We start from the raw sequence: 57,671 nt of genomic DNA on the forward strand, positions 1-57,671 counted from the left end.
CCTGTGTATACCATTTTGCGTAGTCTTCACTACGGGGAACTATTTTATCAAACATTTTTTTAATTATGAGCCTCTGGGCATTGCTCCAAATGTAAAGCAAAGACAAATTATGCCATTTAAGGCATAATTTCGTTTCGCAACGGTTTTCGGTTAATTCTAATTGCCTTTGTATTATGAAGGGTTTCCTAAATTTTAGGCACTTTACTGACTTTAGAACACTCACTCCGTTTCTGAATCCGTTAAAGCAACGATACCGGGTAGCGATTTTCCTTCTAAAAACTCTAAGGAGGCACCGCCTCCTGTTGAGATATGCGTCATCCGATCAGCGACACCGGCTTGTTGTATCGCTGCGACACAATCACCACCGCCGATAATACTCACCGACTCCGAATCGGCAATCTGTTTCGCCACGGCGATCGTGCCTTGCGCGAACTTCTCGAACTCATAGACACCCAAGGGACCGTTCCACACCACAGTTTTGGCTGTTGCGATCTGTTCACCGAACGCTGCTACTGTTTCGGGACCGATGTCTAACCCCTGCCAGTCATCGGGGATATATCCTTTGTCTACAACCTTAGACTTCGTTTCAGGATCAAAAGCTTTGCCCACAACGTGATCTATCGGCAGTAAGACAGTGTCTGAGAAGTCCTCCCTTTCGACCAACGATTTTGCAACGTCAAGTTTCTCGGTTTCAACAAGCGAATTGCCGATACTGAACCCCATTGCTGATAAAAATGTATATGCCATACCGCCGCCGATGAGGAGTTTATCCACCTGTTCAAGGAGCGTTTCAATGAGTGTAATTTTGTCAGATATTTTTGCACCACCGAGAATAGCGACATAAGGACGTGCAGGGTTTTCCAGGCTCGTACTTAGATAATAGATTTCGCGTGCCATCAAGAATCCCGCGACACACGGATTCAGGTAGTGCGTCACGCCTTCAGTTGATGCGTGTGCCCGGTGTGCTGTCCCGAAGGCATCGTTGACATAGACATCCGCGAGCGAGGCAAGTTGCTCGGCAAATACCGCATCGTTCTCTGTTTCTTCAGTATAGAAGCGGACATTTTCAAGAAGCAGTACCTCCCCATTGCGCAAAGATTCCACAGCATTTTGGACCGACTTGCCGATGCAATCCTTGACGTGTGCGACGCGCGTGCCGAGCTTCCGACTGAGAGCTACGGCAATCGGTTCAGTCGAAAGCACCTCTCGGTCTGCTGACGAACCGACTTCGGGTCTCCCTAAATGTGTCACCAAGATGATTTTAGCATCGGCATTAATGAGGGCTAAGAGCGTCGGCAAAACAGCAGTGATGCGGGTTTCATCGGTGATTTTCCCATCTTTCATCGGGACGTTGAAATCCACCCGCACTAGGACGCGTTTTTCGTTAACGTCTATGTCCTTTAATTCAAGTTTTTCCATATTTTTTTCAAGTTATTCGTTATCCGTTGTCAGTAACCGTCGGCAGCGGATGGTGTTCTCGCACGGACCTAATCCGTTGACACCACCTATTGATAATCGGAAACTGAAAACCCTTTACCTGTCCAAAACCGGTTTCCTATCAATTCGGACGGTTAGGTTGCCCATTATGTTATTTTTATGCAGGGTTTGCTGCTGTTACTGCCAGTTGTGCCGCTTCAGAGAGTCCTTCTGCTTGTTGAACGTTCAGGTCCGATTCGGCAATAATCTGTTTTCCGAGTTCTACGTTTGTCCCTTCTAACCGGACGACGAGCGGAACGTTGAGTTCAACCTGTTTCGCCGCTTCAACGATACCGTTCGCGATTGTATCACATTTCATGATACCACCGAAGATGTTAACGAGAACAGCCTTTACGCTTTCGTCTGCAAGAATAAGACGGAAAGCGTGCGCCACTGCCTCAACAGATGCCCCACCCCCGACATCGAGGAAGTTTGCCGGTTCGCCACCGTTCTGTTTGATAATATCCATCGTTGCCATTGCTAATCCGGCACCGTTCACCATACACCCAATATCGCCATCAAGACGGATGTAACTCAAACCAGATTCGCTCGCTTCCAGTTCACTCGAGTCTTCTTCGTGGGGGTCTCGCATCTCAGCAATGTCAGGATGTCGCCAGAGTGAATTGTCGTCAAGATTGACCTTGGAATCGAGTGCGACGATCTCTAATTCGTCATCTTTTGATATAATCGCCAACGGGTTAATCTCTACGAGTGAACAGTCGCAGTTAGTGAATGCATCATAAAGCGATAAAATTAGTGCTGTGGCGTTTGGAATAATTGGGTGATAGGTCGAGTTAGCAATCAGTTTGTATGTGAACTTTCGCGCTTGAAATTCCGTTAAACCGAAAGCAGGGTCAATTTGTGTTCTAATGATTTTTTCGGGGGTTTGCGCTGCGACTTCCTCAATATTGACTCCCCCCTCTTCGCTGCCGATTAAGGTGAGCTGTGAGGTTTCACGGTCAAGCAATATAGCGAGGTAGTATTCTTTCTCTATTTTTACGGCTTCGGCGACAAGGACTTTACGGACCTGTTTCCCTTCGGGACCGGTCTGTGGTGTTACGAGCTGCATGCCGAGAAGAATTCCGGCGTGTTGTTTGACTTCTGCAGTGGAGTTTGCAACTTTGATGCCGCCGCCTTTCCCGCGTCCACCCGCATGGATTTGTGCCTTGACAACGTATCTCTCACAATTGAGTTCCTGCGCGATGGCTTCCGCCTCCTCCGGTGTTTCGGCAACCTCACCGGGCAGCGTATTAACCCCGTAGGATTCGAGAATTTGTTTGGCTTGGTATTCGTGGATATTCATGTTTTCTGTTTGATTCTTTGGTAAGACTCCTTCAGCACTGGTAAGAGCGGATGTATTTCGTCAGTATGTCTTGAATTAATATATCAAGAATTATACTATATTTGGGAGAAAATTGCAAGTTTTTCAGGTTCGCTGACCTTGCCTCTAAAGCCTATTTGGACCGCATGCGAAAATTTTACTATCCCTTTTAATCTTGCGGGACTCTATATAAACAACCTGATTTCACTGGAGGTGGAAACCATGTTTATGCAGAAATTTAAAACAGGTTTTCGGTTGCTCGGGACTTTTCTTCTGAGGTTCCTACTCGGAATCATGGCTGCTTACTTATGGATCGCGGGTCTGGCTTTTATGGGTCGTATTACAGTAGGGCGACTCGCTGAACGCTATATGGATGGCCGCTATGACGAACTGAGGGATACGGTGTTTGACCTTATGTATCCTGTCGGGTGGTATGGTGCTTGGGTGTTGGTGGGTGTAGCCATTATCTGGGGGTTTTCGCAAGGCAGGTTAGATATCCGGAGGTGGCTAAGGAGGCGGCATGCTTAAGAAGTAATGTCGTTTTCACAGACAGACATCCGACGTATATATTTCATCAATAGTGAATCAACAGAAGGAGAAGTATCATGAGAACTATTCAATTTTGGCAGAAATTCGTGCAGATTTTTCGGTTACATTGGGAATATCATTGGTCATATCACCATCCGAAAACCAGTCAGCACGTGCAAACAATGCAGAAAGTAGAGTGTTTTCGGGATAAAGCACGTTTTCGCGTTAATGGGAGTGATGACCCCTTTCATGAGTTCCTCGTTTTTCGTCCAAAAGGGAGTGAGGAAAACACAGGTTTCTTATTTTTAGTCGATGAAGAGGCTAACGCCTACGCAGATGTACCGAAAGGCTGGCAGATAATTGACTTATACGGCACCGAAGCACTTGGTGATGTTGTCGGCCTCTTGGATGGTAAACGCTATTTGTTTGAAGGCGGATCTAACAAGCTGCTCGCTGTAGCAGAAGAATGAGATTTGCCTGTTAGAACAAACAACTTAGAGGTTGTTTTGTTTGTATCTTCAATCTTCGGTGGATGCGTTTCGTGAGCAGGCATACCTATAGAAACAGACTGCTCTGGTTCCAACTGTGTTGTTCCTCAAGATGTTAAGCAGTGTCATCTGGTAAATATTCCTGTTCGAGTCCGTTCACTATCGGTTTGAATGTGTCTATGATGCAATAGTGATAAATTGGGTTGACAATTTCACACATACCGTCAGCACCTTCAACAATAACACCATAAGTAGCAAGTTCGTTGATAATGTCACTGTCCAAGTTGAAATCCACGCCTTCATCATAAGAGGCGATTTTCATGAGGAGTGCCTCAAACCGGCGATCCCTACGGATATTGGTTATCAGGTGATCAATATTCGTGTGTCCTTCGCGAAGGAGTTGGATATGTGCTTCTGAAAAATGTGTCATCGTAATCGGTTCGCTTTTCGGGATGTCTAATTCCTCGGTAAGAATTTGCGCGAAACGATTGACCAGCACAGGCTGACCGGCAGTCTGTTTGTGGATGGCTTCAATGGTTTCAGGTGCGAAGGGTTGTCCGACTTCGTCGGTATATTGTGAAAAGAGTTCTTGTACCTGTTCAATTGTGAAATTAGGTAATTTGAATTCGTCTTGTATATTAAAGGGAGAGATGGAGCGATCGTAGTTGAGTTGTGTGATGTTCTTGACCCCGACGATGCCGACGCTGTGCGGACACCGAGTCTTCCGAGAAAGGTAAATTTGACGCAGCGAATGCAGGAACCCTCTAATAGCATCCCGTGGAATACTGTCAAACTCGTCAATAATCACGACAAACCGCTGATTTTCCAGCAGCCCTCCAAGATCTTCAAAAAACTCCCGCATCGAAATAGGTTCAGTTATCTGCGCGTTCGCCAAAAATCCATTGAGCGCATCAGAAGGACTCTTCCCGCGTTTCTGGAAGACACTCTTAATTTCTTTACACATTTCTTTGCAGAGAGACCTATAAAAAGCATCGGCATCGCTGTCTACGTACCCTTCAAAATTAAGCTGTATTGGGAAATAGGTGCTACCTTCAGTTTCAAGTGCGTCGAGGGCATTTTGGAAGAATGTTGTCTTGCCTGTCTGACGCGGCGCAAAGAGGACGATATATCTGCCTTTTTTTATGCGATCCATAAAATCCGCAAGCTCATCTGTGCGTGCGACAACGTAGTTATCCTCAACATAGACAGGACCGCGGGTCTCAAACCATCTCATCTTTCTATTCTCCTTTAAGTGGCTGTGGAAATTATATCAGATTGTGGTGCGGAAGTCTATAAGAAACAGGTTTGAGACAACCTTATGGATTCTGATTTAGATATGGATTTATCATCGTCAAGGTGTTCAAACAAGGTTTGAACAGTTTCTTGAAAAACTGGGTGCACGACATCCGGGGCGATTTCTGCCAAAGGGACCAGTACGAAACCGCGGAGATGCATCTCCGGGTGCGGAATGACAAGTTTCTCAGTCTGGAGACACAAATCTCCATAGATGAGTATATCCAAGTCGATTTCTCTTGGACCCCAGCGGATACGGTGTTGTCTACCAACTTCAGTTTCGATGTCTTTTAAGGTGTGTAGCAAGGAAAGGGGAGAAAGGGAGGTCTGGATGGCAGCAACACCGTTCAGGAACTCTGCTTGCGCTTCATAACCGACGGGGGCTGTTTTGTAAACGGAGGAAATTTTTTGTAAGGTGATTCCCTCCGTTTTTGATAAAGCATGAATGGCGTTCTGGATATGCGCCAGTCGGTCGCTGATGTTGCTTCCGAAGCCGATGTATGCTAAGGGCATAGCGTTTCCGACACACCTCCAGATGAACAAAGAATATTAACCTGAGAATTTACGGATGGCGATTGAGGTGTTGTGACCACCGAAACCGAAGGCGTTGGAGAGCGCAACTTCAACGTTCGCGTCACGGCTTTCATTTGGGACGTAGTCCAGGTCACAATCTTCGTCCGGCATATCGTAGTTGATAGTTGGTGGTAGGAAACCTTTCTCCATCGCACCCAAGCAAGCGATGAGTTCCACAGCCCCTGCAGCACCGAGTAGATGACCCACCATTGATTTGGTAGAACTAACGGGAATTTTATATGCTTGTTCGCCGAACAGGGTTTTGATGGCGTTTGTTTCAGCGACATCACCAATCGGTGTAGAAGTGCCGTGAGCATTGATATAATCGACGGCATCTAATGATAATTCAGCATCTTGGAGTGCGAATTCCATCGCTTTCGCCGCGCCTTCACCGTTTTCAGGTGGACTTACCATATCGTGGGCATCTGAGGTCATTCCGTAGCCGATTATTTCCGCATAGATATAAGCACCGCGTTTTTGGGCATGCGATAGCGATTCAAGGATTAATACACCCGCGCCATCACCCATAACAAAGCCGTCCCTGTCCTTCGTAAACGGCCGCGAGGCGCGTTCAGGTTCATCGTTACGCTCTGACATGGCACGCATCGAACAGAATCCGGCAAAAGCTAAGGGGGTAATCGCTGATTCTGTGCCGCCAGTAAACATCATATCTGCTTCACCGCGCTGAATCATACGGAACGAATCACCCATGGAATGATTCGCACTTGCACATGCAGTGACAGATGTAGCATTAGGACCTTTGAGATTAAAGTGGATTGATATCTGTCCTGCTGCCATGTTGATAATCATGTACGGTACAAGGAATGGACTCACGCGTTTGGCACCCTTTTCGGCAAGGATTTTTGCGTTGTCTTCAAGGACACCGATGCCTCCGATCCCAGAGCCGATTTGCACACCGGCACGATAAGGATCAACTTTATCAAGGTCCAAACCCGCATCCTCGTGCGCCATGATTGCAGCAGCAAGCGCGTACTGAATAAACAGCGGTAGCCTGGACGCGGCGCGGCGATCCATGTACTGTTCCGCCTGAAAATCCTTTACTTCTCCGGCGATTTGGGTGCGATGCTCAGAGGCATCAAAATAGGTTAAAGGTCCGATTCCGTTTTTACCGCTGGCAAGCGCATCCCAATATTCTTCTTTCGTGTTGCCAATAGCATTGACGACACCGATTCCTGTAATAACTACACGCTCCACGAGACCGATCCTTTTTTTAAGGGTTATCAGTTATCAGTTATCAGTCATCGGTCAGAGGTTTCTCTGTAACAATCTATCCCACTTTGGAGTATTCCAGGGTAGGGTGAATTGTTAGGTCAAAGTCTCTTAACTGAAAACTGACAACTCGTAACTGACAACTGATAACTGATAACTAAAATCTACACATGTTCGTCCAGGTAACTCAAGGCATCTTGGACAGTCTGAATTTTTTCAGCATCGCTGTCAGGGATTTCGATATCGAATTCCTCTTCAAGTGCCATAACTAACTCAACGGTATCAAGCGAATCAGCCCCCAGGTCTTCCATGAAAGAGGAATCTGGAGTGACGTTATCTTCATCAACACCGAGTTGTTTCGCAATAATTTCGATAAGGCGTTCTTGGTTTGTTGCCATAAGCGTTTCTCTTATCTCCTATGAAATGGTTGTCAGTTATCGGTTATCAGTTAAGGGGTGGATCTGTTGAAGTAGGGTACTCTTTAACTGATAATTGACCATTGACAACTATTAAAGTCGACTACTATTTTGAATTACATCACCATGCCCCCGTCGACCTGAAGTATTTGACCGGTGATATAGCGTGCAGCATCTGAAGCCAAAAAACAGGCAGCGTCCGCTACATCTTCTGGATGTCCAAACTCCCGTAGTGGGATTAGTCCAAGCAGTTGTTTCTGATTATCTTCCGAGATTTGTGCCGTCATGTCTGTTGTGATGAAACCCGGGGCGATAGCGTTTACGGTAATACCGCGAGCACCAACTTCTTTCGCTGTTGCCTTTGTAAATCCGATGATACCAGCTTTCGCCGCAGCATAATTCGCTTGTCCTGCGTTTCCCGTCAATCCAACAACTGACGAGATGTTGATAATGCGCCCACTTTTCTGGCGTATCATAGGGCGAAGGACTGCGCGCGTACAGTACATTGTGCCAGTCAGATTCGTCTGTAACACTGCATCCCAATCTTCATCTTTGAGCCGCATGAGCAGCGTATCGCGGGTGATACCCGCATTGTTCACGAGAATGTCAATTTGTGAAAACTGTGCAATTGTTTTTTCAATAAGTTCTTCAACATCTGCCTTTTGGGAGATGTCGGCAGCCATTGAGAGTGTGGTGTAGCCTTTCTTCTGCAGCGTTTCAGCAATTTGTGTGACCGCCTCAGCAGAACGTGAGCAGAGAACGACGTTCGCACCGGCTTCACAGAGTCTCTGTGCAATCGCCGCGCCGATACCTCGCGACGCGCCTGTAACGATAGCCGTTTTGCCGCTGAGTAAATCTTCTCTAAAGGCACTCCGCTCGGTTGTCGCGTCCATTATGTTTATCCACCATTTCCATATTTATCTGTTACGAGAGATAGCGTCTTAACATCTTCAACATTCACTGTGCTACTTTCGGGAAGTGTTCGTTTTACCAAGCCAGATAGAACCTTCCCGGGACCCACCTCTACAAAATGTGTGATACCGGTTTCCTCAATAGTATACAGTGTCTTTTCCCACTGGACGGGTTGTGTTATCTGCTGAAATAAGAGATGTTTAATATTGTCTATGTCTGTTGCAAGTTTGCCCGTCACATTCATCACGATATCCACTTGTGGCGGATGCAATGTCACCGAGTCAAGCACAGATTGAAACTTTTGTTGTGCAGGTGCCATCAGTGGCGAGTGAAACGCACCACTCACTGGCAAGGGACGACACCTTCTCTCTCCAATTTCGGCTTTAGCGAGCTCAACGATGTGATTGACTGCCGGGACTTCTCCAGAGATTACCAATTGCCCAGGACAGTTGTAATTGGCAATGTTCACAGTCCTTTCAGTGCTATCACAGAGTTGCTGCAATTGCTCCGTTTCCATTCCGAGGATTGCCGCCATTGTGCCTTGTTGTGTTTCACCTGCTTCCGCCATAAGACTCGCACGTGCGTGCACTAAGCGCAATGCATCTGAGAACGCAAGTACACCTGCCGCCACAAGTGCGGAATACTCACCTAAACTATGTCCGGCAACCACGTTGGGGACAACATCCTGTTCGTTTAAGGCTCGCAATGTGGCTACACTACAGGTTAAGATCGCAAGTTGTGTATTTTCCGTCTGCTTTAGTGTTTCTTCCGGTCCCTCAAAACAGAGTTGACTCAAGGTGTGTCCATCTTGCTTAGGTAGACTACGCCAAAAGGTGTCGGCTTCCTGAAAAACAGCCTCGACAATCGGAGAGGTTTTCGCTAACTCTGCCCCCATGCCTACCTGCTGTGAACCCTGTCCTGGAAAAATAAATGCCAAACGGTTATCAGTCATCAGTTTTAATCATCAACTCGTGCCTTAACAAAAGTATCTGTAGACGAGTTGATGTTTAAAGTTATCAGAGTTAAGAGTTATCAGTTGTCACGGGTCGGTAGAAGAGTGGTTTGATCGGATGAGAATCCTCTTTCACTGACTACCGCAGACTGAAAACTATAATCTTAGAAGTGTGCTTCCCCACGTCAAACCTGCGCCAAAAGTCACAAATAGGAGAAGATCTCCCGGTTTTGCGCGACCTTCGCGAATTGCTTCATCTAATGCTATGATGATCGTTGCTGCAGAGGTGTTACCGTATTTGTCAACATTGATATAAACCTTCTCTCGCGGCACACCGAGCCTATCTCCCACTGCTTCAATGATGCGAAGATTCGCTTGATGGGGGATTAAGAGATCGATCTCTTCTACGCTGACATCAGCCTCACGAAGCACGCGTTGAGCGGCTTCTGGCATGAGTCGGACACCTAATTTAAAGACTTCTCGTCCATTCATCTGGAGCTTGTCTAACTTCTGATCAATCGCTTCAGCGGTGACTGGCATTCTGGAACCGCCTGCGGGGATACCGAGAAGGTCGATGTCGGCGTAATCTCCGTCAGAGCCAATATAGGATGCGAGGATACCTTTGGGTTCGTCTGTGGCTTGCACAATAGCCGCGCCAGCACCGTCTCCAAAGAGGACACATGTGCTTCTATCGTTCCAGTCAATGATGTTGTTGAAGATCTCACCACCGATGACAAGAATGGTGTCGCATCGTCCAGATTTAATCATTCCGTCAGCTAAATCAAGTCCATAGAGGAAACCTGCGCATGCGGCAGATATATCCATTGCCGAAGCGTCCTTTGCACCGATACCTTTCTGGACATAGCACGCTGTTGAGGGAAAAAATGTGTCGGGCGTAACCGTCGCGACGAGAATCATGTCGATGTCAAGCGGATCAATATGTGCATTTTTAATAGCCCATCGTGCGGCATGAATACAGAGATCCGAGGTAGCGACATCCTCTTCAGCAATACGCCTCTCAACAATCCCTGTTCGTTGCTGAATCCATTCGTCAGTTGTATCAACCATTTTCTCGAGATCAAGGTTGGTAACAACCTGTTCAGGGAGATAAGACCCCGTTCCTGTGATGGCTGCATGTCGAAGTTGCGTCATTATGTCTCTCTTAAAATTTTTGGTGTTGTGGGCACCGCTTGCAGGTTTCCTATACTGAAATAGACAAGCCGAAACTTGCTGTAAAACATCTATGTTCGCTGATTTCTAAGAGATCTTTACTTATGCCTCGTCCGCGGATTTCAGCACGGGTCGCCCATTATAATGTCCACATTCGGAACAGACTCGGTGAGAAATAATCGTCTCCCCACAGTATGAACAGACACTTGTGGCTTTATCATAGAGCGCGTGATGGCTCCGCCGCGATCTTTTTTTCGCTTTTGACGTTTTCCGTTTTGGGTGTGCCATGGATTATCTCCTTTGTCTTATTTAAAGGTCGTGATTCGGGAATTGCTCCTAACAATTCAAAGATTTATTACAGTTTCAACTGCCCGCACGCCGCTGGCGAGGTTTAAAACCTCGCCAGCAAGGGTGCTGCGTAAGTCCTGATAATTTCAACTGTTATCCAACATTTTTGAAAGGACTGAAAATGGATTAGCGGCAGATACCGGGGTCTCACTCGTTAGCTCACAAGAGCATTCCGCCGTATTAAGTTCGGTGCCACATTCAGGACATAAACCTTTACAGGCTTCAGAACAAAGGGGCCATGCCGGTATTTCAAGGACAAGTGCCTGCCGGACATCTTCTGAAATATTTAACGTTTCTCCGTCATAGTATCGCTCCCCGTCTTCCTCCTGTTCCGAGGATTCGTTACCAATGGAGAATAACAGATCAAGTGTCGCCGTTAGGTCCACCTCAAAAGGATTAATACAGCGTCGACATTCTACCAAAAGCGTTGTGGTAATATCGGCTGTCACATAAATATTGTCGTCCTCTTGGCGAAAAAGAGTAGCTGTACATGACAGTGGATCGATAAATTTTGCCTCTTCATAAGTCAAATCAAGGGATGCGGACGGCACAACTGCTTCGTATTCCTTGAAGTCCTCATCTCGAAAGTCTTTCATATCGAACACTAACGTATTTCTTATGCCTTCCTTCATATTCAATCTCCCTCAACTATCTGTTAGAGACAGGCTTCAGGTTTCCCCTACCGTTACAGTCGAACGCCAAGGTCGGATAGGTGAGTCCCCTCGTCCCTACATTATGAATATCGGAACAACTTAGAAATCAACTTCTTCTTCAATTCTGATGAGTTGTGCTTCGTCTTTCACATCTTCAAGCGTGTAGATCTCAGCGAGCGCGGCTTTCATGTTCTTTTCGCGTGCTTTGTGTGTCAACATAACGAGTGACACCGTCTCCATACCGTGCGGATCTTTTTGAATGACGGAAGCGATACTAATCTGCCAATTCCCCAGAACAGTACCGATTTTCGCGAGAACTCCAGGACGGTCAGCAACAACAAAACGGAGGTAGTAGCGTGTCTCTATATCGTCAATAGAACATATCCCGACCTCTGCCTGTGAGCCGGCAAACCATGCGCGTGAAATCGGCGTGCTCACGCCTTGTTGCACAGATTTCGCGGCATCAATGATGTCAGCGACAACAGCACTCGCTGTTGGCATCTCACCGGCACCCTGTCCGTAAAAGAGCGTCGGACCGACTGCATCGCCAATGACACAAACCGCATTGAATGCACCGCCGACGTTCGCAAGCAAACTCCGCTCCGGCACGAGTGTCGGATGCACGCGTGCTTCCACACGATTCCCATCATTTAACTTCGCAATGGCGAGCAGCTTGATGACGTAACCGAGTTCGCGGGCGTATTGAATCTCTTTTTGGGTAATGTTTGTAATACCTTCGACATGGAATTGTGGGAGCGAGATGTTGCACCGATAGGCAAGGGCAATCAGAAGGATGAGTTTCTGCGCAGCGTCAATTCCTTCAACGTCAAGCGTTGGATCGGCTTCGGCATATCCCATGTCTTGTGCGGCTTTGAGGACTTCTGAAAAGTCCACCGCGCGCTCGTGCATTTCCGTCAAAATGTAGTTACACGTGCCGTTCACAATACCGTAAAGGGAGTGAATCTGGTTGCCTGCAAAACTCTCCTGAAGCGTTTTGATAATCGGGATGCCGCCTGCCGTGCTTGCTTCAAAATTAAGGCTAACTTGATGTTCGGAAGCCAGTTGAAACAGTTCACCACCGTGTTCAGCAAGGAGGGCTTTGTTTGCTGTGACGACATGTTTGCCGTTTTGGAGGGCGCGCTTGATGAGGGAATGCGCTTCCGTAACACCGCCGATAAGTTCGACAACGATATCGATATCCGGGTTGTCAACGACTTCCGCCGGGTCGGTCGTCAAACAATCTATAGGGAGCTCAACGCCTTGACGTGTTGCGGGTAGCGTCCGTTTCACTATTTTTTTTAGGCATAATTCTGTGCCACTATTTTTGGCGATGAGGGCGTTCTGATTTATCAGAATTTTGGAAACACCGGTGCCGACAGTACCCCATCCTAAGATGCCAACATTAATACACGACTTATCCACTACTCCAACTCCCTCCCTTCTTTACTATCTACCGTGCAGCTTGTCCATGCAACGCTTACAAACTAATATTGCGTATCAGAGATCGGGGCGACTGGATTCGAACCAGCGACCTCTTGAACCCCATTCAAGCGCGCTTCCGGGCTGCGCCACGCCCCGTTAACAAGATTAAATCTTTTTAATTGTACCACAAGTCACTATAGATGTCAAATAAAAAAGATTGCCCATTTCAGAAACCGCCGATTTGCATGAAACAAGCCGATCACCTCTATATCTGAGTCTGAAAGGACTGCTATCCGGTTATTCAAAGGGTTGTCCAATCTGGTATTTTCTGTAAAAAAATAAGGCGAGGTCTTCGTATCTCACAGGCACTTTAGGTACACGCAGAATGGGTCGTCTACGAAGACTCGCCTCCGTTTGCTATGAATATAAGACCTCTAAGCAAAACCCATCTCTTTCAGGTTTCTGAGGCTGATATCTAAACTTTCAAATGGGTCGCGTTCGTAGCAGGTATCTTGTTCGATAATATACCACTCGACCTCTGCGTAAATGCAAGCGGTCAGAATAGCTGTCCAATTAAGATTGCCTTCACCAATTTCCGCGAAGCGTTGTGTAGAGCCTTGCATCGCCATATCCTTGAGATGGATGATGTCAGCGCGTCCCCTTAACTCGCGAATCCACGCGGCTGGGTCGCCACCACCGTGCTGGATCCAATAAGTATCCAATTCACTTTTAAAATAATTCGGATCGCTTTCTGCATACAGAATCTCTAACCCGGTACGCCCGTTAAAGCGTTCCAACTCGAAACTATGATTGTGATAGGAGAAGGTCAACCCACCTTCGGCAAGGCGCGCTGCGACTTCGGATGCTTCCTTTGCGAATTTAGCGTACCCTTCAGCGGTTCGGTATTCACCGGGCAGTCCGCCGATTGCGGCGTGCTTACATCCCCAGAGTTGATGTTCATCAATAACGGATTGCGGTTCATCGCGCATCCTCTCGTAACTCGTATGTGTTGCGATGATACTGATGCCTTCACCATCAACAATGTTTTTCAGAGCAGTGGGTTCGATTGGACCAAGTGCTGAACATTGCACCGCCTCATATCCGAGTTGCCGAACTTTTTTCATCGTCTCCGCGATGTCAGCTTCGGTTTTGGTGAATTCCCTAACGGTATAAAGCTGCGCGGCAATTTGCTGCGCGGACAGTTCATTTTGTGTTGCCATAATATCTCCTTCTGTTTGGCATGTACTTTTTCTTGATTGGTAGTGTATCAAAAAAAAGTATAACGGTCAAGTTAATGTACACTAAAGTTTGGACAATTTGTTTCGATCGAAACATGTAGACGGATTTTCAGAAAAGCAAACGCTCATCGCCGCTTTTACGAAGAATTGATTTGCATATAAAAAACGGGTTTGGTAAACTTTAAGGTATGTTTAACTCTTTTTTCTTCGGTGGTAAAAGTCGAGGATCCTTTCGATTTTTCCGCCTCCTTCTTCATCTTCCAAATTTCGTCAAATTGGCGTGGCGACTGTTTATTGATGAACGCGTTCCGGTCTATCGGAAGGCGATTCTTGTGCTTGCCGAATTATTAGCTGTTATATTCGCTGTTGCGTACTTGCTGAATCCACTCGATTTTGATTTTCTCCCCATCCTTGGTCGTATTGACGATCTTATCGTTGGTGCTTTTGTGATTCTTGTGCCGGGGGCATGGCTTTTTATTCGTCTCTGTCCAGAGCACATTGTCCGTGAACATGTAGATCGAATTTCGCGTAAAGAGTGAAAGAAGGTCATCAGACACGAAGCATTTTTTAGATACCCGTTTTTTTTTGAACTTTTTTGCAACTTTATTTTCCAATAGGTGTGTCTTTAGGACATAAATACAAAAAAATAAAAATGGTTTCGGTCCGCCTCCGAGAGCGGAACCATCCCTGAACTATATTGGAGGTTTTATATCATGTTCAGACTTGGAACCAAATTTCAAATTCCAGTAAGAGTGCTTTTGGTGTTAGTGGCACTCATCGTCGCGGCGGCACTTGTCATTGACCGAGGGACAGATGAGTTTACATTACAAACCGCAATCGGACAAACGAACGACACACTTGAAAAATCGGAAGATTTTCTGCACTTAGAACGAGCGAATCAAGCGTTTATTGACTTAGTAGCACAGACGCGACCTGCTGTCGTACAAATTACAACGAAAATGAGACAAAATAGGCGCGAGGAACCACGAAGAGAACAGATGTCGCCCGAAGAGGAGGACCAGCTTAGACGCTTTTTCGGGGATGAGTTTTTCAGACGCTTTTTTAGAGAACAGGTGCCGCAGGACAGGAATCCTGAACCCCTTAAAGGTATCGGCTCTGGGGTGATTGTCAGTGATGATGGTTATATCCTTACCAATAACCATGTCATTGAAGGCACCGATGAAATTAAAGTTACCTTAGCAAACCAGAAAGAATATCAGGCGAAACTTGTTGGACGAGATGCCGCCGGAACCAAGGTCGGTGGTACTGACTTGGCACTTCTGAAAATTGATGCTGAAGGACTTCCTATGCTTCGATTCGGCGACTCGGACGCGCTTGAGGTTGGTGAATGGGTTATAGCAATCGGTAATCCGCTTAATTTCTCACAAACTGTAACGCGCGGTATTGTGAGTGCAAAGGGACGGACAAGGTTTAGCGGCATTCAATACGGTAACTTCATTCAAACGGATGCTCCTATTAACCGCGGAAACAGCGGCGGTGCCCTCATAAACATCCGCGGCGAATTAGTGGGTATTAATACGCTAATTGCCACCAGCGGTTTTACCATGGGAAATATCGGTCTCGGCTTTGCTGTTCCGAGTAATACGGCACAACAGGTCTTGCCACAACTTGTTAAACACGGTAAGGTAGAACGCGCTTGGCTCGGCATTAGTATGGAAAATGTTAATCAGGAATTGACAGAAAAATTAAACTTTGACGCGCCGCGCGGTGCCCACGTCACAGCAGTTGGTAAAGGCAGTCCTGCTGAAAAAGGTGGCATTCAGCCTGAAGACGTTATTGTTGAATTTAATGGTGAAGCAGTCCAAGATATATATCATCTGACGCTTCTTGTGGGTGCAGCGGAGATAGGCAAGTCTGTTGATCTGACTGTCCTCCGAGAGGGCAATCGGGAAGAACAGTTAACTGTTAAATTAGAGAAACGCACAGAAGAAGTTCTTACGAGACTCACCGAGGAACAACAGGAATTCTTTGCAGGTTTTCAGGTGCAAAACCTGACTCCGTTGTATGCTGAGGAATACGGTTATGCGTCGGATGAAAAAGGTGTGATTGTCAGGGGTGTTGAACGCGACAGTGATGCGGCGAGGCAGGGTATCAGACCGGGATCCCTCGTTCAAGAAATGGAATGGAGACCGATTGATGACCTTGAGACCTATTCACGTCTTGTGAATCAATTGAAGCAAGAAAAGAAAGAACAGGTGCTCTTCTATGTCAAATCGCCTCACGGACAGGGTGGTGGGTATGTTACAGTAAAGATTCCCACACCTGACCGGTAATTGGGGCAGCGAGTTCTACTTGATTGTGGAATTTGCGAGTTAAAACTTGACGGATAGTTGTTTTTGTGGTATACTGCCCGAAAACAACTATCCGTCATCATATTAAGAGGTTCAGATTGGAAATGAAAGCACAACGGGTCGTTTGGCCTGATCGCGCTAAAGTTGAGGTTGAAACGTTCGCGTTACCGCCTGTCGGAGATGATGAAGTACTTGTCGCTACGGAATGCACACTCATCAGTCCCGGCACGGAGCGAGCGTTTTTGTTAGGACTCCCAAATGCCCAAGGAAGATACCCATCCCGCCCGGGTTACAGTAATATCGGCAGGGTGATAGAGGTCGGCAAAGCAGTCGCCGACTGTGAAATAGGGGATCGCGTTGCTTCGACCCAAGGACATACAAGCCATTTTGTGACTTCACCGAGTCGTTTGTTGAAGGTGGCATCGCCTGATGTTCCGGCTGAAGAAACCGTCTTTTTTAACCTTGGTGCGATTGCATTGCAAGGGGTTCGGAAGGCGCGAATCGAATTGGGTGAAGCGACGTTGGTCTTGGGACAAGGACTTATCGGTTTGTTGGCAATGCAGCTCTCAAAACTGAGTGGTGCACTGCCAGTCATTGCCGCAGACCTCACCGATAGCCGTCTTGACCTCTCTAAACGTGTGGGAGCGGACTACACCTTCAACCCTGAAGATGCCGATTTCTCCGAACAATTGGGTAACCTTACGGAAGGTAGTGGTCCCGCAGTTGTTATTGAGGCAACTGGACACCCGGATGCGATTAGTACCGCTTTGGATGTCGCGGGCAGAGATGCACGGGTGGTACTTCTGGCAAGTACCCGCGGCGAGACACCGAGTGTGAACTTCTATCGGGATGTACACAAAAAAGGTCTTATTCTTTATGGGGCGCACAATTCTATCCGCCCGCGTCAAGAGTCGTCACCGAACTTCTGGACACTTGAAGATGACAGTGTATTACTGTTATCGCTCATTACACATAAGCGTTTCGACGTTTCTCCATTGATTAGTCACCGCGTCCCTGGAGAAGACGCACCGAAGGCATATCAACTTCTTATGGAATGGAACCCTGGCTTACTTGGTGTCGTTCTTCAATGGAACAACAGCATGTAGGCACGAATCTGCAAGGAAAAAATGGCACGCGAATATCCGATTGAAAACGTACGCAACATCGGCATTGCAGCCCACATTGATGCCGGCAAAACGACCACAACCGAACGGATCCTGTTCTATACCGGTAAAAAGCATAAGATCGGTGCAGTAGATGATGGGACCGCTGAGATGGATTGGATGGTCCAAGAGCGAGAACGCGGTGTTACGATTACCGCTGCTGCAACAACCTGTTTCTGGCGAGAACACGCAATTCACCTTATTGACACACCCGGACATGTTGATTTCACGGTAGAAGTGGAACGCTCCTTACGGGTTTTGGATGGGGCTATCGCGCTTTTCTGCGCTGTTGGTGGGGTGGAACCGCAGTCGGAAACTGTCTGGCATCAAGCGGAACGCTATAATGTTCCACGCATCGTTTTCGTTAATAAAATGGATAGGGTTGGCGCGAATTTCGCACGCGTTCTGGAGATGATGAAAGAACAATTGGGGGCAAACCCGCTCCCGCTCCAATTACCGATGGGCGAAGGTGCCGATTTCTCAGGCGTTATTGATCTACTAACACAAAAAGCGATGCGCTGGGATGATTCCGATCTCGGACAGACTTATGTAGAGGTAGAGATCCCACCTGAATTTCAGGATGAAGTGGCATTGGCGCGGGAAACGCTTTTTGAGAGTGTTGCTGTTGAAGATGAAACCCTGCTCGAAAAATACTTGGGCGGTGAAGAGATAACCCACGATGAGTTGTTACGGGTTATCCGTGCAACGACGCTAAGTGGAACATTAATTCCCGTACTGTGCGGAAGCTCCTTGAAAAATCAGGGTGTTCAACCACTGCTTGATGCAGTCATCGATTTTTTGCCATCCCCCGTTGAGGTGCCACCTATAGAAGGGACTGTCCCAAATTCCGCCTCTAACAGCGCACGTTCCAAGCGTGCTGAAGATACGTCCGCCGAATCGGATAAAGTAACACGTCTCGCAGACGACACTGCCCCGTTCTCGGCGTTAGCGTTTAAAGTAGCAAGTCATCCGACAGTGGATAAACTCGTTTACTGTCGAGTCTATTCAGGTGTGCTCAAGCGTGGAGAGGCTATCTACAACGTCCGTTCTGAAAAACGGGAACGCACGAATCGCATCTTACAGATGCACGCCAACAAAGAGGCAGTGTGTGATGCGGCTTACGCCGGTGATATTGTTGCCCTCGTCGGGCTTAAGGATACCAAGACCGGAGATACTATCACCGATCCAAAGGAGCCTCTTCTGCTGGAGTCCATCACTTTCCCGGAACCTGTCATCTCCGTTGCTATTGAGCCTGAGCGCGCAAGCGATGCTGATGCATTGGAGGAAACGCTTGAAAAATTGATGGATGAAGATCCAACGTTCACTGTAGGGATTGACAAGGAGACTGGACAGCGGATTATTTCTGGCATGGGTGAGCTGCATTTAGAGATTCTCGCAGACCGGATGATACGCGAATTCGGAGTCAATGCTCGGGTGAGCAAACTTCAGGTGGCGTATCGTGAGACCATCAGTAGTTTTGCGGAGGCTCAGGGTACACACATCCATAAAACAGATGAAGAGGGCATCTATGGCGATGTACTACTGACAGTTGAGCCGTTGGAACGTGGCGAGGGGTTTCAGTTTGAGGACAACACGGACGAGACACAAATCCCACGACAGTATATCCCGTTTATTGAGAAGGCGTTGGAAGGCGCGATGGGGACAGGTCCCCGCATTGGATACCCGATGCAAGACGTGAAGGTGACGCTTACAGGCGGTTCCTATCATCCAACGGATTCTTCGGAGGTGGCATTTGAAGCGGCAGCGATATTGGCGTTTGAAAACGCAACCAGAAAGGCGAACCCTTTGCTCTTAGAACCAATTATGCGGATGCACATCACTGCCCCCGATGAATATATCGGTAAGGTCATCGGAGATCTCAACGCACGCAGGGCACAGATTAACGAGAGCACAACACAGGACCCATCTACTACCGGACACGCCTCACAGTTAACACAAAGTGTTATCAGCACCTTTATTCCATTGTCAGAGACGTTTCAGTACACGACGCGGCTCCGATCAATGACCCAGGGACGTGGTGCGTTCACATTAGAATTTTCACATTATGAGGTGGTCCCAGAGTCGCTTGCACCGGGTGCCAAGCCCATCAGTATGGCTTAGACACCGGTTAACGCCCGTATGCTTTCATTACTTTTTGTAGTTCCGCCAATGGAATGGCGTACATTGTTCTACCTTTGCGTCCTGTGGTTGTCGTTGCCATTGTCATCGAATTGACGATAGCCTCTTCTGTGGCTTCAATAACCGCTTGAAACAGCGAACTTAAGCGTCTATTGACGAGCATTTGGATTTGAAAGGTACCGGTTTCAGTACCGCTTGAAAAGATATTTGCGGTGGAAAATGCGATGACGAATTCACCGCTACCGTCTGTACTCGGTGTACCTGTGCGGGCAAGTCCGTGTGTTGCGCGGATCGCTAATTGCTTCAGTTGACGGTGTGTTAACGGGGCATCCGTCGCGATGACAATGATGAACGAGCCGTCTCTGGTCGGTTTTGGTGGGGACCCGGTAATTTCCCTACCAACAGGAACGCCGTCGATTCGCAACTGATGGCGCCGCCCGCCATTGGAATTAACAAGTACACCGACTGTCCACCCGCCTTGCTCCTCAGGCAGAACGCGGGAGGCGGTTCCGATGCCAGCTTTGAAACCGTAACATCGCATTCCTGTACCGCCACCAACACTTCCCTCGGTTACGGGACCGTCGGTGGCGTTCTTAATGGCTTCAATTGCGTGCTGTGCTGTAACATGGAGGCCACTAATGTCGTTCAAACCGCCATCATAGCACTCCGCTACAATTGGCAGCACAATGTTGTTATTCGGATACCGCTCCACAATGTAGCGCACAACGCCGTCATGGACTGCCCCAACACTGAGTGTATTTGTGAGCATAATGGGAGATTCAATCCATCCTGCTTGATTAATACGGGCGATGCCGGTTGCTTCACCGTTGCCGTGGATAGTATATGCTGCGCCGAACAGACGTGCTGTCCAAATGTCGTCACTCGGAAGGATAGCGGTAACACCGGTGCGAATTGAATCGCCTTCATTCAGCGTGACGTGTCCGACCTTCACCCCCACCACGTCAGTGATGGCATTGTGTGTACCGGTTGCGAGGCTACCGATCTGAATGCCGATATCGCGTGCCCGTGCGCGGATATCTGAGTCTGTAGATTCAATGTTAACACTGTATATAGAAGAACATGCCCAAAAAATACCTGTGAAAACAACGAGAATCAACAATTTCATGTTGCGCGGGATCTCAGCGTCTCGTATTCTTTTTAATAATGTCTTCATTGTTCCAATTGTTTCCTATAGATTTTGCGAATTTGGTTAAAAATGGTGATGTACCTTGGTAACCGGTAGTCCGGGTAACTCCACTCCCAGGGTTGAAATGTCTTGCGATGGAAGCGGAGCGTGATTTCGGCATAAATGCCATCGCTGAGGTAGATGCGGTGTGCGTGATCCTTCGTTGATGCGAGCACTAATTTTGCCAAGCAGATGTAACCCACATCTAAATTGACGCGCCGTGCGTCACCTGTAGCGGTTCTTACGGCGAAGGCTTGCTCCACTTTATTTGTGAATAACTTCATCTCCGCGAGTGTACCGCCGTCAATGAGCTTTTCAAAACTGATAAACTGCCGTTGAATATCTGGTCCCATCTCGGTTTCATAATAAGTCGTGCTGGTGAAAGGCAATAGTTCGCTTGTGAAATCAATGGGACCGAGACGCTGTGTCAACTCCGCATAGACGGTTGACAAGAGGTCGGGGTCCACAGTCAGCACACCTATAATGGCTTTAACAGGTTGCGGCATTGTAATTGTTCCCATGGGGTCCTCTGTAACGAAAAGGGAATCGGGAATCGGAGTGTTTTCGTCTTTTTCTGAAAAAACTTGACTTTTGTTTCTCTTTTTGGTATAATTATAGTATCGTGTTGGCAGGCGTGTCAAGCGTAGTCACTCGGCTATGTGCCTGCCTCTCACTTGACAGGGGATAAATACACGATACACGATAGCCAATGCAGTCTATAAAATGCATAAGAAATTGTTCAAAACACACCCTTTGCTGAAGTATACCAGACCGGATGCGACTTGTCAATGTTTTGTTTCATGTCCGGTGTATAGCATATCTGTCGCAAACTATAAAGTCTGCGCTACATTTATCAAACTCACATTTATTCTCGCATGAACTTAAAAAATTGCTGATTCAAACGTAATAAAGTGAAAAAAATTTTGGTTAAGTCGCAAAAAATGTAATTTTTTCAATTTTTTTCTTGACTTTTCCCGAATTATAATATATAATATTCTGTTATGCTGTGTCACCATATTAAGACGGAAAAAGCAGCTGGGAAGCGGGCTTTTTCAAAAGTCTATTTATCAGCTCAAGCTGCATAACCACCGCCAAATAGGGAGACTTCATTCAGTGAACAAAAATCCCAGCCAGAAAAATAAGAGAACGTCTTTTGCCAAAACGCAGGTTCGGACCCCACTCCCGAATCTCATTGAGACCCAAAAGCTTGCGTATGATGCCTTCTTAAAACGAGATGTCCCACCCACCGAACGTTCAGAAACGGGCCTCCAAGCCGTGTTTAAAGAAGTGTTTCCGATTTACGACTTTTCGGAGGTCAATAGTCTTGAATTCGTCAGTTACAGCCTTGGCGCACCGAAATATACGCTTCAAGAATGTGTTGCACGCGGTGTAACGTACCAAGTATCCCTCACCGCACGTATCATGCTTGTTGTGCGTGAAGCAGACTCAGATGCTGATGAACCGCACGTCGTGGATATCCGGGAATCCGATGTCTATCTTGGCGAAGTCCCTCTAATGACCGAAAATGGTAGTTTTATTGTCAACGGCAGTGAACGTGTCATCGTGAGCCAGCTGCATCGTTCACCGGGTGTTATTTTCCTTGAAAAATCATTACCAACCGGACGGCGCACCCCGACTGCCCAGATTATCCCCTATCGAGGCGCATGGGTTGAATTTGAAATAGACACGAAAGATCAGATTTATGTGCGTATTGACAAGCGTAGAAAACTGCCTGCCACCGTATTACTTCGCGCACTTGGGTGGGATTCAGACGCAGATATTCTAAAACTCTTTGCTAAAACAGAACGGCTCGTGCTTGCTGGGTGGCGTGTTATCGATGTAGAAGGACCGGTGAAGCAAGTCAAAGCTGGTGATCTGTTGGATGCTGCGGACTTTCGGCAGGCAAGCAAAGACTATCCTGATCTTGAGGTGGAGAATTGTTATCGCGTTACTGAAGTAACCGATGAAGACTGCCCGTTAGAGATTGGGCAGGAGGTTACATCTAAAGAACGTACGAGCCTCCGCAGAAAATGGAAAGGCTTTGAAACCGAGCTTTTCCGACGTGTCATTGATACGCATGACAGTGCCTGTGAACTTGCACCCGAACAATTACTAACGGATTCAGAATACCAAGAAGCGCGTTCTCGCTACGGTAGGAAAGCCTTTACAGCTGAACAGATAGCTCAAGACGCTCAGGAGAGTGTTGGTAGAGTCTGTGCTGAAGACATCATCCACCCGGAAACTGGTGAAGTGCTCCTCACAGCAAATACGTTGCTCACTGAAACAGAATTGGAACGGCTCACGGAGGCTGGTGTTGAAGCACTCACAGTTTTAGACGCAGAGGATTGCCAGCATATCCGGTTTCTACGGAATACATTAGAGCGGGACCGACAGGCAGATTACGAAGAGCCATATACTTTGCAAGATGCTGCACTGCTTACAATCTTTCGCACGCTGAGACCCGGAGACCCCGCTGGTATAGAGAACGCTCGTAAACATCTTGCGTGGCTACTCTTTGATGCGCATCGGTACGATTTAGGTGTCGTTGGGCGCTATAAACTTAATCGAAAATTTCAGGATATCCCCATTTACGGGGAGCCACCGGAAGAGACCTTTCGTACGCTCCGTCCAGAAGATATTGCGGCTACGGTGGATTACCTTCTTAAAGTTCACAATGGACTTGTCCAGAAAGATGACCTTGACCATCTCGGCAACCGCCGCGTGCGTGTTATCGGTGAACTGCTCGAAAACCAATTCCGAATGGGATTGTTCCAGATTCGCAGAACGACGCGCGAAAGGTTGAGTACGAACAACGATATCGCTAAAGTCGTTCCGTCTTCACTGGTAAATCCGAAACCTCTGATGATGGCACTCCGCGAATTCTTCGGTTCAAACCAGTTGTCGCAATTCATGCAACAGATTAATCCGCTTGATGAATTGACGCACAAACGCCGTATCTCAGCGATCGGTCCAGGTGGACTCCACCGAGATAGGGCGACAGCTGCCGTTCGGGACGTACACCCTACGCACTATGGGCGTGTTTGTCCTCTGGAAACACCCGAAGGTCCGTCAATCGGTCTCATTGTTTCTTTGGCTTGTTATGGGCGGATCAATCCCTATGGTTTTATAGAAACGCCCTATCACAAGGTTGAGGAAGGTTCAAAAGTAGGTTCAGTAGAGTATCTCACAGCGGATAGAGAAGACACAGCTTACATCGCTGCAAAGGCGGCACCGCGTGCCGTGTCCCAAGCTGCAGAAGGTAATTCGGAGCAGATCCTACCCGTCCGTAGTGGAGAGGATATCCTGTCACTTCCGATGGAAAAAGTGGATTATATCGGTGTCTCTCCACAACAGATCGTTGGGATTTCCGCCGCGCTTGTTCCATTTCTGGAGCATGAGGATGCAAACCGCGCGTTGATGGGTGCGAACCACCAACGCCAAGCTGTACCGCTCATCAGTCCGGAAGCACCGCTCGTAGGAACAGGCATGGAAGCACCGGCTGCATTGTATTCAGGTGCACTTATTACTGCGGCCCGTGCTGGCACCGTCACAAGTGTCTCGGCTGACGAAATCCTCATCCATACAGGTGAAGCACTTCACGCGGATAAGGGTGAAAACACCTTCAGTGAGATGGGCTACGATGTTTACAAACTCCAGACGTTCAAGCGGAGTAACAGTGGTACCTGTATCCACCAACGTCCCATCGTTGCGGTGGGTGATAAGGTTGAAGCCGAACAGGTTATTGCGGATGGCACATCCACAGAAGATGGCGAACTTGCTCTTGGACGGAATATCCTCTGCGCTTACATGCCATGGGGCGGTCATAACTATGAAGACTCTATCCTGATAAGTGAATCACTCATCAAGGAAGATACATTCACCTCTATCCACATTGAGGAATTTGAGGTGGAGGCGCGCGAAACGAAAGTGGGTCCAGAAGAAATTACCCGTGACATTCCGAATGTTAGCGAGCAGCGACTCACACAACTTGATGAAGAGGGTATTATTCGCGTTGGTAGTGTTGTTGGCGCAGGCAGTATCTTAGTCGGAAAAATTACACCGAAAGGTGAAAGCGAATATGGGCCAGAGGAAAAACTCTTACGCGCAATCTTTGGCGAAAAAGTCAAAGAGGTAAGGGATGCTTCGACTTACGTTCGCCCCGGCGTTGAGGGTGTCGTCATTGATGTAAAGGTATTTTCCCGTAAGCCAGATGGCGCGTCCCGTCGTGGAAATTGGTCGCAAGGTGACGCAAACGTGTCGATGGCTGATAACTTGCGATACGAATCGAAACGCAAGGAAGTTGAAGAGACCTGGCGCAAGCAGATCGCTTCTATCCGCCGTCGAAAAACTGAGGAAATTCACAAAACACTTATAGGGTGTGAACTTGCTGATTCGCTTTACACAGTTAATGGTGTTAGCGGTAGTCCCGATGCCAAACCCTTTGCTAACGCTGGTGATACCTTGACAGCTGAGGTTTTAGATGCCTACGTCTCGGGTTTCACAGCGGATGAATATCATATAGTGACTGAGGATACAGCCTCCGAGGCTTTTATCGCTGAAGCGTGCTATAAAGTGACGAACGTCCCTGATCCAGTTCCTACTATTGTGGTTCATCCTCTGGATTCTTCAACTGAGGAACCGATAACTCCCGATAGTGATGAAAGTGAGAATGGTGAACCCGGAGCAGGGTCTACGATTTCACTCTCGGAAACCCTCAGTGCAGTGCAGGTATATCTTAGCAAAGTGTGTGAACCACTTATAGAGGATACCGAACCCCTTTCACAAGAAGAGGAGCCTTTAAACGAAGAGATCGCGGATGCTAATGTTGTGCTTCGCGGTTATAACGGAAATGTCGTTGCTATTGTCCTATGTGCAGATACAGACACTGGCGACGAATATATTGAAGGTGGCCCCCTTTCTGAACGTCTTTCGGAAATGCTTGTTGCTACGGACGCACGATTCGGTATATTGGTAACCGGTGCGGACTCAGAACCTGATAACTGGCACTTTTATGGACTGGTAGGCGACACCGTGTTACAACCCTGCGATCGTTCCGAGTTTGAAATCGGCGTTACTGCTCAACTTGAAGCAGCCGGATGTCCTGTCGTGGAAACACAAAGACTAACGCAGGAGGAGTGGGAGAACTTTAGTGAAACTTACAAGGATTTAGAAGTCGAGTTATTTTGGGACATTAAGGAAGTCTTTGATCCAGCCTGTTCATTGATTGAAGGACAAGAGATCACCGATGTCGATTATCAACAGGTATTTAAAGATTTTCCAGCGCGACCTATACAAGCGGGCCAGCGACTTACTCCAAATGAGTTAGAGTCCCTCACTAAAACGACTAAACACCTGAAGACCGATAACATTTGGCACATTACCGCCGTTTTTGATCCAAAGTGTACGCTGTCTGTTGGCGACGATGTTTCCGATGCTGATTATCAGGAAGCACTCAAATCATGTAGTTTGTCCGTTACGGACATCCATGTAACCAACGCCGATGCTAAAGAACACATCCAACGTGTTGAAGAGATGGCACAAGGCAGAATAACCACTTATACTGAGGAGAAGGATCGGGCACTTCAGCAGTTAGACATGGGTGACGAGTTAAAACCGGGCGTTATCAAACGTGTCAAGGTTTATGTTGCCAGCAAACGACCAATTTCAGTCGGAGATAAGATGGCGGGTCGTTACGGTAACAAAGGCGTTGTTGCTAAAATTTTACCCGTTGAGGATATGCCCTACCTTCCTGATGGTACGCCAGTTGAGTTAGTCCTGAACCCCCTGGGTGTGCCCTCTCGAATGAACGTCGGTCAGATCTTGGAAATCCACCTCGGATGGGCGTGCCATGAACTCGGCATCTGGGCGGAATCCCCTGTGTTTGACGGTGCGACAGAGGCAGAAATCTTTGAGATGCTTGGCAAAACCGATCTCCCCGAACGTAGTAAACAGACGGGTAAGAGCATCCTCTTTGATGGTAGGAGCGGTGAACCGTTTGCCCAAGAAGTGACGGTTGGATACGTTTATTTCCTGAAGCTGAATCACCTTGTTGCTGATAAGATGCATGCTCGCTCTACTGGGCCTTACTCTCTCGTTACACAGCAGCCATTAGGTGGTAAGGCACAACATGGTGGGCAACGTCTCGGTGAGATGGAAGTCTGGGCATTGGAGGCTTATGGCGCAGCACATACACTCCAGGAAATGCTTACACTCAAATCAGATGATGTTCTCGGCAGAAGGGAAATCTATGAGTCCGTTGTGAAGGGGCTAAATCCTGACCCACCCGGTACACCAGAATCGTTCAAAGTCTTGGTCCGTGAACTCCAAACCCTCGGACTCCATGTGTCTCTTGACAAGGATGAAGAATAGCGTATTGGCTATCGGCTATCGGCTATCGGTTAAGAGACGTTTGGTTAATCTGATACCTCTTAACTGACTGCCGAAAGGTTTTTCGCAGAAAAACCGCCCCGATTGCCGACGGCAAGGAGAAAAAATGAATACTGCATTTGACAGCATCTCCATAAAGATAGCCTCGCCTGATCAGATTAAAGATGAGGCGAAGCAGACCAGTTGTAGACGTCGAAATCCCTCCCAAGCAACAGATGGCCCCTTTATCTGTCCTGAGAAAGGGACGTGTAGCTGCGGTGAGGTTAAGAAAGCAGAAACTATTAACTACCGCTCCTTTCGTCCTGAACCGGAAGGTCTCTTTTGTGAGGCTATCTTTGGTCCCCAAAAGGACTGGGAGTGTAACTGCGGTAAGTATAAACGGATTAAACATAAGGGGATGATATGTGACCGCTGTGGTGTCGAAATCACGCAACAGCGCGTTCGTAGAGACCGACTTGGTTATATCCAACTCGCCGCGCCTGTTTCTCATATATGGTACTTCAAAGGTATTCCGTCTCGTATTGGTACTTTCTGTGAACTCTCTTCACGTGATGTTGAACGTGTGCTCTATTTTGAGGGATTTATTGTCGTTGAGGTGACCGACCCTGATTGCCCACTTGAACCTGGGCAGGTGTTAACTGAGATTGAGTATATTGAACACAGCAACAAGTACTGGGGCGGGTTTCGTGCTGGCACCGGTGCGGAAGTCATTCGCGAAATTCTGAGTGGTATTGATCTTGAAGAGGAAAAAAAGAAGTTAACCGAGGCATTAGAGGAAACGACGAGCCACCAGAAAAAACTTAAGATCGCCAAACAGCTGAAACAGATGGCTGACTTTGCGGAAGTGGGGCAACGACCTGAATGGATGATTTTGGATGTTATTCCGGTCATTCCGCCAGATTTACGCCCTCTCGTTCCACTGGAAGGCGGACGTTTTGCTACCAGTGATCTCAACGATCTGTATCGCCGGGTTATCAATCGGAACAACCGACTGCGCAAGCTTATACAGCTTCGTTCTCCGGAGGTGATCCTCCGAAATGAGAAGCGGATGCTGCAGGAGGCGGTAGATGCTTTCTTTGATAATGGACGGCACGGTAGACGTGTCACCGGTCCGGGTAACCGCCCCCTCAAATCCCTTGCCGATGTTCTCAAAGGTAAGATTGGACGGTTCCGTCAAAATCTTCTCGGCAAACGAGTTGACTATTCTGGGCGTAGTGTCATCGTTGTTGGACCCGAATTGGGGTTGCATCAATGTGGAATCCCAAAACGCATGGCAGTGGAGTTGTTTAAGCCATTCATTATTGAGCGGCTCCAAGCTTATGGGTATACGCAAACAATTAAGCGGGCAAAACACATCGCTGAACACGTTGACTCGAATTCACCTGTTTGGGAAGTGGTGGAGGAAGTAATTGCGGATCACCCGGTCTTACTCAATCGCCCGCCAACGTTGCACCGACTCGGCATTCAGGCTTTTCTACCTGTTTTGGTAGAGGGCAAGTCAATCAGAATTCCGCCGCTTGTTTGTAAGGCGTTCAACGCCGACTTTGATGGCGATCAAATGGCAGTTCATGTGCCACTCACCGTGGAAGCGCAGGCTGAGGCAAAATTGTTGATGCTCAGTAGCCATAATATCCTCAAACCCTCACACGGGGATCCTGTTACTGTTCCGGAACTTGACATGGTCCTCGGCCCCAGTTTCCTGACAAAGGTGTTGCCAGAGCACGCAGCGGATGCAGCACTTCTGCATGATGCTTACACAACAAGGGATCCCGCAGCTTTTGAGGCACTCCGTGAAAAGTCGTGGTTCCATCGTCACTACGCACACCCAGAAGAGGTACTTACCGCGCATGCAGCGGGGCAACTTAAACTGCACGACAGCATCCAGCTCTTCTGTGCACCTAATGGAAATGGAAAAACCACGGAACCAATTCTCACGACAGTGGGTAGGGTTATTTTTAACGAAGTGCTGCCGTCTGAATTAGAATGGGAAGACGAACATTCCCAACAGCATATTCCGTTCTTCAATGCGGAAGCCGGGGGCAGGCAATTATCTGACCTGATCCATCGCTGTTTTAACGAATTGGGTACACGCGCCACAACTGAAGTCCTTGAGAAGGTACAAAAGCTCGCTTTTGAGTATGCAACGTTGAGTGGCATTTCGCCTGGCATCATGGACTATATCACACCAGACAACCGAGACAAACTGGTGAATGATGCCCAGACGCAAATTGATTCCATCCTTGAAGGTGTAGCAACGACCGAACGCGAGGAGCACGAAAACGAACAGATTCGTATCTGGCTGAAGGCAATTACGGAAGTTGAGAATGAGATGTTCAACACCTTGCCCGAACTGGAGACATCGCTCGTTGAGCGTGGGGATCCGAGAAAAATTCATCCGTATGTCAATCCTGATGGGTCAGAGATAAGTGATAGAAAGGTGGAAGGTTTCAGCCCGGTACATATCATGGCGGATAGTGGTGCGCGTGCACGGAAAAATCCATTTACCCAAATCAGTGCCGTTATTGGGTTAAAGGCGAAGCAAAGCGGCGAAATCCTCATTCCGCCGATCACTTCCTCTTATCGTGAAGGTTTGGATGTACTCGACTATTTTAACTCTACCTATGGGTCCCGCAAAGGTCTCGTGGACACGGCGATGAAGACGGCTGCGTCCGGATACCTTACTCGGAAACTTGTGGATGTCGCTCAAGACGTTCGCGTTACCGTTGAAGATTGCGGCACGTTGAACAACATTCAAAAGTTCGCAACGGAAGGTGGGGAGCTTGCCTTTAAGATCAGTGGGCGTACTGCCGCCGAAGACATCGTCACCCCAGAGAACGGTGACGTACTTGTTCCAGCGGGAACCATCATATCTACACAGCATGCTGAGAAGATTGATGAACTTGACGTGAGAGTGGTGAAGGTACGTTCCGTGCTCACCTGCCAAGCCGACGAAGGGGTTTGCGCTAAATGTTATGGTAACGATCTAACGACGAATGACCTTGTTAACGTTGGTGAGGCAGTCGGCATCATCGCAGCGCAATCCATTGGTGAACCCGGTACGCAGCTTACCATGCGGACGTTCCATACTGGAGGCGCTGTTGAGGAGGTTGCGGAAGTCCGTCAGCGCAGAATTTTGTCCAAAGCCAACGGCACCGTGCATTTCCGAGATTTCCAACCCGGACGGACAGTCGAGAAAGAGGGCGGACTCTGGATAGCTATTGAAAACAGAGCAAACCTTGATGGCCCCGCCTACAAGGTGCAACAGGTCAATCACCCGCACTGTCAATTGCGTGAAGGCGAACTGCTCAGTGAAAAGCAGTATACGGAAAACGCGGAACGCTATAAAGGCTTTGATACGAAGACGTGGCTGTATGAGGTTACAGAGGTCTTAGATGATGACTGCAATTTGAGGGTAGGTCAGCGGCTGTCACAGGCAGAGTACGTCAAAGCGCAGATGGAATACGGTTTCCAGAGGTTTGTAACGCCAAAATACCGCGTGACACAGGTGCAACATCCTAAACTCTCCCTGACCGCTGGCACTGAGCTTACTGAGGAAGAGATAGAGCAATTGAAAGCGGATACCCGTCAGGGGATTGAGGGGGAATGGCACTACTTGGATGCTGAAACAGGCGAGCGTATTGCTGTTGAAAATCTTACAGCAACCCAAGGTAATGCTTCCGCTGAACCCACTGATGACGCTGAAAACGAAGCTTCCGATGCGGATACCGCCAACGCCTCCGGGCGAGATGCAAGTTTCAATCGTGTCTATTGTATAACCGAGATAGACAAGAAGACAAGCAAAGACTTCGGGTTTAAGGTAGGAGACGAAGTTGAGCCAGAGAAAATCGCGCCATTGCTGAATCCGTTTGAAGTGGATACAAAGCCTGTTTACGTTGTCAATACAGAAGTTGGCGAATTTGCTGTCGGACAGACGTTAACGGCGCGTGAGTACGAAGATGCTCGCACGGAATATCAGCAACTTGAACGCGCATTTAAAGTTGAGAAGCAGGATGTTGAAAGACACTATGTGACGGCTGTGTATCACTCTGAATGCCCCCTTGAAGTTGACGAAGAGTTAAGCGGACAAGCCTTAACACAGGCACGTAGGCGTTTTACGGGTTTCGATGCCCAAAAATTGCGGCACCGAATAACACAGGTCCACCATCCTGATTGCCCACTCAAACCAGGGGATCTGATTAGTGAGAGCGAAGTAAAACAGTTTGGTGAGAGTTACCCAGGGTTTATCACGTCTCAGCGTACGAATACTGTAGGTAGTTTTGAAGTGGAACGCTTATACCGTGTTACGGCTGTCAATCATCCTGACTGTCCATTAGAAGTTGGCGAGCTTTTGACGCAAAAGGAATCATCCGCAAACCGCCGACAGTACAAAGGATTAGAAGTTTCACGTCATTATGAAGTGACACAGATTGATGACGGTACCACGGCGTTAAGTGTCGGTCAACGTCTCACTGAAATTGAGTATAAGGCACACCGCAAAACGGATGCAGCACTCCCGGACAAGGTCACGAGTTTGTACCATGTCGTTAGCGTACATCACCCAGAGTTAAAGCTGGAAGTTGACACGGAACTTAGTGACAAGGAGTATCGGACGTATCACCGACAATTCAAAGGGTTTGATGCTGAGCTTGTTTATCGCGTTGTTGACGACCAACGAGATATTGATACACAGCTGGAACCCGGTACTATTCTATCTTCAAAGGAATACCGTGCCCTTGACAAGGCAAACTTGCAGGTGACTCACACTGTCACCGATATTTATCACCCAAATTGCGAGTATGCTGTTGGCGACGAATTGTCAGAAGACTATGAAGTCGTGAAGGCGAAGTTCCCTGGATTTGAAATGGATGAACTCGCTTTACGGATGCGTATTGAAGTCGAAACTGCGGATGGAACTCGTGTTTCGCACGTTATTCCGGCAGACTACTCCTTCTCCTTGGAGGAAGGCGACAGCATGCGGAAAGGGGACACGCTGGCAGAACTCCATGAGAGAACAAAGAACGATGACATCGTTGCTGGTATCCCGCGTGTTACAGAATTATTCGAGGCACGCCGCCCAAAACGCGAGGTCGCGGCTCAAATCGCCGAAATCGAAGGTTATGTCCAATCTGCAGGTACAAAGTCAGGTATTCCAGCTTACCGGATTGAACATGAAGGATACCAGAGTCGCCTCTATCAGATTCCCGATGAGAAGCGGCGTGTTGCTGAAGGCGATTGGGTGAATGCAGGTGAACCGCTCACTGATGGCTATCTCAACCCACACGATATCTTGCGTATCGGGCGCACTACCATCGAAGGCGTGTCTGTTGAGGGTGAGGAGGCAGTCTGGTCATATCTCGTTGATGAAGTCCAGAAGGTCTATCCTAACGGCACTATCAATGATAAACATGTTGAGACAATAGTGCGGCAGATGCTGACGAAAATTCGTATCACCGACCCCGGCGACACGAACTTCTATCCGAACGATGAAGTGCAACGCAGACAATTTGAACGCATCAATAGTGAAATCGTGGAAAACGGCGGCATACCTGCCACGGGTGAACCAATTCTCCAGAGCATTAGCAAAGCCTCTTTAAGCACGGATAGCTTCATCTCTGCCGCATCCTTCCAGCAAACGACAAAGGTACTCACAGATGCTGCTGTTGGTGGACAGACCGATAGGCTCTTCGGACTGAAAGAAAACGTTATTCTCGGTAGACTCATCCCCGCAGGTAGTGGATTCTCTGGTTTTCAGAACTTAGATGTCTCCCCCCTTGAGTCGGAGATTAGCGAAACCGGTGATGATGATTAAGTAGTTGTCAGTTATCAGTACGGAGATCTGCCACGCGGATGCTCTTTCGGTTGTCGGTTAAAATGTGGTCTGGTTAAGTCAACACCAACCTCTTTAACCGACGACCGATAACTGATGACTGAAAACCATTACCCCAAATTCGGTCGTGTCATATCCCCCGGCACGACGAGTTCATCAAAAGCCTCCCCTGTCAGGACTTCAAGTGCAATAGCAGCCTCACGCAGTGTGCAGCCCTGTTCATGTGCGTGTTGGGCGACTTTCGCTGCCGTATCATACCCAATATGTGGGGTCAACGCTGTCACAAGCATCAAGGATTCCGAAAGGTGCTGCGCTACCGCTTCAGTGTCCGGCACAATGCCTTCTACACAATTCACCCGGAACGATTCGCACGCATCACCGAGAAGTTGTATGGATTGTAAAGCGTTATACGCCATCACAGGCATAAATACATTTAGTTGTAATGCCCCGTTTGCCCCCGCAAACGCTAATGTGGTATCGTTTCCTATTACCTGTGCACATACCATTGTGACGGCTTCGCATTGGGTCGGATTTACCTTTCCGGGCATAATTGAACTTCCGGGTTCCATCTCAGGTAACTGCAGTTCACCGAGACCACATCGCGGTCCTGAAGCGAGCCATCGGATGTCGTTTGCAATCTTGAAGAGTGCAACCGCTAATGTTTTCAGGGAACCACTTGCGCTAACAACCGCGTCCCGACAGGCGAGTGCCTCAAACGCGTTTGGTGCGCGTTGGAGTTGATGGTATCCTGTTATTTCCGAGAGCCGCGCCACGACTCGTTCTGTGTAATCCGGGTGTGTGTTCAATCCCGTGCCGACAGCTGTCCCACCAATCGGCAGTTCAGAGAGGTGGGGCAGCGATGCCTTGATGCGTTGTTCTGCAGCAGTGAGTTGTTGTGTGTAAGCACTAAATTCCTGTCCAAGTGTGAGAGGTGTTGCATCCATCAGATGCGTTCGTCCAATCTTAACGATCCCTTTGAACGCGGATGTCTTTTCGGCAAATGCTTCTCGCAATGTATTCAGGCGCGGTAAGAGATGTTCGTGAATCTGTCGGACCATTGCCAGATGTATCGCAGTCGGGAAAATATCGTTTGTCGATTGGGACTTGTTGACGTGGTCGTTCGGATGGATCGGATCCTTACTCCCCATTTCACCGCCAAGCATTTCAATTGCCCGATTTGCGATGACCTCATTGACATTCATGTTCGTCTGAGTTCCACTACCCGTTTGCCAGATACGGAGCGGAAAATGGTCGTCTAATGTGCCATCAATAACTTCTTGTGCTGCTGTGCTAATTGCCTCTGCCAGCCGATTTTCAAGCAAGCCGAGGTCTGCGTTGATCTGCGCCACTGCCTGCTTGATGGTACCGAGTGCCCATATAGCTGCGCGTGGCAAGCGTTCTTCGCCAATCTTAAAATTTTGGAGCGCACGTTGGGTTTGTGCCCCCCAATATCGGTCGTCCGGGACATGAAGTGTCCCCATACTATCTGTTTCGCTTCGCATTATATATTTATGCCTTTCATTATAGTAAAACCTGAAAATATGTAGACGGGTGTTTAGCGATGAGAACGCTCACCGCCGCTGGCGAGGATTGTATCCTCGTCCTTTCACAATATCTAATGAGTAATAGGTTTTACTATAACATAGAATTTTGGTAATTCGCGTTCTGTTACCTTATGCAGTATAGGCAAATTTTATCATATTTTAGACAGATATTTCAACCTCAATCGCGGTGGATGCAAGAGGTATTCAGTCGCAGGGCAATTTATATCTTTTCCTCAAGGTTTTCGCTGTAAGAACACCACTCCGTCTAAAGTACGCTTAAAATTTGCTATTTTCTTTTAGACATGGTATAGTTAAAGAATGGGAAAATGTCGAGATCTGGGATCGCACGACAAATTAAATCTTGATTCTGACTGAGGAGTGAAATCGCGGGTGGATTCAACATTAACCAATCCATATCTGATAAACGCCTTAACACCACCACCGGCGCAGAGTTATCGCTATAAACGCTGGCAAGAGAGAGGCTATCACCCGAACCTACATCCGATTTCGTCTGACAGCGAATGTGGAACGTTAATAGGACAGATGGGCTGGGTAGGGGCACATGCACACGCTCGGGAATACCTATGGGCAACTGCTGGCAATATGGGCGCAGTTTTAACTGAAGCGATTGAAGAGGCGTGCCTCATCCCTTACGAGGCATCGCCGCGCTACCAATTACCACCGCAGATTGTTGTTAAAGGGTTAGCAGGAAGACACGTACTGCTTACGAAATCAGGTTCACGTCTGGACATGATTGGCATTGAGCATCCTGCCCTTAACTTAACCATTATTGAGGTTGAACCCGATGGCGTACATTATCGAATGCGTTTCGGCACACCGGATCAGGCAATTTTGGATCAGAACCGAGATGGCATTACGCCGCCAGCACCGACGAGTGAAATGTTCCATTACATGCTTATTTTCGACCAGTTAGAGGAACAAGGTTTTAACGCACTTGTTCACTTGCAACCGAAGTTTTTGAATCTCATTTCTCGTACGGAGCATGGCGCACCAGATCGATTTTACAACTTTCTCAGAGGATATGAACCGGAGACACCTATTATATACGACGAATCCAGCGGTATTGGGTTCGTAGAAGAACGAGCACCCGGCATTCCAGAACTATCTTATGAAAGCTTACGGCTTTTCCAAAATGGCGGAAATGCGGAGCGTCATATTCTCTATTGGGTGGGGCACGGGACGTTTTCACGCGGTAGGGATCTTCTTGATGCCTACAAACATGCGGAGTACTTTGAAGCCGCTGCGCGAATGGCGTGGGAGGCGAATCAGCAACGTGTTGATGCGCAAGCCTATACGGAAGAGATCGTCAGTTGTATCTTACGCGAGTTCAACGCAAACCGCGAAGCATCTGCTAAAATAGATTCAGATTTCGAGGATGTTGAGACCCCAATGCAGTCTGAGAACGTCTATAATTATCCTTAGACAGGACTTCGCTAACGAGGTTTCTAACCTCGCCTGTAAAGCGGATCGAACACATATACCCTCAGTAGGGGAGGAGTATCCTATATGCAATCACCTATAGATATCCAAGACTCGGAACAGGAACATGACACTACAACAGAAACAGATTTAGAGCGACAGCAGCTGGAAATGCATCTTCGCGACAGCGTCATTGGAAGATATATTCGGAATTATAACAAACGCTTGCGGACTCTCAGCCAAGAATTGGAGCAAACTCGACAGCAGATTGATGATAAGATTAGAGATATAGAAAAACGCTTCGCCCAAGGAATAACAGAGATTAAAACCGATCTCCGCAACCTCTCTGCTAAACTTGAAGATGACAATTCGGCGTTAACGTTAGAGAAAATTGAAACACTTATTAACGCGCGGATTGATGTCCGATTGGATGGAATTACCGGACGTGACGAGGCAGATCTTCAGAGGTTGTCAACACTAATAAACGAGTTTGCCAGTGAATTCCAAGCACAAATTGATCGGATCAGCAACGAGACGAAACTCTTGCGAGAACAGAATCGCCAAAGCCAGGAGTCTTTGCGAGCCGATGTAGCATCTGAAACTGAAGCACTTGAAGCCGCGAAAGTTGACCGAATCGCCTTATCTGAAACCCTCATTATGCTTGGGGTGAAACTCAAAGAGGATAACCTACTGGATGAATTGGACACGGACCTAACGCTTGATGATGTCTTAGACGGTTCAGAAGAATCATGAAAATTAAATATGCTGAAAGCTCTGTATGTGTATTACAACGTCACAGGTTTCAATTCTCTCTTTTGATTTGTAGTCTGTTGTGCATCATAATCTTCGGGGCATCGCTCGTGGAACTCCGAGCGAGTAATACAACTTCCGTTGATGAAATTTCAGTGCTTGCTGTCGGCGATATTACTGTGAGTGCTCGTATGACACCTTTGATTGAAAGCGAGGGAGCTGGTGTGTTTTTTCAAGGAACAGCCGCCCTAATTCAGTCCGCGGATGTCGCGACCGCTTCCTTAAACACCAGCATCTCGGAAAGAGGTGAACCGCGATACGGCATTGAAAAACCATTTCAGGCAGCACCGGGACTTGGCAGAGCCATCGCGAATGCAGGGTTTGATGCTGTTTCCTTAGCCACACCCCACATAATGGACTTCGGTCTCGAAGCGTTGGAGGATACAATCACCGAGTTGGAGTGGTATGATGTTAAACCGATCGGTGCTGGTCTGGATGCCGAAACGGCAAAGCTTCCGGTGTGGGTGCCAATCAGGCTCAAGGAATCCAAACCTACACAGGTTGCGTTGTTAGCATATTATCGGATGAATGAGTTCACACGCTACACCAACGATCCACTTGCTTACGCTGTTTATAGTGAAATGACAACTGCTGTTGAACAAGCGAAGGCAGAAGCGAAACTCGTAATTGTCTGGCTACATTGGGGAAGCAAGGAAAAATCTGGCGATGATGCAATCGGAAGGCAACGAATTTTTGCACAGGCATTGATTGACGCGGGCGCGGACATGGTGTTATGCCAGCAGCTTCATACGTTTGGTGGTATTGAGTTGTATCAAGGCAAACCGATTGTTTACAGTCTCTCGGATTTTATCTATGATACTTACGATAAACAACACTCACACATAGTTATCCCGAAGGCGACGTTCGAGTCCAGACTTCTGAAGTCCATTGAGTTAATTCCGATTTTGACGGATCCGGCGAAAACGCCGGTGCGCCCTGGAAAACCGACGGAAACCTCAACAACACCCGACATTGGGAAGCAGTTCCCGAGCGTTCTAACGGGAGAAGCGGCGGTAGAAACCTTGCAGGACTATCAACGACGTTGCGCAGAATTGGGGACGGAGGTGTTCATTGAAGGTGAACGTGGGTGGATTCGATAGTTAATAGGAATAGACATGGTTTCCCGAGAAGGTGAACGCGGGTGGATTCGATAGTTAATAGGAATAGACATGGTTTCCCGATCATAACGCTCCGATAGAAACAAGAGTCAAAGATATGACAAGCAATGAGGGGAAGGTAGGAGTGATCTCCCAATAAAACGCGTAAGCCCAAGCAACGCGCTGGGAAACCGGATATACGGAGAGGGCGTTTTTTGCAAGACTTACCTGAACGAAGTGCAAGGAACATTAGAAGTGGTGAACGCGGGTTAACGCCTAAAGCTTTTCTCATTGCGCTGCTCCTGATCCCTCTTAACGTCTTCTGGATTATCGAATTGGAGGTCGTCCGTTATACACATCCGACGCTGATTCATCCGCTTTCCAATGTCATTTTTATCATTTTCTGGCTGATGGTGTTCAGCGCGGCGTTGGGAAAATTGTCCTCGAAACTGCGATTGACGCCGGCGGAATTGCTCACAATCTACGTCATGTTGTGCATCGTTTCCTCGCTCTGTTCGCACGATATGATGGAGATCCTGGTCACTATCCTTGGACATCCGTTTCGATTTGCGACATCCGAGAATGAATGGCAGCAACTTTTTTGGAAGGAGCTTCCGACGTGGCTAACCGTTCAAGACGCGAGCGTTTTGTCAGGCTATTATGAAGGGCAATCAACGCTATATCGGGAGGCACATCTTACCGCTTGGGCACTACCTGCTGCATGGTGGATACTTTTTATTCTCGTGTTGATGTTTGTTATGTTGTGCATCAACACGCTCCTGCGCATTCAATGGACTGAGCGAGAACGGCTGACGTATCCGATTATCCAGCTGCCGCTCGCAATGACAGAGACGAATACAAGCTTTTTCAAAAATAAACTGATGTGGTTGGGGTTCAGCATTGCGGCAGCCATTAGCATCCTGAATTTGCTGAATTCGATTTATCCGGCAGTTCCGTATCTGCCAGTTAAACGACAGAACATCCATCAGTATTTCACTGGTCGTCCGTGGAACGCGATGGGCGGTGTGCGTCTCTCGTTTTATCCTTTTGCGATTGGGATAAGTTTCCTTATTCCGCTGGACCTGCTTTTTTCGTGTTGGGCGTTCTATTGGGTGTACAAATTTGAGTTAATGGCGGGCAGTATCCTTGGGGTACGGAATTTACCCGGGTTCCCTTATGCCGACGCGCAGAGTTTCGGAGCATATATGGTACTCCTCGGTACCGCTGGATGGGTTGGAAGGACGCACCTCAAACGAATTTTTACCGGTGTTATGGAGGGTCTTAGAGGGACTTCTCGGATAGATATGCAGCGTGAGCCGATGCCGTATCATATCGCTTTCCTCGGCATTGTGGGTGGAATGCTGTTTTTGACCGTATTCTCCTATAAGGCGGGGATGTCGCTCTGGGTGATTCCCATTTTTTTCGGGCTTTACTTTCTGCTCGCGACGATGATTGCCCGACTTCGTGCGGAATTGGGGTTCTTGGTCCACGATTTGCACAGGGTTGACCCACACGGATTAATCGTGACGGCGTTCGGTACCCAGCGGTTGACGACGGGTACGAAGACGGTTTTTTCGTTGTATATGTTCTTTAACAGAGCATATCGTGCGCACCCGATGCCACAGGAATTGGAAGCATTGAAGATTTCAGAACGGCGGCAGATACGTCCGCAGCACACCGCCGCTGCAATCCTCATCGCTACCTTAGTTGGTGCGGTTGTTATATTCTGGTTGCTCTTGGATAGTTATTATAGGCATGGTGCAGAGACCGGCTATTACGGTCCTTGGGCGTTAGGATTCGGCAGAGGTGTTTATCGGCAACTTGAAAACTGGTTGAATTATCCACAAGGCACTGATGTTCCTGCTCTTATCTTTACGGGCGGTGGCGCAGGAGTTGCTCTGGGATTAATGCTATTGCGAACCCGATTTCTCTGGTGGCCCCTGCACCCACTCGGTTATGCCATGGCAAATAGTTGGGGCATGTACAACCTCTGGAGTTGTCTCTTCGTCGCATGGATAGCGAAGGCAATTGTATTACGTCAAGGAGGGCTTAAAGCCTACAGAAGGATGGTGCCCTTCTTTCTCGGACTCGCACTCGGAGACTACATCAGTGGAAGTTTGTGGAGTATTGGCAGCATCTTAGCGAATACCACATTGTATCAATTTTGGCCTTAATACCTTCGACGATGTTATCTTGTTTGTTGCCTGTTAAACAGATATTGAGACTGCACGTTTATAAAAAACTGCTGGTCGATGAAAAAAACTAATTGTAGCAAGAAATCCTCGCTAAAAATACCGAAACGAACAATTCGCATCAAAAACTGACGACTGACTCAGCGGTGCACTCATAACGATATATCCATTATAAAAAGGAGAAAAAACATGGAAACCAAAGAGAAAGAAGAAAACATAGACGAAAATACTGCTGAAGAAGAGGAAGAAGAACGTACACAGGAACTTCCGCTCCTTCCCTTAGACGACCTTGTGGTTTTCCCGTACATGCCACCGGTCCCGCCATTCCCGCCACATCATGTCGCACTCTCTGGCAAGATGGCGACCACGGCTGTTGAGGATGCTATGGAGCATGACAGGGGACTTTGTATCTTTCGCCCAAAAAGGGATCTCTCTAAGGAAAAAATTAAAGAGATTAAAAAGAACGACCTCAGCCCAGTCGGGAGTTTGATTCACATCCTTCGTTACAAAACTGATGACGAAGATGTGTTGTTTCTTGCACATGGCCGAGAGCGCGTCGAAATAGAAGAGATTTTACATACAGAGCCGTTCGTTAAGGCGCGCGTCGGCATCATTGGTAGCGACGATGAAGATCCGGTTGCTAACGCCGAAATCGACCTGGAGGTGGAGGCACTCGTTCGCAGCAATGATGAGATGTTCCAACGCATTGTTCAGATGTCGTCGCGCTACCAAGAGGAGTATGGCAGCCTGACCAAAACCATGATTGATGAACCGGGCCGCCTTGCTGATTATATCGCCGCTATGCTGGATCTGAAACCCCACGATAAACAGCGTATTTTGGAGGCAGTGTCTGTTCATGAACGCTTAAATACACTTGCTGTTATTCTCGCGAAAGAACTTGACCTGCACGAATTAGAAAGCAAAATCCAAAATAACGCACAAGCCGTCATTAACAAGGGACAGCGTGAATACTATCTCCGGGAACAGCTCAAGGCGATTCAAACCGAACTTGGTGAAGCGGACGACCTTGGGCTTGAGATCGATGAAATGTGGGAGCAGCTGCGCGAAACTGAAATGCCTGACAAAGCGAAACAGGCGGCGGAAAAAGAATTGAAACGACTCTCCAAAATGCAGTCTTTCTCACCTGAATCAACCGTTTCGCGAAATTATCTGGATTGGTTGTTAAATCTTCCTTGGTCTGTCAGTACCGAAGATGCTTTGGATATTGCCTCGGCACAAAAAATTCTTGATGCGGATCACTACGATTTGGAGAAAGTCAAAGAACGGATTTTGGAATATCTCGCTGTGTGCATGCTCAAAGACGATATGAAGGGACCCATTTTCTGCTTTGTTGGCCCTCCTGGTGTCGGGAAAACATCGCTCGGTAGGTCTATTGCTCGTTCAATGAACCGGAAGTTTGTCCGTATCTCATTGGGCGGTATGCACGATGAAGCTGAAATCCGTGGGCATCGACGTACCTATATCGGATCAATGCCCGGACGAATTGTCAAGGGGATTCGGCAGGCTGAGTCGAACAATCCTGTCTTTATGCTTGATGAAATTGACAAACTCGGTTCTGATTTTCGTGGTGACCCGGCTTCCGCACTTTTGGAAGTCCTTGATCCCGAGCAGAATCATTCGTTCACGGACAACTACCTTGATGTGCCGTTTGATCTCTCGAAAGTGATGTTTGTCACGACAGCGAATCAACTCCACACCATTCCACCGCCGCTCCGTGACCGAATGGAAACAATAGAGCTTCCTGGCTATACTGCCAACGAGAAGCTGATGATCGCCAAGCAATATCTGATACCGCGTCAATTGGCAGAAAACGGTCTGAAGAGTAAGTTAATTACTATCAGGAATACTGCAATCAACAAAGTCATCGGTGAGTATACTCGCGAGGCGGGTGTGCGAAATTTAGAGCGTGAACTCGGCACCCTCTGCCGAAAGGTCGCACGCGGTGTTGCTGAGGGGAATACTGAGCGAACAACGATTGGGGCGAAGGATATTCAAGGGTATTTGGGACCAGCGAAGTTTGATTCCGAAATCGCGAGTCGTAAAGCCGACGTTGGTGTGGCGACAGGACTATCTGTCACGCCTGCAGGTGGCGAAATCCTCTTCATTGAAGTCGCGACGACTAAGAAAGTGAATGCCCAGACGCAACTTCGTGTTACTGGACAGATCGGTGAGGTGATGCAGGAATCCGCACAAGCCGCGCTCAGTTATGTGAAATCCCAATCCGACGCACTCAAATTTGACCCGATTCTATTGGAAAACGATATTCATATTCATGTGCCAGCAGGGGCGATCCCGAAGGACGGTCCTTCGGCGGGTATTACCATTGCAACCGCCCTTGCTTCCATTGCCACACAGCAACAAGTCAATCCCGAAGTCGCCATGACAGGTGAACTCACGCTCAGAGGGAGAGTGTTACCTATCGGCGGCGTGAAGGAAAAGATCCTTGCCGCGAAGCAGGCAGGTATCAAGAAAGTCATTATGCCAAAAGGCAACAAAAAACACTTCATTGAAGTACCTGAAGACATTCAAGCTGGTCTTGAGTTTCGGTTTGTAGGACATGTCACCGAAGTTTTCAAGGAGGTTTTCAGATGAAACGCATATTGACCCTGAATTCAATTTCCACTATCAGAAATCTGTTTGTATTCTTTCTGTGTGTCGTTCTGTTCACAGCGTATGCGAACACAGCAGACAGTGCAAACCTCACAACCACAACGACACCCCCTCCAATTGGTGAAGTTGATGAATCAGAACCTGCCGTCAGATTTCTAAAGGATATCGCACCTATCCTCGATAAACATGGGTGTTCAGCCGGTATGTGCCACGGAAAATTTGGCGGGCAGGGTGGGCTAAATCTCTCTTTGTTGACCTTGAATCCGGAATCGGATTACGCGCCAATCGTCCATCATAGTCGTGGCAGACGCATCAATCTAATTGAACCGGATCAGAGTCTCTTTTTTCTCAAACCCACTGGACAGATCGTACATGAAGGTGGCTTGCGATTTGACCCCAGTTCAGATGAAGCACTAACGATTCTCCGCTGGATTGAAGCGGGTGCTCCCTTTTCTGAGGACGAACCGCGTCTTAGGAAACTTGAAATTGAGCCGAGCACCTTTGTCCTGTCTGATGTCGGAGAGACAGCACAACTGAAAGTACTCGCCTATTTTTCTGACGGATCCGTTGAGGATGTAACTGAAAAAGCCGTCTATGAGTCTAAGGATACACCGGTCGCTGAGGTATCCGCTACCGGTGAGGTGACGAGTGTCCGCTGGGGAGGAACCGCGGTTATTGCGCGCTTTTTGGGGGTTGTGGACGCATCATTTGTAACAATTCCACGGGTTTCCAAGACAGATGTGGTATCACAAGCCTCAGAATTCACACCCAATAACTTCATTGATGAGTTTGTCCTTGCCAAACTTAAAAAGTTGAATATTCGTCCCTCCGCTCTGACCACCGATGATGCATTCATGCGTAGAGTCTATTTGGACACTATCGGTCGGCTGCCAACGTCTGATGAGGTGAAGGCATTCCTTGCAGATACAGATTCAGACAAACGCTCGCAACTCATTGATACCCTTCTTGACACGCCAGAGTGGGTGAACTTACGCACGTTAAAGTTAGCCGATATGTTGCGCGTTCATCCGCGTCAGTTGGGGAACGGAGCGTTCGGTGAACGCGGTGCGACGCTCTTCCACGAGTGGGTACGTGAGGCTGTCGCGCAGAATAGACCCTACGACGCAGTTGTTCAAGAACTCATCACGGCGCGAGGGAGCACTTATCAGCACGGTCCCACAAACTACTATCGCATTGAGCAGCAACCTGCTGGCAGAGCAGAGACGACCGCACAGGTATTCCTGGGTATCCGTCTGAGTTGTGCGCGATGTCATAAACATCCGTTTGACCAATGGACGACGGACGACTATTGGAATTTCGCCGCCTTCACTGGGAAGGTGGGTGTCCGTGGTGGTGAACTCTACAACGAGCAGGTTATTTATTATGACCCGACCGGACGTGTTATCAATCAATCCGTGCAAGGCAACCGAGGCGAAGTGGCGCTGCCAACCTTCCTTGGCGGTGAGTCGCTCGATGCGGATTATCAGGGAGATGTCCTGCAGGTACTGGCAGACTGGATGACCTCCTCAACAAATCCGTACTTTGCGACAGCGACTGTGAATCGTATCTGGAGTCATTATTTTAGTAGAGGTATTGTTGATCCTGTTGATGATATGCGTGCGACGACACCACCGAGCGTTGAAGGACTCTTGGAGGCGTTGGCAGACGATTTTGTGCAGAGTGGTTTTGATACGAAACACGTCATTCGACGAATCCTCAATTCACGGACGTACCAACTCTCCGCCGAACCGAATGAGACGAACCAATTGGATGACCGATTCTTCTCACGTTTCTATCCGCGCCCCATGGTGGCACAGGTGTTATTGGATGTCTTAAACGATGTCACCGGTACCGAGGAGAAGTACGGACGCTATCCGCTTGGCACGCGTTCTGTTGAGTTACCGCTGCCAGTGAGTTCACGCTTCTTGTCACTCTATGGACGTTCCGATCGGGAGTTCCTTGGCGATTTGGATCCTAAGTTGGAGCCGACGCTCACACAGGCACTCCACATGATTAATTCCAGTTATGTGAATAAAAAGTTGAAGAGTTCTGATGGCTCGCTCAGTCGACTGATTCAAGCGAAACTTGGAAATCAGGAACTTATCAACGAGTTGTATCTCAGCACGTTAAGTCGATTTCCGACTGATATGGAGCTCCAGACAGCTGAGGCTTACATTGCAGAGAGCCCCAAACGCCGCGCAGGATGCGAAGATCTTTTATGGGCACTCATTTCATCGCGTTCGTTTATCTTTATCCGCTAAATGAACGCTGAAAACCCCTTACGGCGAGGTTTCCATGCCTCGCCGTTTCCACCTGTTGCTGGCGGGGTTTGCAACCCTACCAACCATTGAAACACCCTTAAAAAAACCAGAAATTTATTTCGACTCTGGAGGACCCAATGATCATGCACTTGGAACGCTATTTCATATTCAGTTTCTCTGTGCTACTTCTGCTCGGTTTAGTGCTACCTGTGTTTGGACAAGCAGAGAAAAAGGAGGACCTCATTGGGCACTGGACCTTTGAGAAAGGTGCCGAATTGGAGGATTTAACGGGCCATTTTAGCGAGATTGATCTCTTGGATGCTGAGGTCAAGGACGGGAAATTGCACATCGGCAATAATGAATGGGCAATGACTACGGGGTATAAAGGACCTGACATCGGACCTGATAAGACATTAGTGACGTGGCTCTATTTAGACGATTTGAACGTCACAAGAGGTGCCACATTGGCGGTCAATAAGAGTAGTGCAGATACCTTTGACGCTATCGTCTATGCGGAACGTCAACCGAAACGCTGGATGGCTGGTAGCAGCTTCTTTAGACGTACACAGGATGCCAACCCCGGATTTGAGGAGAAAGAAACGGGGAAGTTGATTCAGCTAGCGATCTCGTATGAGGACGATGGCGGGAACGCGAAGATTATGATATACCGGAATGGCAAAGTAATTGGCGATTATACGAAGGGTCCCATCGTATCTTGGAAAGCCGGTGATGTGGAAGCACTGTTCGGCCCGCGCGCTCTCATCGGCGGGACTGCCTATGGTTGGGTTGTTGCTCGTGTGGAGGATGCAAGAATCTACAACGCCGTCCTCGACGAGAAAGAGATTAACAACTTGGTTGCGGACACGCTGGATGTTGAAGCGCGTGGTAAACTCACAACGACATGGGGTTGGTTAAAGCTCTCCAAATAGCGACTTGCAACGTTCAAAACGACACCGCTTACTCGCAAGGAATAATTAAAGATGGTTATCCGTTTCAAAAAGGGGAAAAACCAGTCGAAACACAAACCCGACACGCTTACTTGTATTCGGGACGACGGTAGTGTGACGTGGACATACCTTCATCGCGAGTTTGCAATCCAAGATTTGGCACACTACGTTGTCGAAACAACACTCGGGCTTGAAAACGCTTTTTTGGGCCTCATAGCAAAAGGATACGACATCTCTGATTTCAACCAACCTAAAGCAGAACGCCCTTTTGAAATTCCCGAAGAAGCACTAAACACTGAGGTAATTGTCGGACTCTTACAGACAGATTTGTTGGAGAGTTTAAGAGGGAATGCAGACCGTTGCGAACTGCTTCGCGACTACGGAGCACTACTGCCAGTGAAGATCGCAGATGCGCAGCTTGAGACTATGCAGCAGAAATTGCAAGCCCTGTTACAGAAGTGGCACGATTTACAGCCCGGTGAGTCCATGACGTTGCAGTTTAAAATATAAAACGCCATAAGATATAGTGGTAGGCACACTCCGTTGTGCCGTAACAAGAATACCCTACGGCGTTTCGTTGTTTTTCCGTAAATAACAACTTATCCACCGTTCTTTATCAACCGCGCAACAATTTCCTCAACGGCACCTTCCGCGCGTTCCCGAATCTGCTCCGGTGTCAGACTCTGGATTGGATGCGGGACGGTGAGCGGTTCCAAATCGCTGTGTCCGAGGACACGTGCTTGGACTTTCCCCGCAGCGAAGAAGACTTCCGTACAAACCGCGACGCTTGGCACACCGCGTTCCTCTAAAGCACTCCCGTCGTGCATACTGCACGATATGCAGGAGCCTCAGTCGGCGAGCCCTTCAATGACAAAGTCTGCTTCTTCCGCGAGTTCAACGAGCAGCTCTGTTGGTGCGGGACGCGAGAACGTCGGTTTCTTGACGTGAACCACTTCGGCAAGGTCGAACCGTTCCTGCATCAATTCAGCAATACGGTCGAGAAAAATATCACTGCCATTCTTTGTGATGTTCAGTAAACCCATCACTTTCCCATCAAGGCTATCGAGTCGCGGTGCGAGAAATTTTGCGGACACATCGCCTTGAGAGGTGGGATCGAGTAAGGTAGTATTTGGCATTATGAAAACCTCTATATTCTTTCGCTGGCGAGGTTTGCAACCTCGCCGATTTCCAATATTCTTTCGCTGGCGAGGTTTGCAACCTCGCCAATCCTTCAAGTCATTATGTAGATGAATCGGATGCCTCCATCTGCAACTGCTGCGACTTTGCCATCGCATCCTCTGCTTCTTGGATCATCCCTTTTCTTTGGTAACACATGGATAAACTGGTATATACAAGCGGATCCTTTGGGTTGATTTCTATCGCTTTCTGGATAGCCTCAATGGCTTCATCGTATAGACTCATCCGTTCATAAGCATGTCCTAACCCAAGGAATCCTTCGATGTAGTCAGGGTAGGTGTCAATCAATACTTTAAAGGCATTAACAGCCGCTTCGAGATCGTTTTCAGCGAAATGCGTGAGTGCGGCATCGTAAAGTTCCGTTTCGGTTGGCATTTTATGTGTCCTTTTAGGATGTAAGGTTTAACGAAATTCTATCAGAAAAGGTGCTAAATGTCAAACAGAAAACGGTTCTGACAGAGGCATTCAGTTATCAGTTAAATTGGTTTTTATTTTTCTGAATCGCGGATGACTCTGGATTCTAAAAAAATCGGTTGACACCCGACCATTTTACGATATGCTATACACATATCCTTTGCTAACCTTGTTAAGGAGCTCCGAAGTTTGCGCAATTATGTAGAAATCACCGAACGCCTGAAAAATTTAGAAGTACCAATAGAACAAATTGGTATTGCACACGGTTATCCGATACATCAAATTCGTTTAACATCGTCTGCACCTATGCCTTGTCCGGTACTTATTACTGGTGGTATGCACGGCGATGAGCCTGCCGGTGTTGAAGCGGTTTTGCAGTTCCTTGAACGTGACAACACCACACTCCTGAAAAACTCTTCGTTTTTGGTAATCCCGTGTATCAATCCCTACGGTTATGTTCATAACACACGCGAGACGCTTGACGGTATAGACATCAATCGCGCTTTTGAGACGGACGATGTTGCCGAGGTTGCTATCCTCAAGAAAGCCTTGGGGCAAACCCAATTCTCGCTTGCGATAGACTTCCATGAGGACTACGATGCAACCGGGTTTTACCTCTACGAGGGCAAACGGGACGAGAAATACATCGGTCCTCGGCTTGCCACCACTGCTAAAACAATCGGTCCATTGGACCCAGATGATCCCGGCGAAGATGCACCAGATCTTGCTGAAGGGGTCTACAAAGTTGCCACTTCATGGGGAACGCAAGGCTTGACACCTTACCTCTTGCATTTTCATAGCGAACATGTTATTATCTCTGAAACACCGACAGTCTGGCAACTGGAACAACGCGTAGCACTCCATCTAACAATACTGGATACCGCACTCGACATTATCTCTGGAAAGGACGTATAAATGGAAGATCAACAGATACAGTCAAATGTCAATACGGCTTCTCAACCTTCAGCACTAAAGATCACCGACATGCGTATCGTTCGGACCCAAACGGGTGGTCCCATTTTGAAGTTGGACACGAACCAAGGCATTTACGGTCTCGGTGAGGTTCGCGATGGTGCGAGTCCGACGTACGCACTGATGCTCAAAAGTCGGATTCTGGGTGAAAATCCGTGTAACGTCGATAAAATCTTTCGGCAGATTAAACAGTTCGGTCACCACGCGCGACAAGGCGGTGGTGTCTGTGGGATTGAAATGGCACTGATGGATTTGGCAGGTAAGGCTTACGGTGTGCCGTGTTATCAACTCGCTGGCGGCAAATTCCGAGACAAAATTCGATGCTATAGCGATACACCGTCCCTCAGAGACCCCGAAGAGATGGGTAAAATACTCCAAGAACGTATGGACAGGGGATTCACCTTCCTGAAGATGGACATCGGTGTTGGGCTGCTTCGCGGAACTCCCGGTACGATTTCTGCACCGGCGGGGAATTTAGAAACCTCTAATCTGATGCATCCGTTTACCGGCATCCGCTTGACCGAAAAAGGTATCGGTATACTCTGCGAATATGTGGAAACCGTTCGGGGCATTATCGGCTATGAGATTCCGCTCTCGGTAGATCATTTTGGGCATATCGGTATTGAGGATTGTATCCGTCTTGCAAGAGCGTTAGAGAAATACAATCTCGCGTGGTTGGAGGATATGGTGCCATGGCAGTATACTGACCAATATGTGCGTCTCTCGAATTCGTGTGCGACCCCCATCTGCACCGGCGAGGACATCTACTGCAAAGAGGACTTCATGCCGCTGTTTGAGAGCCGAGGGATCGCCATTGCTCACCCCGATATTGCGACATCAGGCGGGATCTTGGAGACGAAAAAGATCGGCGATTTGGCGGAGGAGTACGGCATCGCGATGGCACTCCACATGGCAGGCACACCTGTTTGCGCGATGGCGAGCGTCCACTGCGCCGCAGCGACATCGAACTTTATGGTGTTAGAAAATCATTCTGTTGACAATCCGTGGTGGGATGAAATGGTCACAGGCTTGCCGAACCCAATTATTCAAGACGGTTATATCAATGTTCCAGAGACACCGGGGTTAGGTATCGACTTGAATGAAGAGGTTATCCGGGAGCATCTCCACGCAGAAGAGACGGGCTACTTCTCACCGACGACAGAATGGGGTTCGGAACGTTCGCATGATAGGCTGTGGAGTTAAAGTTTTGGTTGTAAGGGCGGATCTCCATATCCGCCCGACTTCTATAATCCTATTGTCCGAACTGATTTGCTACCTGTACCAAGTCCAAAATGTTCACAACCCCATCGCCATTAACGTCCGGTTCATCAGTACCGAATCCATTAGCAACTGCCACCAAGTCCAGTATGTTTATAGTGCCATCTCCGTTCACATCCACTGTAGGAGGGGTTTGTAATCCCGATTTCAGATAAATCTCACCGTCTAAATCAGGAATAACATGGGTGGTATTTCGCAATCCACTTTCTACGCCCGTTGCCTGTTCTGGTAGGCGAATTTTTTGTGCCTGTCCGCTGCGATTGTAAACTGCCCAGCCGTTGGTAAACTCACGCATGAAGATGCCATCGCGGTTTTCGTATTGTCTCCCTTTTTCACCAATAGGGCGACCAAGGGGGGCATCCCAGAACGGATACCAGTAATTGAGTGTATCATCAAGCCATCTCTGCCAAAAGTTCGCTACATATCCCACACAGACATAACCATCAGAAAGTGTGAGACCTCTCGCTGTGAGTAGACGCATGCTACGTTGATTATCAGTGCTGTCAGGGGGTTCTGATGGATCTAAAGGTCCATGTGCCCAGTTAACAATAGGTTCTCTGAAATTTTCCTCGTTCCATGTCAAGACTTCGTCGAATAACTGAAGCCGCTTATAGGTTTCCTCACCGCTCCCTAGAGAATCCTTTCCATATTCCATAGCGGAACCATTGATAAACTCGGCATAGTGTCTAAGTTTCGTATGATTTCCATTTAATATTAGTAAAAAGTCATCTCGTACCTGCGCGCGAACCTCACGTAATATTCGGATGTATGCCGCAATTATTGCTTCTTCTGGTTCTCCAGGGGCACCGACACAACCGACCCCGTGACCAAGGAAACAATCTAACAAGACTCCATCAAAAATACCACACTTTGCAAAACCGACTATTCGTTCAATCAGTAGATCTTGTAAATCCGGGTTCAAAATATTCATGACATATTCTCCATTGTTGTTCCTGAGAACCTCACCACTACTATCCCTCAGGAAAAAATCAGAATCTATTGGAAAATAAGCAGATGCCTCCTTTGAAGGACGATGGTTGTGAACTCGGACTTCAGGAACAAGGAGTGTGTTGGGATTGTCTTTAAGAAGTTGTTGACGGATTTCTCTTGCTTTCTGAATATCACCGGTAAGATGAGTGGCTAAGCCCTGGTATAGAAAATGATTCCAATACAGACCCAAAAAAGAACCATAATGGAAATCGTATTTAGATGAATTTTCAGCCCAGAAGCCGATTATTGATGGAAAATCCCTATTCTGAATACGTTCCGTGACAGAGGGTCCCGATGGCGAAAAATCACAAATGGTATCGTAGGAAAATTCCGAAAGATTCAGATCTGAAACTGGAGAGATATCCTGGATATTATTGTACTTTACATGTAAGCTACGGAGTTTCTTCAGGTTAGACAACGGACTTATATCCATAATCCCATTACCTTCGAGAAAAAGTATTTCTAAATTGATGAGTCCCGCGAGCGAATGAACCTCCTCGATCCGGTTATTTGTGAGATTTAACTCGCGGAACTTCTTCAGTCCTCCCAGCGGGGTTATATCTGAGATACCGTTCCCTTCAAAAGAGAGAACTTCTAAGTTGATGAGAGATGCCAAAGGACGCAGGTCAAGATTTGTAGAATTTCCGGGGAAGTGCCAGAAATGGAGCTCCACCAATTGTATCAAATTAGACAATGGACGCAAGTCTGTTATAGGATTCTGACTAATGTCAAGTTCCCTGAGATTCGCCGCAAACTCCAAGCCCGTGATGTCAGAAATTCCCCTGTTTTTCAGATATAGAGACTCAATCCATGGCATTTTATCTTTTGTCAAAAGTTCGTTCACAGGAAGCTTTAAAGTCTCGCGTACGACTTGCTGCAAATTCGCATCTGGCATCCACTCCTCTTGTGCCAATACAGCACCACACGCAATGAAAAGACACACGCATGCTGTAAAAACGTTAGAAAACAGCCTCTTTTTCGTCACCAAATGTCTCCTTCTTTTAATTATGTAAGTTTGAAAAAAGTTTTAGAAGTTAAAAGGCATATTTATCAAGCTCACGTTACAATCATTAAAGACACAATTTTTTCGCCAAACGTTACATCCTGTGAAAAAATCATAAGACAGTGGTTTACAATTGCGGGATGGAGTTTCTATTCCCAACGCTTCTCTGGTAATTGACCTCCCAAAAATAAACCTGCTGTCAAAATTTGCCTTTTCTCAAACTCATGTTGTAAAAATATATTTCATATCTCCAACCTTATGGAATCAAAGCAACGTAAACCTGTGAATGCCCTGATACATCCGATGTATACACGACAGCGGTCTCGTCTGGGCTGAAAGAGGGATGCGGGTGTGTCCATTGCGGTCCGTAAACGGTGTCCACCTTCATCTCCATCCAACTGAGAGATTTTTCTCTGTCGCCTGCTTGTTGTGCTGCTGCCCAATCCTCGGCGAGTGCGTACCGAGATGTTTTCCACTGGCTGCCACTTGATGAACTTTGCGGATGACAGATAGGCGTATGCTTACCAGTTTCCACGTCAACCAAACGCAGACCGATATCGGGGTGGACGGTGTCACACAACACCTTTGTCCCATCGCGATTGCTGGCGATGTGCCACGCGTTAAAATCAGCAATCGTCTGCATCTGTAAGGTTTCCAAAGACATCCGCCGAAGGGCGTAGGGCCAATGCGTCACAATCAATTCATCTAACGCGCCGAGGAAGGTTTCGTGGACAAGAAACTCGTTATTGTCGTGCTGATAGAGCGAACGGTTTTCTGTGCCATCCCGTTTGATGGTCCACATCCGGGGTGCAGGGTCGCCGGAATATGCGATGAGATCAGGGTGTTTCGGATGAAACTGCGGATGGATAATCGTCTGATCTGGAGACGTATAGATAACCTCGCCGCCGCTGCCATCTGTAGCAGTCACGGTGATATGCGATTTGTCGTCGCGTTTCATGGCTGTTACGATAAACCGCTCATCCGCACTGACGCTACATTCGCCGAGACTTCCATTGAGAAATTCTGCAAGCACACGTTCCTCAAAAGTATTGAGATGGATTGCCTTTATAGCGTCTGCTTGCGTGTAAAAGAGTTCGGTGCCGTCTTTGGAAATCACGCCGGAGTAGCCGTGAACCTCATCGGCATCCGTCAGCTGCACAATATCGCCGTTGGGAAATTCCAGTTTGAAAAAATTCGGTTTTCCTGAACGGTAGGAGGTAAAGATAAGATGTTCTTGGTCAGGCGTGAACGAGGAGGTAAGGAAGTAAAGGTTATGGTTGATAGAAGTATCGTTTGTAAGTTGATAAATATGCGCGCCCGTTTGGTCGTCTTGAAATTCACGTAGTTCTGAGGGATGAACGGACGCTTTGGCATAGCTCGTCATAATCACTCCTTGTAAATCTGTTTATGAGGTAAATTTTACGAATTGAAAAGATAGTTTAGCAGCTGCGTGCCTTCTCGGAAATCGCGGATGATGATGTCTGCACCGGCACGGATCAAACGTTCTCGTTTATCGGCATTCATATTATAGATATTATCTTCTACGGACGCGACACCAACAGCGATTGCTCCGACCGTTTTAGCGTTTTCGATCTCCACGTATCCGTCTCCGATGATGAGCAATTCGCTGCCACTCAACTGGAAGTCTGCGATGATTTTCTGGATAACCATGGCTTTGGAAAACTTCTTATATTCCCGCAACGCACCGAAAATGCCACCGTCAAAATACGGGGCAACACCGAGTAGCGACGCTTCATTTTTGACGAATTCAACGTCTGTTCCACTGGCAAGATAGCAGCTTATCCCCATCTCACGCAGCGTTTGGAGAAATTCAAGGGACATCGGCACCCGAAGTGGGTCGGCAGGCAGTGTTCCTGCTGCGAGTCCAGCAATCCGTTCCTCAACAATAGGCAGCAATCGGCGGTTATATTCATCTTTGTAAGCAAGCGGTTCTTTCGGTGCGCCGCCACGTTTCTCAATTTCTTCGCTTAACTGCATCATCTGATAGATCGTCTGTTTACCGGTCAACCTATCCACAAATTCAACGACAATCGCCTCAAGTTCCGCTTCTGTCTCGGGGGCATCCGTTTCCGTTTGAAGGTATTCAACCATCATCGGTACCATCACGTTCTGCCAACCGTCTCGGATAAGCGAGATTGTCCCGTCGAAATCGAAAACGACGTGACGGATGTTCCCGGTTTGGATTTCACGATGGATTTCAATTGAAGTATTATCCAAAAAAACGTTTTGCATTATGTATCCTGAAATTGGCTATCGGCTTTCAGCCGTCGGCAAAGAAAATATCCGGCAATGACCTAAATTGTGTCTCCACACACTGACCGCTGACCACCAATAAACATTAAAAAGGCATTGAACCCTCTATTTTTTCGTGATAGTATAATGGTATTGCCATAGTTAAGCAAGTCTTTTCCCTGATACTTGCAGTCTCCAACTTGCTATAAAAGATTACAGCAGGAATACAATCGGTGAACGAAAAAGAGATAATCAAAAAAATCCAACGTATCGAAATATTTACCAATCGTCTTGTTAACACCGTCTTTGCTGGAGAGTATGAGAGTGTTTTCAAAGGACAAGGGATCACCTTTGATGAAGTCCGCGAGTATCAGGTAGGCGATGAAATCCGGACGATTGATTGGAATGTCACCGCACGGATGGGACAGGCTTACATCAAAAAGTACGTAGAAGAACGCGAACTCGTGATGATGTTGGTTGTGGATATGAGTGCCTCAACCAGTTTCGGTAGTATCGCCGAAACGAAGGCAGAAATTGCCGCCGAAATTGCGGCACTCCTCGCCTTTTCCGCCATCAAAAACAACGACAAAGTCGGGCTTATCTGCTTTACAGATACTGTTGAACACTTCGTCCCACCACGCAAAGGGAAAAGACACGTCTTACGCGTCGTTCGGGACATTCTCCATTTTCAACCGAAACAATCCAGAACAAACATTGAAACGGCGTTGTCGTTCGTTGATCGTGTGCTCAAACCGCACAGCGTTGTGTTTCTCATATCAGATTTCAAGGATATAGGGTATGAAAAGCAGTTACGCTTGAGTGGCAAGCGACATTCGCTTATCGCGATTACCTTGCAGGACAGACGTGAGGTGGAGTTGCCGGATGTCGGGCTCATCGAATTGGAGGACGCTGAGAGCGGAGAAACGGTCATTTTAGATACGCGTTCCGAGAAGGCACGACGAATGTATACGGAACTTAATCAGCGTGCCGATGCGGAACGTCGGCAGATTTTTCGAGCAAGTCAGGTCGATTCTATTCATATCAGGACAGATGAGTCGTATGTGAAACCGCTTATCCGATTTTTCCGTCAACGTGCCGCGCGAGGTTAAAGTCCGTATAGATTATGAGCAAATTAGTGGTAAAATTTAACACAAACCTTTGTTCAGAAAGACCCCCGACTGTAGATGCTGGACGATTTAGACTTCACCGTTGATGAAGACATTTTACGGGCTTTCGATGCAGACTAATCCTTTTCCGTTTCCGAATCTTTTGTCAATGTCCGCCAAAATGAACGCGAGGGACGGTTCATGTTGTCAAACATCTCATAATTTTCGTTCTTACAAAACTCGTAGAGTGCTTCGGTTAGCGGAATCTCAAACCCCGCGGCTTCCGCTGCTGCAAGGAAATAGGGCAATTCTGGATATTTGACGACGAGTGTTCCACCTTCTCCGTCTATGATACGTTTGGCGATTCTATCGAACTGTCCACGCCAACCATCGCCCATACCGATCGCTTCACGGATTGCGGTTGGATCCACGCCTGCACAAACACCATAAGCCATTGCCTCCATGAAGGCTGCGTCCCCAAGTCCCATCGCCAGTTGGTTTACGCCTTTGACGATCTGCCCGGAGCCGCTCGGACCGCAATAGACCACGTATTTCGGTTCTCCGAGAACTTCTAAGATCGGACGGCACCTTTTGACAGCTTCTGCCTCGCCACCGACAAAAATCCGAAGTGTGCCTGTTTCGGATCCATGTGGTCCACCGCTCACGGGAGCGTCTATCAGTGTGGCACCCTTTTCGGCGAATGCTGTCGCCAGTTCCTTTGTTTTCTCTACTTCTGTCGTGCCTAAATCAATAAAGATCTGATCCTCGTTTGCATTGGGGATGAAGTGTTGTTCAGCAACGCTGCAGAAGACATCGGAGGAACGCAAACTGGTCATGACGACAGCGCTGTTTTTAACAACTTCGGCAGTATCGTTCCCCGCAGTTGCTCCGGTTGCAGTGAGTGCTGTGCATTTTGCGGCATCAATGTCGTATCCGATAAGCGGATATCCGGCGTTATGGAGGTTTTTCGCCATCCTTCCGCCCATACTTCCGAGTCCAATAACGCCTATTGTTGGGAGTTGTTGAAGTGTCATAATTTTCCTGAGACTGTTGACATAATCATGTTACAGTTGGGGTGATTGTCCATGCGTCTAAACTGTCTAAAATTGCTTCGTCGCCGCGTGCGAAGATTGAGACACCCAGACTATCCTCGCGCGTCGGATAGATACGCTGCGTGAGACACAGCCGACTGTTGACAAAAACTTCCATTACAGATTTGTCTAAGAAGATATGGAGTTTCAGGGATTCACCTTCAGCCAGTTTGAAAGGTGCTTCCTGCGAGTTTGTGTAACGTTCGCCGCCATCTTCGTCTCGTGGTGTGAAGCGTGGATATTGGACTTCATCGTCTAAAGTTGATTTCGTGAGATCGATTTTAAGGCGTTCGTCGGTTGGTGAAAAGGAAATGGCGGTTTCTTCTTCGCCGTCCGGTGACCTGCGTACCTTCACACCGAATTCTGTCGCACTTCGCGGAGCGATTTCTAACCGCAGTTCGAGGCAGTCGCCGCTTACGGCTTCAATATTGCGTTCTGTATCAGCCTTGAGTTGAATCGTTTCTTGGTGATGATGCTTGGTGCGGAGTTTTTCGAGTTCTGGCACGGGTTCAACACAGAGGTCTCCATCTTCATTTAACGATAGCAGCCGCGGTAGCGTCATCACAGAAGCCCAGCCGTGTTTCTCCCAAGGACGGGCTTCACGAATCCAACCGAAGAAAATGCGCCGTCCTTTGTCGTCAAGGAGCGTTTCAGGTCCAGAGAGCTGTCCACCCTGCCAGTTCATACGTCCATGTGCTTCGGGATAAAACTGCTCATCGGTATAACGTCCGAGGTAGTAGTGCGCCATACCGTAAGGACGGTGCCCGTGCATCAGGAGCATATATTTGTCACCGAGTGGAAAGAAATCGGGGCAGGCGCAATCCTCAACTTCATCTGTCCAACGGCGCGAGGATTTATAGAATGGACCCAAATATTCCCACTGGATACAATCGTCCGATCGGAAAAGACTGGTCGCATCCCCTTCGTATCCGGGTCGGCTGTTTTTGTTCCCTATGAGCGCGTAATAGGTCCCGTTTTCATACCAAGCACACGGATCGAAGACATGATATTCTTGTGGTTCATCAGGGATCGGAATAACCGGATTTGCAGGCGAAGGGGTCCACTGAATTAAATCGTCATCATCGCTGGTTGCGATACAAGTGCCCTGATTCGGCACATGATAAATTAGCGTTGGAACTGGTGCGTTTTCAATAGCGTCTCCGCTGTATACCCCGCGTGGCATTGAGTTGTCAGTGACCGGTTTTATCGCGGGCGGGTGGTGTATCCAATGCACTAAGTCGTAGCTGGAGGAGTGGTCGAGAACAGGGAGCCATTCATCTGCATTCGGATTTGGCATCCGTCCGAGGTAGAAGACATGGTATCGTCCATTCCAAAAAATGGTGCAGTTTGCGTCGTTGAAAAACCCTTCGGGTGGGATTAGGTGATAGCGCGGTCGGTGCGGATCTGCCCA

The 57,671-nt window shown here is 47.9% G+C and carries 43 protein-coding genes and 1 tRNA gene (1 of these 44 running past the window's edge); 19 read left to right on the top strand and 25 right to left on the bottom strand.

The window, feature by feature from the left end:
* Positions 1-219 precede the first annotated feature (219 nt).
* Entirely contained in the window at positions 220-1,419 is a 1,200-nt protein-coding gene (locus OXH39_10330; protein MCY3550842.1) for a phosphoglycerate kinase, read from the bottom strand.
* A 175-nt stretch (positions 1,420-1,594) separates the two neighbouring features.
* On the bottom strand, positions 1,595-2,779 hold the full coding sequence (sucC, locus tag OXH39_10335) for an ADP-forming succinate--CoA ligase subunit beta (protein ID MCY3550843.1): 1,185 nt from the start codon (positions 2,777-2,779) through the stop codon (positions 1,595-1,597).
* 246 nt (positions 2,780-3,025) lie between these two features.
* Here sucC and OXH39_10340 point away from each other — a divergent pair, with 246 nt between their 5' ends.
* Together OXH39_10340 and OXH39_10345 are read left to right on the top strand one after the other, a co-directional pair.
* A complete protein-coding gene (locus OXH39_10340; protein MCY3550844.1) occupies positions 3,026-3,325 on the top strand; it encodes a hypothetical protein in 300 nt (99 codons plus the stop codon).
* A gap of 77 nt (positions 3,326-3,402) precedes the next feature.
* Positions 3,403-3,795, top strand: a complete 393-nt coding sequence (locus OXH39_10345) for a hypothetical protein (protein ID MCY3550845.1) — start codon at positions 3,403-3,405, stop codon at positions 3,793-3,795.
* A 133-nt stretch (positions 3,796-3,928) separates the two neighbouring features.
* Here the strand turns inward: OXH39_10345 and OXH39_10350 are convergent, their stop codons facing one another.
* The 12 genes from OXH39_10350 to OXH39_10405 all read right to left on the bottom strand — a co-directional run bounded on the left by OXH39_10350 (position 3,929) and on the right by OXH39_10405 (position 14,002).
* Positions 3,929-5,047, bottom strand: coding sequence for an AAA-like domain-containing protein (locus OXH39_10350; protein ID MCY3550846.1), 1,119 nt, complete (start codon positions 5,045-5,047; stop codon positions 3,929-3,931).
* 56 nt (positions 5,048-5,103) lie between these two features.
* Entirely contained in the window at positions 5,104-5,619 is a 516-nt protein-coding gene (gene folK, locus OXH39_10355; protein ID MCY3550847.1) for a 2-amino-4-hydroxy-6-hydroxymethyldihydropteridine diphosphokinase, read from the bottom strand.
* A gap of 36 nt (positions 5,620-5,655) precedes the next feature.
* A complete protein-coding gene (fabF, locus tag OXH39_10360) occupies positions 5,656-6,894 on the bottom strand; it encodes a beta-ketoacyl-ACP synthase II (GenBank protein ID MCY3550848.1) in 1,239 nt (412 codons plus the stop codon).
* 179 nt (positions 6,895-7,073) lie between these two features.
* Positions 7,074-7,307 (bottom strand): acyl carrier protein, encoded by a 234-nt coding sequence (acpP, locus tag OXH39_10365; GenBank protein ID MCY3550849.1) that lies wholly within the window; start codon positions 7,305-7,307, stop codon positions 7,074-7,076.
* A gap of 134 nt (positions 7,308-7,441) precedes the next feature.
* Positions 7,442-8,218 carry a 3-oxoacyl-ACP reductase FabG gene (fabG, locus tag OXH39_10370; GenBank protein MCY3550850.1) on the bottom strand — a complete coding sequence of 259 codons (777 nt, stop codon included), beginning with the start codon at positions 8,216-8,218 and terminating at the stop codon, positions 7,442-7,444.
* A 5-nt stretch (positions 8,219-8,223) separates the two neighbouring features.
* A complete protein-coding gene (fabD, locus tag OXH39_10375) occupies positions 8,224-9,189 on the bottom strand; it encodes an ACP S-malonyltransferase (GenBank protein MCY3550851.1) in 966 nt (321 codons plus the stop codon).
* A 156-nt stretch (positions 9,190-9,345) separates the two neighbouring features.
* On the bottom strand, positions 9,346-10,341 hold the full coding sequence (locus tag OXH39_10380; protein ID MCY3550852.1) for a ketoacyl-ACP synthase III: 996 nt from the start codon (positions 10,339-10,341) through the stop codon (positions 9,346-9,348).
* A gap of 120 nt (positions 10,342-10,461) precedes the next feature.
* Positions 10,462-10,647 (bottom strand): 50S ribosomal protein L32, encoded by a 186-nt coding sequence (gene rpmF, locus OXH39_10385; GenBank protein MCY3550853.1) that lies wholly within the window; start codon positions 10,645-10,647, stop codon positions 10,462-10,464.
* A 146-nt stretch (positions 10,648-10,793) separates the two neighbouring features.
* On the bottom strand, positions 10,794-11,339 hold the full coding sequence (locus OXH39_10390; protein MCY3550854.1) for a DUF177 domain-containing protein: 546 nt from the start codon (positions 11,337-11,339) through the stop codon (positions 10,794-10,796).
* Positions 11,340-11,459: 120 nt separating this feature from the next.
* On the bottom strand, positions 11,460-12,782 hold the full coding sequence (locus OXH39_10395) for a homoserine dehydrogenase (protein MCY3550855.1): 1,323 nt from the start codon (positions 12,780-12,782) through the stop codon (positions 11,460-11,462).
* 82 nt (positions 12,783-12,864) lie between these two features.
* Positions 12,865-12,938, bottom strand: a tRNA-Pro gene (locus OXH39_10400).
* Between the two features lie 278 nt (positions 12,939-13,216).
* Positions 13,217-14,002: a sugar phosphate isomerase/epimerase gene (locus tag OXH39_10405; GenBank protein MCY3550856.1), complete on the bottom strand. Its 786-nt coding sequence runs from the start codon at positions 14,000-14,002 to the stop codon at positions 13,217-13,219.
* Between the two features lie 206 nt (positions 14,003-14,208).
* Here OXH39_10405 and OXH39_10410 point away from each other — a divergent pair, with 206 nt between their 5' ends.
* The 4 genes from OXH39_10410 (at position 14,209) to fusA (ending at position 19,616) form a co-directional block, all read left to right on the top strand.
* Positions 14,209-14,559 (top strand): DUF1232 domain-containing protein, encoded by a 351-nt coding sequence (locus tag OXH39_10410; protein MCY3550857.1) that lies wholly within the window; start codon positions 14,209-14,211, stop codon positions 14,557-14,559.
* Between the two features lie 174 nt (positions 14,560-14,733).
* A complete protein-coding gene (locus OXH39_10415) occupies positions 14,734-16,314 on the top strand; it encodes a Do family serine endopeptidase (protein ID MCY3550858.1) in 1,581 nt (526 codons plus the stop codon).
* 122 nt (positions 16,315-16,436) lie between these two features.
* Positions 16,437-17,438, top strand: coding sequence for a zinc-binding alcohol dehydrogenase (locus OXH39_10420; GenBank protein MCY3550859.1), 1,002 nt, complete (start codon positions 16,437-16,439; stop codon positions 17,436-17,438).
* A 21-nt stretch (positions 17,439-17,459) separates the two neighbouring features.
* Entirely contained in the window at positions 17,460-19,616 is a 2,157-nt protein-coding gene (gene fusA / locus OXH39_10425) for an elongation factor G (protein MCY3550860.1), read from the top strand.
* A 7-nt stretch (positions 19,617-19,623) separates the two neighbouring features.
* Here the strand turns inward: fusA and OXH39_10430 are convergent, their stop codons facing one another.
* Positions 19,624-20,808, bottom strand: a complete 1,185-nt coding sequence (locus OXH39_10430) for a P1 family peptidase (protein MCY3550861.1) — start codon at positions 20,806-20,808, stop codon at positions 19,624-19,626.
* The gene (locus OXH39_10435) at positions 20,805-21,341 is read right to left on the bottom strand and encodes a DUF4416 family protein (protein ID MCY3550862.1); all 537 of its coding nucleotides are present in this window, start codon (positions 21,339-21,341) and stop codon (positions 20,805-20,807) included. Before OXH39_10435 ends, OXH39_10430 begins: the two co-directional genes overlap by 4 nt.
* A 592-nt stretch (positions 21,342-21,933) precedes the next feature.
* Between OXH39_10435 and rpoB the strand changes: the two genes are divergently transcribed.
* The gene (gene rpoB, locus OXH39_10440) at positions 21,934-27,189 is read left to right on the top strand and encodes a DNA-directed RNA polymerase subunit beta (protein MCY3550863.1); all 5,256 of its coding nucleotides are present in this window, start codon (positions 21,934-21,936) and stop codon (positions 27,187-27,189) included.
* 124 nt (positions 27,190-27,313) lie between these two features.
* Positions 27,314-33,016 carry a DNA-directed RNA polymerase subunit beta' gene (gene rpoC, locus OXH39_10445; GenBank protein MCY3550864.1) on the top strand — a complete coding sequence of 1,901 codons (5,703 nt, stop codon included), beginning with the start codon at positions 27,314-27,316 and terminating at the stop codon, positions 33,014-33,016.
* Positions 33,017-33,144: 128 nt separating this feature from the next.
* Here rpoC and fumC read toward each other — a convergent pair whose 3' ends face one another.
* Positions 33,145-34,536: a class II fumarate hydratase gene (fumC, locus tag OXH39_10450; GenBank protein ID MCY3550865.1), complete on the bottom strand. Its 1,392-nt coding sequence runs from the start codon at positions 34,534-34,536 to the stop codon at positions 33,145-33,147.
* Between the two features lie 432 nt (positions 34,537-34,968).
* Here fumC and OXH39_10455 point away from each other — a divergent pair, with 432 nt between their 5' ends.
* The 8 genes from OXH39_10455 to OXH39_10490 all read left to right on the top strand — a co-directional run bounded on the left by OXH39_10455 (position 34,969) and on the right by OXH39_10490 (position 46,466).
* Positions 34,969-36,021: a class II aldolase/adducin family protein gene (locus OXH39_10455; protein MCY3550866.1), complete on the top strand. Its 1,053-nt coding sequence runs from the start codon at positions 34,969-34,971 to the stop codon at positions 36,019-36,021.
* A gap of 84 nt (positions 36,022-36,105) precedes the next feature.
* Complete coding sequence (locus tag OXH39_10460; protein ID MCY3550867.1) at positions 36,106-36,771, top strand: hypothetical protein; 666 nt, start codon at positions 36,106-36,108, stop codon at positions 36,769-36,771.
* Between the two features lie 107 nt (positions 36,772-36,878).
* Positions 36,879-37,928, top strand: a complete 1,050-nt coding sequence (locus OXH39_10465) for a CapA family protein (GenBank protein ID MCY3550868.1) — start codon at positions 36,879-36,881, stop codon at positions 37,926-37,928.
* Positions 37,929-38,140: 212 nt separating this feature from the next.
* Positions 38,141-40,099, top strand: a complete 1,959-nt coding sequence (locus OXH39_10470; protein MCY3550869.1) for a hypothetical protein — start codon at positions 38,141-38,143, stop codon at positions 40,097-40,099.
* A 207-nt stretch (positions 40,100-40,306) separates the two neighbouring features.
* Entirely contained in the window at positions 40,307-42,730 is a 2,424-nt protein-coding gene (lon, locus tag OXH39_10475) for an endopeptidase La (protein MCY3550870.1), read from the top strand.
* Positions 42,727-45,009, top strand: a complete 2,283-nt coding sequence (locus tag OXH39_10480; GenBank protein MCY3550871.1) for a DUF1549 domain-containing protein — start codon at positions 42,727-42,729, stop codon at positions 45,007-45,009. The genes lon and OXH39_10480 overlap by 4 nt, the downstream gene beginning before the upstream one ends.
* Positions 45,010-45,146: 137 nt before the next feature.
* A complete protein-coding gene (locus OXH39_10485) occupies positions 45,147-45,938 on the top strand; it encodes a hypothetical protein (protein MCY3550872.1) in 792 nt (263 codons plus the stop codon).
* 51 nt (positions 45,939-45,989) lie between these two features.
* Positions 45,990-46,466 (top strand): hypothetical protein, encoded by a 477-nt coding sequence (locus OXH39_10490; GenBank protein MCY3550873.1) that lies wholly within the window; start codon positions 45,990-45,992, stop codon positions 46,464-46,466.
* Positions 46,467-46,555: 89 nt separating this feature from the next.
* Here the strand turns inward: OXH39_10490 and OXH39_10495 are convergent, their stop codons facing one another.
* From OXH39_10495 to OXH39_10505, 3 genes are all read right to left on the bottom strand, one after another.
* Positions 46,556-46,783, bottom strand: a complete 228-nt coding sequence (locus OXH39_10495) for a hypothetical protein (GenBank protein ID MCY3550874.1) — start codon at positions 46,781-46,783, stop codon at positions 46,556-46,558.
* A 21-nt stretch (positions 46,784-46,804) separates the two neighbouring features.
* Complete coding sequence (locus OXH39_10500; protein MCY3550875.1) at positions 46,805-47,092, bottom strand: hypothetical protein; 288 nt, start codon at positions 47,090-47,092, stop codon at positions 46,805-46,807.
* Positions 47,093-47,195: 103 nt separating this feature from the next.
* A complete protein-coding gene (locus OXH39_10505; protein MCY3550876.1) occupies positions 47,196-47,528 on the bottom strand; it encodes a tetratricopeptide repeat protein in 333 nt (110 codons plus the stop codon).
* Between the two features lie 228 nt (positions 47,529-47,756).
* Between OXH39_10505 and OXH39_10510 the strand changes: the two genes are divergently transcribed.
* A complete protein-coding gene (locus OXH39_10510) occupies positions 47,757-48,482 on the top strand; it encodes a M14 family metallocarboxypeptidase (protein ID MCY3550877.1) in 726 nt (241 codons plus the stop codon).
* The gene (locus tag OXH39_10515; protein ID MCY3550878.1) at positions 48,483-49,742 is read left to right on the top strand and encodes a mandelate racemase/muconate lactonizing enzyme family protein; all 1,260 of its coding nucleotides are present in this window, start codon (positions 48,483-48,485) and stop codon (positions 49,740-49,742) included.
* A 49-nt stretch (positions 49,743-49,791) separates the two neighbouring features.
* On the opposite strand, the gene OXH39_10520 is transcribed toward OXH39_10515, so the two are convergent.
* The 3 genes from OXH39_10520 to OXH39_10530 all read right to left on the bottom strand — a co-directional run bounded on the left by OXH39_10520 (position 49,792) and on the right by OXH39_10530 (position 54,063).
* Positions 49,792-51,792 carry a putative glycoside hydrolase gene (locus OXH39_10520; protein MCY3550879.1) on the bottom strand — a complete coding sequence of 667 codons (2,001 nt, stop codon included), beginning with the start codon at positions 51,790-51,792 and terminating at the stop codon, positions 49,792-49,794.
* 274 nt (positions 51,793-52,066) lie between these two features.
* The gene (locus tag OXH39_10525) at positions 52,067-53,194 is read right to left on the bottom strand and encodes an oligogalacturonate lyase family protein (GenBank protein MCY3550880.1); all 1,128 of its coding nucleotides are present in this window, start codon (positions 53,192-53,194) and stop codon (positions 52,067-52,069) included.
* Positions 53,195-53,229: 35 nt separating this feature from the next.
* The gene (locus OXH39_10530; protein ID MCY3550881.1) at positions 53,230-54,063 is read right to left on the bottom strand and encodes an HAD family hydrolase; all 834 of its coding nucleotides are present in this window, start codon (positions 54,061-54,063) and stop codon (positions 53,230-53,232) included.
* A 233-nt stretch (positions 54,064-54,296) separates the two neighbouring features.
* Here OXH39_10530 and OXH39_10535 point away from each other — a divergent pair, with 233 nt between their 5' ends.
* Positions 54,297-55,172, top strand: a complete 876-nt coding sequence (locus OXH39_10535) for a DUF58 domain-containing protein (protein MCY3550882.1) — start codon at positions 54,297-54,299, stop codon at positions 55,170-55,172.
* Positions 55,173-55,306: 134 nt separating this feature from the next.
* On the opposite strand, the gene OXH39_10540 is transcribed toward OXH39_10535, so the two are convergent.
* Together OXH39_10540 and OXH39_10545 are read right to left on the bottom strand one after the other, a co-directional pair.
* Positions 55,307-56,203, bottom strand: coding sequence for an NAD(P)-dependent oxidoreductase (locus OXH39_10540; GenBank protein MCY3550883.1), 897 nt, complete (start codon positions 56,201-56,203; stop codon positions 55,307-55,309).
* Positions 56,204-56,228: 25 nt separating this feature from the next.
* Positions 56,229-57,671, bottom strand: the 3' portion of a protein-coding gene (locus OXH39_10545; GenBank protein ID MCY3550884.1) for a glycoside hydrolase family 32 protein. The gene runs 75 nt beyond the window's last position; only the last 1,443 of its 1,518 coding nucleotides appear in the window; the start codon falls outside the window, past its right edge — the gene reads right to left on this strand; the stop codon is at positions 56,229-56,231.

This window comes from Candidatus Poribacteria bacterium (genome assembly GCA_026702755.1).
Taxonomy (GTDB): Bacteria; Poribacteria; WGA-4E; order WGA-4E; family WGA-3G; genus WGA-3G.

Excerpts from the sequence above, each read along its gene's own strand:
- OXH39_10330 (MCY3550842.1), bottom strand. The coding sequence starts at position 1,419 with ATGGAAAAACTTGAATTAAAGGACATAGACGTTAACGAAAAACGCGTC.
- sucC (MCY3550843.1), bottom strand. The coding sequence starts at position 2,779 with ATGAATATCCACGAATACCAAGCCAAACAAATTCTCGAATCCTACGGG.
- OXH39_10340 (MCY3550844.1), top strand. The coding sequence starts at position 3,026 with ATGCAGAAATTTAAAACAGGTTTTCGGTTGCTCGGGACTTTTCTTCTG.
- OXH39_10345 (MCY3550845.1), top strand. The coding sequence starts at position 3,403 with ATGAGAACTATTCAATTTTGGCAGAAATTCGTGCAGATTTTTCGGTTA.
- OXH39_10350 (MCY3550846.1), bottom strand. The coding sequence starts at position 5,047 with ATGAGATGGTTTGAGACCCGCGGTCCTGTCTATGTTGAGGATAACTAC.
- folK (MCY3550847.1), bottom strand. The coding sequence starts at position 5,619 with ATGCCCTTAGCATACATCGGCTTCGGAAGCAACATCAGCGACCGACTG.
- acpP (MCY3550849.1), bottom strand. The coding sequence starts at position 7,307 with ATGGCAACAAACCAAGAACGCCTTATCGAAATTATTGCGAAACAACTC.
- fabG (MCY3550850.1), bottom strand. The coding sequence starts at position 8,218 with ATGGACGCGACAACCGAGCGGAGTGCCTTTAGAGAAGATTTACTCAGC.
- fabD (MCY3550851.1), bottom strand. The coding sequence starts at position 9,189 with ATGACTGATAACCGTTTGGCATTTATTTTTCCAGGACAGGGTTCACAG.
- OXH39_10380 (MCY3550852.1), bottom strand. The coding sequence starts at position 10,341 with ATGACGCAACTTCGACATGCAGCCATCACAGGAACGGGGTCTTATCTC.
- rpmF (MCY3550853.1), bottom strand. The coding sequence starts at position 10,647 with ATGGCACACCCAAAACGGAAAACGTCAAAAGCGAAAAAAAGATCGCGG.
- OXH39_10390 (MCY3550854.1), bottom strand. The coding sequence starts at position 11,339 with ATGAAGGAAGGCATAAGAAATACGTTAGTGTTCGATATGAAAGACTTT.
- OXH39_10405 (MCY3550856.1), bottom strand. The coding sequence starts at position 14,002 with ATGGCAACACAAAATGAACTGTCCGCGCAGCAAATTGCCGCGCAGCTT.
- OXH39_10410 (MCY3550857.1), top strand. The coding sequence starts at position 14,209 with ATGTTTAACTCTTTTTTCTTCGGTGGTAAAAGTCGAGGATCCTTTCGA.
- OXH39_10415 (MCY3550858.1), top strand. The coding sequence starts at position 14,734 with ATGTTCAGACTTGGAACCAAATTTCAAATTCCAGTAAGAGTGCTTTTG.
- OXH39_10420 (MCY3550859.1), top strand. The coding sequence starts at position 16,437 with ATGAAAGCACAACGGGTCGTTTGGCCTGATCGCGCTAAAGTTGAGGTT.
- fusA (MCY3550860.1), top strand. The coding sequence starts at position 17,460 with ATGGCACGCGAATATCCGATTGAAAACGTACGCAACATCGGCATTGCA.
- OXH39_10430 (MCY3550861.1), bottom strand. The coding sequence starts at position 20,808 with ATGAAGACATTATTAAAAAGAATACGAGACGCTGAGATCCCGCGCAAC.
- OXH39_10435 (MCY3550862.1), bottom strand. The coding sequence starts at position 21,341 with ATGGGAACAATTACAATGCCGCAACCTGTTAAAGCCATTATAGGTGTG.
- rpoC (MCY3550864.1), top strand. The coding sequence starts at position 27,314 with ATGAATACTGCATTTGACAGCATCTCCATAAAGATAGCCTCGCCTGAT.
- fumC (MCY3550865.1), bottom strand. The coding sequence starts at position 34,536 with ATGCGAAGCGAAACAGATAGTATGGGGACACTTCATGTCCCGGACGAC.
- OXH39_10460 (MCY3550867.1), top strand. The coding sequence starts at position 36,106 with ATGCAATCACCTATAGATATCCAAGACTCGGAACAGGAACATGACACT.
- lon (MCY3550870.1), top strand. The coding sequence starts at position 40,307 with ATGGAAACCAAAGAGAAAGAAGAAAACATAGACGAAAATACTGCTGAA.
- OXH39_10480 (MCY3550871.1), top strand. The coding sequence starts at position 42,727 with ATGAAACGCATATTGACCCTGAATTCAATTTCCACTATCAGAAATCTG.
- OXH39_10485 (MCY3550872.1), top strand. The coding sequence starts at position 45,147 with ATGATCATGCACTTGGAACGCTATTTCATATTCAGTTTCTCTGTGCTA.
- OXH39_10490 (MCY3550873.1), top strand. The coding sequence starts at position 45,990 with ATGGTTATCCGTTTCAAAAAGGGGAAAAACCAGTCGAAACACAAACCC.
- OXH39_10495 (MCY3550874.1), bottom strand. The coding sequence starts at position 46,783 with ATGCACGACGGGAGTGCTTTAGAGGAACGCGGTGTGCCAAGCGTCGCG.
- OXH39_10500 (MCY3550875.1), bottom strand. The coding sequence starts at position 47,092 with ATGCCAAATACTACCTTACTCGATCCCACCTCTCAAGGCGATGTGTCC.
- OXH39_10505 (MCY3550876.1), bottom strand. The coding sequence starts at position 47,528 with ATGCCAACCGAAACGGAACTTTACGATGCCGCACTCACGCATTTCGCT.
- OXH39_10515 (MCY3550878.1), top strand. The coding sequence starts at position 48,483 with ATGGAAGATCAACAGATACAGTCAAATGTCAATACGGCTTCTCAACCT.
- OXH39_10525 (MCY3550880.1), bottom strand. The coding sequence starts at position 53,194 with ATGACGAGCTATGCCAAAGCGTCCGTTCATCCCTCAGAACTACGTGAA.
- OXH39_10530 (MCY3550881.1), bottom strand. The coding sequence starts at position 54,063 with ATGCAAAACGTTTTTTTGGATAATACTTCAATTGAAATCCATCGTGAA.
- OXH39_10540 (MCY3550883.1), bottom strand. The coding sequence starts at position 56,203 with ATGACACTTCAACAACTCCCAACAATAGGCGTTATTGGACTCGGAAGT.